Raw genomic sequence first — 51,227 nt, forward strand, 5'->3', positions numbered from 1 at the left:
GGCAGTTCACGCAAATCAAACTTCACAAACTAAACAGAAGAATGCTTACGCTGGACACAAGTAACAGCATACAAAAAACCAGCTCATCAACCGACAAGCTGGCTCTCAAGAACAATGACTGTTCTAGTGTTTAGTATTCAACTTTTTGGATCCAACCTTCTGGCGCTTCAACGTCACCGAATTGGATACCAGTTAAGGTGTCATACAACTTCTGCGTAACGGGGCCAACTTCGGTCTCGCTGTAGAAGACGTGTAATTCATCCTTGTATTCGATCCCACCAATTGGTGCGATAACGGCAGCGGTACCCATGGCACCAGCTTCGCTAAAGCGATCCAACTTATCGATGAAGACGTCACCTTCGATGGCTTTCATCCCTAAGTTATGTTCTGCTAAGTACAGTAATGACTTCTTAGTGATACTTGGCAAAATTGAATCTGACTTTGGCGTCACGAATTCGTTATCCTTCGTTACACCAAAGAAGTTAGCTGAACCGGCTTCTTCAATCTTGGTATGGGTAGCTGGATCAAGGTAGATAACGTCTGAGTAACCGGCCTTGTGTGCTTCGTCCCCTGGTAAGAGGCTCCCACCGTAGTTCCCACCGACTTTGCTTTGACCAGTCCCATGAGGGGCAGCCCGGTCATAGTATGACGTGGTGAAGTTGGTTGGCGTAACGCCGCCCTTGTAGTAGGCACCAACGGGCATTGCAAAAATCGTGAAGATGTATTCTTGAGCTGGGTGAACCCCGATGTTACCACCGACACCGATCATCAATGGGCGTAAGTATAAAGTCCCACCAGTGCCATATGGTGGCACGTAGTCGGCGTTCGCTTTAACCACTGACTTAACCGCTTCAACAAACTTGTCTTCTGGGAAAGCAGGCATCAATAAACGTTCGCAAGATTTGTGCATCCGCGCTGCGTTTTGGTCTGGACGGAATAATTGAATGTCGTTGTTCTTTGTCCGGTAAGCCTTGAGACCTTCAAAGTCCGCTTGGCCGTAATGTAACCCGGTTGAACCTTCGCTGATATGTAAAGTTGCGTCTTCTGTTAATTCGCCGTCGTCCCACTTGCCGTCTTTCCAATGGGCCAAGAAACGATATGGTAAATCCATATAATTGAAGCCTAAATTACTCCAATCAATTTCAGATGCTTTAGGTGCTTTTGCCAAAAAAACCACTCCTTATAGTTGCTTCTTAGACTTAAAATCAGTTGAGTTTCCCTCATTGATTTCTAATAAATTGTAGTCTGAAACACCCGCCATGTCAAGCTCGCATTGGTAACTAATTTTAAATTTTCATAATTATGGTGACTCAATCCACATTTTAACAGGGATTTTTAATCCGATTAATACTAATTTTAAACCGTCGTAACTAACTTGAACTAGTACACCGATTAAATTGTGTCATTTTTATAATTTAGTTTAAATTTTCGAGTTAAGCGGTTACACAAACGCACTTCTGCTGACGCTCCTAACTTTATTTGCTACAATGGGGTAGCATTTGAAAGAAAAGGGGCAATTGGTGTGGCAAGTAATTCTGATTCGATCTATAACGTCCTGACCTACGTAAATCGGCATCCTGACCGGGTAATTTTTAATCCCCGGGACTATGCCAATACGGTGACGATTGGGATTCCTGACACCGTTCCGGTTGCTAACCAGGAACTCTATTTTCCAAGCAACCGCCTCAGTGTCAACTTAATGACTGACGCCTTCGTTGGTGAGTATAGCGACCTACTCGACCACTTTTACGAATTAACCAAACAATCCAAACCCGATTACCGACATGTTTGGATCACAACCGGTCACATTAGGCAGCAACAACTCTGGCTGCTTGATCTCTCATTTGAATAGTTAACTGACAACCGCACAACGACCATCATTCTTGATCATTGTGCTTTTTTGATGTTCCTAACTAAAAACGGTGGCTTGCCAACTAGCAAGTCACCGTTTAATCGTTTAATTAACACTATCTTTAATTGGTTTAACTAAATAAATTGCCAAAGGTCCAACTCCCTAACAGCACCAGTGCAATAATCACAAAGATGCCGATAAACGAGGACGCAAAAGCAAAGATGAGGCCGCCAATAATGACGAGGCCAATTAATCGAAACAGCCACCCAAACAGACCGAAAAATAGGCGCAGTCCGAAAAAGACAATGATGCCCAAAACGATCAACGAAATCATAACGAGTAGTCTCCTTATTGTTGTAGTAAGGCTATCTTAACGCATTTTTTTGTAAATGGTGTGCCCTACTCAAGTCTTAAGAGATAATTATTAATTCTAACTTCGGTTTTGCCACATTCGGTAAAGCTGTTTAGACATAATTGGCGTCTGCTTGACCATTTGTTGCGCAATCACAGACGTTTGATACTGCTGTTGAATCCAGGTACTTGGAAACAAGGTGATGACGTTTAATAGTAGGAAAATCAATAAGTAGCGCACTAAAAAACTCGTAGCGGCCCCCAGCAGCGCATTCGTCAAATGAACCACTGGTAATTTCGTAATCATATTCAAATCCTTGCCAATGTGGCGAATGATGCCATACGTGACACTAAATAGCGCAAAAAAGATCGTTCCCGTTAACGCGCGAGGCACCGTAAAGAACTGACTCCCCGTACCAATCTTAGCCGTATACAACGAGTAAGCAACATCCGCCAGTTTATTGGCAAATAACATCGCAATGACCCACGCTAAGACATAGGCAACTAAATGGATAAACACCGCCACAAAGCCGCTGTGATACCCCTGAATTAGCCCTAGCGCGAGGATGATAATAATAAGCCACGTAAAAATCATGCGAACCGTCCTTTACTCACTTAATTAAAAAACCGCCCTCCCTAAGTTTTTCAACTCAACGAGAACGGTTCAATTGTTCAATGATTGGGTATACTGGGCTCGAACCAGTAAATTACGGATTCAGAGTCCGCTGCCTTACCAATTTGGCGAATACCCAATAAGCTATCCGACAATTAATAAGTTTACCGGCTTGGTAAAAAAATGTCAATAACTAATCCCAAATTCGGGACAAAATGCCCATCGTATTCAATTTACGTGAATATTCCCCGCAAGAACATTGACTTTTGAGCAAAAATCGTGTAAATTTATATATTGTGTTAAGCAACTAAATAGGCGTCATTGATAACCTTGCCCGCTGGTCAAATTGGTTAAGACGTCGCCCTCTCAAGGCGGAGTTACGGGTTCGATCCCCGTGCGGGTGATTTCTGGAACATCTCTGAAGCTCCATATAAGCTCAAAACGCTGTTAAATCAACGTTTTGAGCTTTTTTATTGCTCTTTCAATCACCCTCAACGTCCAAATAGTTTGCACGAAGTTTGCACCTAACCCCTGTTTTGACCCCAAGTGCAAACTTTTTGGCCTCTCAGATGCAAACTCATCTCGAAATCCGTTCTCCCCCAAGGGGTACATCAATCGCAAAATTTCGGAAAATTTCAACTTTTTTATTTTTCCTACCATAATAAAGTAATTCGTGTGGTCATCTCATACCTACTCGGCGGAGGTGATCCAATGAATGAATTCGAAGCTCCCTACTACGTTGCGCGCGGCAAATCGGTACTCGTCTTTATCAACGGCGACTTAGCCGGTCACTTTGACTACGCTGACGTGGAAACCGCTGAGCGGGTTGCTAGGGCGTTCAACGCATGAAAAAAGCCGTCCATCTCGATTGAGGTGGGCGGTTTAGTTTAGGCAATAGCCTTATCGTATTTTACGGTGTAACTATCAGTTTTAACCCAGTTCAACCGGATTAAATCAAACAGCACAAATTTCAGCAAGTCGAGGTCTTCGTTTTCGCATGCATGTTCCAAGTCGGCTAGCGCTAAATCATTAACGCTGTTGGTAATGACGTCATCATAAAACTTGCCGAAATCTACGATAGTAATCGTTTTGGATCCGTGAGTGTGGATTCCCTCACCGTCAAATTCGTTGTCTAAAGTAATGATCTTTTCAACGGGCACATCAAGCTGAGATACTACTTTCAAAAATTCATCTTTATTGGTCATGATGATTACTTCCCTTCGTTTGCTTTAGTAACTTTTTCCAGTGTGATGATTTGACCGGTATGCTCTTTTAACGGTTCCTTTGACCCACTATCGTAGGCATCTAACACCTTATTTACAGATGCCATGCCAGTAAGCCAAATTGGTGTGAGCGGACTATCCGTCATTCCAGCAACATCAATCGCATCAATAACCTGTTGCTGTAGCTCAAAGTATGGGTATTCTGGAAAATCTCTGGTCGCTCTCAGCACAAATTTCATCAGATATTGGCCGGGACGTCGATCAAAGTTCTCGATTTCGTGGCGCATGTAGCTAACGAAATCAGTGAGCCGCTTGTTGTGCCCATCTTTGTTGAGTAGCTCGGCGCTATGTTGCAGTAAGCCAAACAATTCGCCAAAACGAAATGACCGCACTCCCTCTACGCTGTCCTTAGCTAAATCAACGTCCTCGCCATTTTCGTACTTGGTCATTACCCGTTTAAAATCGTCGATGTACATGCCACCGGCCTGAGCCAGCTTTGATGATAGGTCAAGAGTAAATGACTTGGCCTTGGTGTCACGACTGACGATGCTTTGTAAAGTTGATGGTGAGATGCCGTTCTTACTTGCAAACTCGTTCCGGGTGGTGCCAATTGCTTTTAGATACTGATCTAATGGTTTAACTTCTTTCATGTGATTACCCTACTTTCAATTTTGTTAGGCTGCTAAAACTGACTTGGGACACCAAACTTCGATGTCGCCGTTATCAGTAGTAAAGTTGATTAATTCAGCTTTTTCGGTTTCCCGAACTACGTTAATTGATGAAGTACCGTTAAAGATAAATGATGCACGTAAGTCGCCGTGCGCACCGGCAAAACTCTTTTTGATAACCCAGTTTGGAACGCCAAATGTGAAACCGTCTTTTGCTTGCCTTCGGCAACTTGGGTATCGTGTAAGATCTCTTTCAAACTGTCGACAAGTTCATCTTCGTTGAAGCCCTTTTCAGCAGTCTTAACGCCGTTCCAGATGTCTTTAAGGGCTAGCTTAAAAGCAATTTGGTAATCACCAACTTCGGCAACGATTTGACGTGCAACACTGTGAGCAATTTTAAACATCAATGACTTTTTCATGGCGATTACCTCTGCTTTCGTTTGTTGTTATCCCTCATCTACAGTTACTATTATATACGCAATTGCGTATATTGTAAACTCAAATGCGTATATTTTTTAAATTTATTTGAGCACGACAAAAAAGCCACCCAACCCGACTAGGGGCTGAGCGGCTTTTAAAATATGTAGCCCTTCTTGCAGACCAGCAAGAAAGGAGGTAAACAATGAATAACACCAGCACTCTATGCACTGTATAGACGGCCAAGTCTATACGAGAGCGAAAATGTTCTTCACTTACAATCTGTAGTACATGATAACACACCAACTGTTATTTTCAAGAGATTTAAACTAATTTAGCAATATGCAACTCATGAAAGTATAATATTTTATTCATTCATGATACACTATTAAACGGACAACGCTTCAAGGTCTAGCCAACCAATAGTTGCCCAAAAGGAGGACGAGAATGTTCTTCACAGTACTTACAATCTTGATTCAGATGATGCCGCATCTGTCGCTTGCAGCAATTGAGCATGTGACAGTGATTGCATCTAGCCTAGTCGGAATAGGCTTTACTATCTATGATCATAGTCATAGTAAGTAACATGAATTAATCCGTACGAAGCACAGGTAAGTGTGGGCAAGCACACCAACTAACCCTGTGCTTTTATTATACAGCAAAAAGCCAAGTACCCGCAAATTAGAACTTGGCTTCTTTTGACTGTTGCAAAATATGCAATAGTCGTACTATTTCCATTTTAGCAATGCTTGACTTTGTGTGGTTAGTGCAAAAAGTGCAACAACCACTTTGTTGAGCTAGGCGATGAACTTGTTAATCAGTTTGTTCCCGCTGATGTAAGTACCGTCAGCTAGCAGCAGTCGGCTGACCTCACCCACCGCGACGACCTTAGCGACATCAAACTCCGTACCGGCTACATATTTCTGCTTGAGGTACTTGTCATCAAACTTTTTGCTGGTGTACTTGCCAGTCCCGCGCACCGACTTGACCACTTTAACGTGCTTTTTAGCGTTGGTGTAGTAAAGATTATTGATGTAGTCCTTGGACGCCGTGATATAAAGCCCGTTGGTCAGCTCAAAACGTGTGACCTTGGACGATCCCGATTTGACCAGTCGTTTGACGTGTAGCTGGGTCTTGGGCTTGTAGGTCTTAACTGCCCCTTTACCGCTACCGACCGCACTGGCCGTTTTGTAGGCGGCCACTTGGTACTTGGGGTAAATCCATGCGGGCGTCCAGTCAAAGTAGGTGCCAGTGTTTTTAGGCTTGAGAACCGTAGCACCACCGGCAAAGTAGAAGTCCGACCAGTTGACTGACACGTCAAACCGGCTCCCACTACCGAGGAACGTGGCGCTAGAAGTCCACTGCCATGAGTTGTAGTCGGAGTAGTAGCGTTTACCAGTCGCCGAGTAAGGATAGTTGGCAATCCAACCGGCACGACCAGAGTTGTTGATCGACACAGAGCTGACCCATGACCCCATCGTGTAGAGGTCGTAGCGATAACCGGCCGCCTTGACGATTTCAGCAAATGCCTTAGTCGTGGCGTTGTTCTGCGCCCAGCCTCGATTGTAGCTCTCAAAGTCGCACACAAGGACGTGACCGATCGGCAAACCCGCCGCCTTAGCGCAGTTGACTGCAAAACGAGCTTCGGCCTGCGCGCCCGCTACCGTAGTAAAACGGGCGAAGTGATAGGCGTGGATGACTAAACCGACTGATTTGGCACGGGCAAGGTTCGCCTTAGCTAAGCCGTCTTGGAAGTAGGTGCCCTCACTGACCTTAGCGATGACCGCCTTAACCCCTTTAGCTTTCATAGCCTTAAAGGTGGTGGTTGAAATTGCTCCATTGTTGTTGGAAATATCGACCATGTCATACCGTGGCATCGTCATCACTCCCTTTGATTTTGGCGATAGCGGCTTCGATTTTGCCTTGTGCCACGTACAGTTCCGTTAATTTATCCGATGGCTCTTCGGCCTCATCAGCAGGAGTTTGCACATCGTCAGTGCTTGGCTCAGGCGTCACAGCGACTTGCTCAGCACTCACCTTTTCAGCCTCAGCCAAACCGGCGTTAAACTCCGCTTGCTTCGCTTGTGACTTGGTATCAGTAGTCGTAAAGTACTGATACGCCTTCTCGATCGCGAGGTCAATATCCTTGGCATCAATACCCTTGACGCCCTTTTTAGCGAGTTGTGACTCAATGGTCGCCACGGCTTGGTCATGCTTGGCCTGACTCGTTTTTTCGTATTCGGTTGACATCAGTGCAACCGCACCCTCTGTCACCTTGTCCAGCACATCGTAAGCACTAGCGATTTTAGAGTTCTTGGCGTTAGCATGCGCCTGCTTGAGCCACGGTAAAACTACTGCCGTCAGAAAAACGCCCAGAACTTCGAAAATACCGGAGTCATTGAGCGTTTGAAAAAATTTATCCATTATGGATCACTCCTTACTTGGTAGCGTCGTCCACGGCTTTGTTGGCGTCATCGATTGCTTGGTCGGCGTCCGATTGGCCGGTGGTGGCCACCGTAGTAGCCACGCTAGCTGGTGCAGTAGTCGGCTCTGTGGTGGGCTTAGATTCGGCTGGTTGAGCATTTTTGGTGAAGTAATCGACCACCTCACCAACCCCAGCTTGGAGCTGTGCCGGCACGTCCTCGATAGCGGCCTTGTTATCTAAAATAAGCTGTGCCCACATTACGTTTGATGGATTGTTCATTTTAAATTCCTCCTATTAGTGAATCATGTGAATGACTTGTTGCAAAATCAAATAAATAACGGAGCTTGAGCCAATCGCAATGGTGACCACTTTCCACAAGTTCTGACGGTTAATGGTCTCCATTTCATTTTTGTGGCTCTCACTCTTCTCGTTCCCTTTAATTACGGCCTCAAGAATTCGATTGTTCTGTTCACGCAGATACTTGTTACTTTCATCTACTCGATTCAGCGTATCTGTCATTTTGTCGCTCAGATCATTGATTCGACGTTCGTGATCTGATAGTTCAGTGTCATGTTGCATGAGCAATTTATGGTCTGCATCGTTCAAACTATCCCTTCTTTCACAAAAGTATTCTTACAAAACGTCAACTTAATTAACAGATGTGGAAGCCCCCACGGTAGCCTTAGTATCGGTGGTCGCAGAATCAGTCATAATGTACTGTTGAGCATCAACCTTGAAGAGTGCTGGCACATCATCAATGGTGATCGATCTGGATTCCACTGCGCTTGCCCAAATACGTGAGATTGCAGGAAATTTCATTAGTTTGCACCCCCATTCGTAGTGTCAGTGGTGTTCGTATCAGCAGTATCATCCGTGGGTGTAGTAGCCGCAGTTGATATGTTTGGCGTGGTAGTTATGGCCGCTTGGTCGGCCGGTACGGTCACGTACATAGACAGCTCCATAATGGCGCTATTAGTTAATTCAGTTTGACTAGTTAGTTGTGTTTTTAGGTTATCAACCATAGCAGTAGATGCATCCAATTTAACTGCCTGCTGATCGATAGTATTCCGTAAATAATCAATACTTAGATCCGGACACCATGGTGCGCCTTGAAGATGACCAGCATCGTCCTTAACTGCAAAAACCGTTGGCCACCGGAGAAAATATTCTTTAGATGTTTCTGGAACCAAACAGATGTGCAGTCCATCGCTGGCACTAGCTTGTGGAACTCCTGTAACTTGTCCAGTATCCTGATTAACAGCTGCATAATAAATTAACATTGGTGTTCCTCCTTAAATTTTAGGCAAAATAAAAACACCTATCGCTATAGGTGTTAAAGTTTATCATCCAAATAAATAAGCACACCCCGTAATGGGGCATGCTTAACTTAGCGGTACTATAAACTGTTGAGTTTGATTTGTAAATTAGCGGTTCCGCTAAGACTGTACCACCATTTGGCGCACTCCAAACAGCAGTACAATGAATACTTTACCATAACAAAAAAGGCCGTTCAAGTCTAGAGAAAAGTAGGCTTAAAAAACAACTTAAACGGCCACAGTTGTGTATTGGGGAAATACACATAAGCCTTTGGAGGAGGCTTGATTGTGCTACTTCTTTTTAGCAGGATTAGGCATCCATACGGGGGAAAGTAACACAAGTGTTAGTGTATATCATATATTAACTTATGGCAAATAAAATGCACTTACTCGCCCCAGGTAAGTGCCTTCATTAGCCGTTCATCCACGTTGAATTAGATTAACTGCGTACTATTTTATTACCCTACCCCATTAGTTGTTCTATGATTCAACAGTTAGATGAATTGTACTATTGATAATGAAACTAATCGGAAGTAATTCATCAATCCCAATAGTACGATTATATTGTATGACTGTTTGTCCGACAAAATCAAGTACTTTGCTTGTGTATTTCAGTAAGCTTCAACACGCTTCACAAGCAGTATTGAATATCTGCTACTTGCGGGAATGTCAAAAATAGTTCCTCTGTTATTCTCTGTTTTTACGTAATAAATTGCCATTATGGTTCCTCCTTCACATATTAATTGAAATAATTAGTCAAAAGTAACCCTTAAAAATGGGGTGTCATCAGAAGAATTTGTACTTTCTATTCTTGAACCTACTGATAACACGGTGCTATACCAAGCGAATGTTAACTTTGTGCCCGATATTTCTACAAAGCCACTGCCGTTGACGTTAGACAGACATACTATCCTTCCGCTAACCTCTTTTGGGGCGCTAACAATATCTTTTAAATCTAATAACTCTGTTTGTATGTCAGGAGTATTTAAAATAGTATTTTTTCCAGTTCCCATTATTCCATGTAATATTAAATCTACATATTTTTCCTCATTATTCTTTTTGTACAGGCAAATATATGAAGATAGAGATTCATTATTACCAGTTATTGTATGCCAAGACGCATCTTCAAGGCTTTTCAAATCGTCGCTCGTAGCGACTGATACCCCCTTTACTTTTAACTCAGGAAAGTTACCGGACTCAGTCACTGCCCCAGTATTAGGGTCGCGGTGAATCACATTGTCATCATCAGCAGGGGTGTAACCAATTTTATCTTGCTTGGCGTTAACCTCATCAATGCTGGCAACTTGATTGGCTGGTTTACGCATATCAGATACATTTACTTTATCCTCTGGCGCCGGCGTCCAATCAGTTTTGACATCACCAACCGTCAATTTGCATAAGCCACTACGAGTGTTGGGGTTGGGAACGTTAATGGCAATGAACGCCGTATTCGCTGGTAGGTCAATTTTGGTTGAGCCAACAGCATTAGGAATTGGGAAACTCTTAATCCACTTTTTAGTTGAATCATAGGAGTGAACAGTTGCTCCTCCGCCAGTAGGAATCGAATACCAAGTAAACATCATCGTTTGAGGAGCAATCGAAATATAGTCGCTGTGAATGTCGTCTATAGCTCCATTACTGCCCATCAAAGAGCCGCCATCCGCCGTATAGTAGCCGTATTGTGCCAGTGCAATCCACGAAGAAGTCGCAATCAGGTTGTTCGTTCCTACGATGTCCTGTTCCTTATCGATTGCGTAGCATGGCGATTGTACTGTGCAGTTGGATATGATACTTGGGTCGTTGAATTAGTGACCACTACGTACCGGAACAACACGTCTGCACCCGTCAATCCCGAGCCAGATGGCACGTTGTAAGCTGGGCGTAATCGAATCACCCCGTCAACGGTAGCAGTCCATGATTTATAGAGCTGTTGTGCCGAACCCGATACCTTAGTTGCTACTAAGTCAAGGTGACTGCTATCCGTATCTGATGGCACCCGTAACTGTAAGGCAAAAACTTCGCCATCGGTTCCAATCTGTGCCGCTACCCCAATATTGTAAGTTTGGCCTTTAACAGCCGTAAAAGTGTAATCATCTCGTGTAGCGTTGGCTAGTAGCCACTCGTCCGTGGCCACATCAATGAGGTTAGGTTTGAGCATGTCGGCGCGCACCACATCGCTGGGCACGTCCACGTCGCCTTTAAAGAGTGCTGGCGCGCCCGCGCCGTTGACCGCACCCGCTGACAAGACTTGTTGCTCGGTAAACACGTTAGCCTTGTCCGTTAGCGCTACGTTGGCCGGGAGAGATTTTAGGTAGGCGTCCAGATCAGACTTTAGCGCGTACTGTTGACCCATCGTTACCTTGAATGCATCAAAAGTGGCGTTAGTCACCATACCCGCCGGGTCTACTTTGATGACTACGTTAGCTGCTGACCCAACCAAGGTGTTTAAGTCAATCGAGTAGGTCGAGTTATTACTGGATTTATGCATGTAGATAGGGTCTTGCATCGCACAAACGCTATATAAGACCTCATCACCATCTTTAGGCTTGCAGTACAGACCAATGGTTAAAAGGGCATAGTCCTCTTCCATCTCGGCCTTGTTGATGACCACTGGTACCTTTACAAATGATGGGTCATCATCGACCGCATCAACCTCTTTTAGGTCAATTGTTTGCTTGATGTTAGCTAGTTCAGTAATCGCCAACGTGTCGGCTTCAGTATCAGCAAAATGGTTATCCGTACTAGTTACTGCACGAGTAAAATCCAACTGAGTGACTCCGGCTAGTGCTCGAATAGCAAGGTCATGGCCAGCTTTAGTAAATTGATAGTTAATGGATTCGTCTTTCTCCACCATTAATCAAGTCCCCCTTTCATCGTTACGTTGTCTTGGTTGTGGGTCACGATGCCACTATTGAGCATCGTAGATCCCGTTAAGCTTAAGTTTTGGTCGTAATGCTGGTTCATGTAGCTACATCGTGAGTGCTCGTTTGAGCGAATCCGGTCATGTAGAGTGACCCAGTCACTTCCTTAACGAATTCCACGTTAGCTAGCCGAATGCCAGCCGCTAGTGATTCTTGCAGTCGGTCAAACAGCAGTTGCTCTTTACGCTCATCATCAATATAGTGACCAGGGATATTAGTGATTTCAATGGCATCAGGTTCGCCAGTACTCTCGTACATCGGTCGGACGTTGACCTCATCGTAATCGGCATCTAAAGCGTCGCATACCAGCTTGATTAGGCTATCGTACGTCCCGTCAGTCATTCGTTGAAGCTGCTTCGTTTTGATTTCAAACCGATAGAAGGCGTCATCAGCCCCGTTACGGTAAACACCCCGGTCATTGCCAATCATGTCGAGCGCCACACCCTCGGCGTTATCAATGTTGCGCCAATCATCAATCTTCTGAATGAGTTTCAGCGTGTCGACCATGCCATCTGCATATAAGGACAACAGTTTAGCGTTTTTGGTGCCCTCTTCATACGCTAGCGAAATCGGCAATTCATTGAGTAAGTCATCAAGGCCGTACTCTGCCGTGTATTGCTTATCCGGCATCCGTCTTCACCTCCACGTCAGTGTCCTGGTCAATGGTGGCAGTTTCGAACTGATCGAGTTGAATATCATCAGCGCCCATTTTGGCTTTATCTCGTCCCATAGCGACCTGTACGTATTCCACACCACTCACGTTATAGATGGCTTGGTAGAGCTTCGTAAAGACCACCTTGTCGCCCATAATTAGGCTATTGAGATAATCCTTGATAGCTTGCACGATTTCGGCCGGGCTAGTTTCAGAGTTGAACTCATCATTGATTTTGAGCGTCATTTGGACGTAGATCGCACGATTGTCGCCACATCAAAAAAGACATCATGCGTATGACCGCCGATGTCCTTAGCTGTTACTTTAATGGTGCCGGTTGTTTGAATCCCAGCCGCAATGTTGTCAAGAATTGCCTGACCCACATCGTCTTGTCGACCACCCCGCACATAGAAATGCAGTGATTTGGCGGGGTTACCGTATTGATCCACGTCCATCGTTAGGTTAGGGACGATTTGAACTTGTTCCACTCCTGGTAAAGTGTAGAGTGCGGTGTAAAGACCGTAGTAGGTTGGCCCCGGTTGGGATTCCATCGATAGGTGGATTCGTTGACGGTAGCTGTCATCATCTTCCAGTGACGCACCACCGCTGGATTGTACTGAGTTCGTTACGGTATCAACGCCAGCTAGATTTTCCACTTTAACTGTGATCGTATCAGCCGCTACGTTCCCGGATTCGTCCATAGCAGTGCATTGAGCCTGACCGCTGCCAGTACCATCACTTGTCAAAGTCACTGTATCAATCATTTCGAACTCAACTGCATCAGCCGTAGCGTAAACTGTACCTTCTGGCACCTTTGCACCCGGTGTCCCAGTAAAGTTAAGCGTGACAGTCGCTGCCTGTGCCGGGTTCCGGTCAACCGAGTAGTTGGCACCTAAGTGGTCGAGTGATACCCCTTCAGCCTGATCAATAAAGTTAGCGTAGTAGACGGCAGCCACGTCTTGGTTAACGATAGTTTGCAACCATGCAATAACCCGTAAGTACATACCCAAAACATTATTTTGACCAGTACCGATATCATCACCAAAAAGGGCCTTGGACTTGGCTTCAAGCTGGTCTAATAGCTGGCGGTCGGTCAGCATTACCAACAGTTTTGTCTAGTGTCACTAATACTCACCTCCTAAATCAGTGCTGATAATTTGATTACTCCCATTCGGCAGCGTGCAGTTTAACGTTACCGTAAGTGTCCGCAAGGCTTGGTCACGTTCAAATGTAATCTGATTGACGTTGATACTTGGATCAACTTGGTCACTGATTGCATCGGTGATATCCTCACGCAAGTAATCCTCGTTATAAGCTTTTCCAAGTGCGTTCTCACGAGTTAAGCCCATGGGACTATCCTCTGGTTCAAACTCATCCAGTCGCGTCCGTAAGGTCGTCACAATGCGTTGAGCAAGCTCATCATTATCACTGATCGTTTGAATATCACCATCAATGACAACATCACCATTGGCATCAAGCCTGAAATCTCTACTCATGGCTCCTTCACCCCCACAACTACGGCGTCATTAACGCTATGTGTGCGGTCACTAGCTTGGTGTAAGTGCCAGTACCGCTAAAATTATCGAGATCCCGATCGTTAAAGACAATGTAGACCGTTGCCCCGACTTTCATCGTTTCTCGTTTATTTAACTGCTTTAAGTTACCATCCGCCAATTTAATGATTTCATCCCGCAGTTCGTCTACGGCGTAGCACGGGTAAAGCACCGGACACTCGTTAATGACACCCACATCGTCCTGACCGCCAGCATCGCTGACCGATGGTTGCACATCAGCAACGTGACGCTTAGCGTCGTAGCTGATTACAGTCGCCATGTTAGCGACGTTGATGTCGTAGTTGGCCTTGTTACCATGCTGTTCCATCAACTCGTGGAAGGTTTCTTGCAATTTGCTTTCTTTCATACATACACCTCCATCGTCGTTGTGAAATTGGAGTCGTCACAGGTATGCTCACCGGATTTGACCCGAAACGTACCCTTTAAAAATCGATCATCAACCGTGATAACTGATCCGGTTGATACTTGATACCGTAGCAGACTGACCACTGACACGTTTTGTGCTTGGCGTCTTCGTCTTCACTATCGGTCGTTGGATACTGGATCAGCAGTGCCACCATGCTGTCCTTTAACGTGCGTCGTCACTAAAATATGTTCATTGTGGCCCCGCATCTTGGACAGGTCATCAATGGCAATCATGCCACGGCGGTAGTAGACCTTGCTCCCACACACCTTAGCAATATCACTAATAATCGTGATTGGCTTGCCGTGACAGGTATAGCCTTTCTTGTAGGTCTTCGGCTTGGCTAGGTAAATCGACTCAATATCGATACCCGCATCGCTGGCGACTCGCCGAATAATCGTTTCCGCAGCAACTCCCTTACCAAAAGAGAGTGAGCTGTGTTTTTTGATTTTTGGCAAGTTAGCAGCGGCCTTCTTGCCGATTACTTTTTCCTGTTTTTTACGGGCATCTTCAAGTTTCTGGTTATACTTGTCAGCACTCGAAACCAGCTTGGAATAGTCCTGACCCTCACGATAAGTGAAACTGAACGTATTGTTGGTACCATCAGACGTAAATGGACTGATTTTGCGAATAACACCTTGTGACAAAAGCCCTACACCATCTTCGTAGTAACCAGCGTAGAGCTTGACCTCGTAGCCTTTTTTAAACAGTTTCCGGTGCTTCTCTGCAACGTTCATTAGTGTCACCGTGCAAGTTGGCGGCGTTGACGAATCGCTGAAGGGAACTGAAAATTGAATCCCCATCGAGTGGTTTAACGTCTGCAAGTAGTCGAACTGAACCGATTCATGCGGTGTTACCAGCACGAGTTTGATACGACGTCCATACAGATATTTGGTTCTAGCCATCGTCGTAGCCACCTTCCCAGTCACCGTCAATTGGTAACTCACCAATATCAGTGCCATCATCCGGTAGCACGTCTTCGCAGACAAAAACAGTCTCCATAAAGTTATCAATGGAGACCCGTTTGGATTGCCCTGATTCATCCATTGGTACCAACGGTGTCGCTGGTAGTCGTGGATCGTGAGATGCTTTAAATAATGGCTGATTCAAAATCATCTTTTCATTTGTGATGATGGATGTTTCATCTGCTTCAGCTAGGCTGATAACAAAAAAATCACCCTCGTCAACATAGTCGAGAGTGAATAGATACGTCGTCCCATCCAGCACGTATTCAAATGTTTCCGATAAGTCGTCCACATCAAACGGTATAAACGGCCTTACTGGCATATCTAATCACCCCTTACTTATCAGTGTTCATGATTGCTTCACCGCTCATCAATTGCCGGTGAATCTTATCGACGATACTATACGGTGCGTTAACGTTCTTTTTGAGGTTGGTGTAGACGATTTTACCCGTCCCGACCTCAGTAGCTTGCTTAATCGCTACACCGGCTGTAACCCGCAATTTCTTGGGATATTTGCCGGTCTTATCCGGGTACATGGTCGTTTTCTCGTTGCCATTCCACTTTCTAAGCTGAGCAACCGTGGTGCCGTATTTTTTAGCTAAGTCCCAGTACGTCATGCCTTTTTTGACAGTGATGTACTTCGCGCCAACATACTTACCACCGGTCGTTTTATGACCTTTGTTGTTCTTGTTGCCTTTTGAGGTCGTTGTCACCTTGGCTTATAGGCGAATTGGAAAGTGATTGAGATTTTCATCATGCCCCGCAGCGGACTGTCGAGTGTTTTGGTCAGGTTAGTCATAAACAAATGCTTGTAGTAGAACTTGTTCATGCCTAGATTGTTAGCGTCCTTAGTCGCATTGGACTTATAGACCATCTCCGTTCCATCAAATTGCCATTTCAGCAAGTCTCGGTATTGATCCTGGCAGTTCTTTTTCGGCAATCCGTACCCGCTCACATCGTTTTCCATGCCCGGCCATAGCCGCTTAGCGGCCTTTTGGTCGTACAGGTAGGCGTTGACCGTCAAAGTCTTACCCGTCCGTTGAACGTGGTCTACGACTGGATCGTCATTGTCGATTGGATAGGTTGTTGCCGTAGAGTCATTGGATTCCGACTCATCGCTGGCAAACAAAAACACCGTCAAACCAGTCAGCGAGTTCGTCGCATGTAGACTGGCATGAGGTGCCATAAATCGAGCGTAATTCTGTTGTCGCTGTTTGGCCACACGTTTCAACGCCTGAGTATGGCGCTTCTTCATATAGCTGTCATAGGATTGTTGTGCCTTGGTGGCCTTATCCTTGGCTTGTCTCAACTTTTTGGAGGCACTCTTATAACTATCAGAGTTTTTGAGCGTATTCAATTTCGTTTGAGCTTTGTTCAGTTCATCCTGATACCCCTTAAGCTGTTTCTTTTGAGCATCAGTTGGCTTCAACGCATTCTTTCGCTTAGTTTTAACCTTGGTTTTCTTTTTCTTATCAGTCTTATAGTAGTAAATCAAAGAATCATTCAGTTCCTGAATATGATTTTTATCAGTCGTTATCGTAGCCTGATAATTTTTAGCCTTTGAAATCATCTTCTGCTGACTAGTTGATAGACTGCTTTCAGCACTCTTCGAGTTCGTGACGGCAGCCCTTTTCTTCTTCCACTCTTTCGTGTAAACAGTCATGTGGTCACCTCCTAGTATAGTTTTTACTTCTCCTTCCCTAAGCGGGATAATAGAATTCGGGAAAGGAGGCGATAATCATGAAACAAATCCTTTTAAAACTTGCAGAGAATGAGAAAATCATCTCTGTGTCTTTAACTAATGGATCAGTTCTTACTTTGGACACTAGAAAACCGATAGTGGATCATGACGGGCTTATCACAGCCAGCGTAGTAGGCGAACATGCCGCAGGCGGTTTTCTACCAAATACAACTGCATACTTTTTAGAAAAAGACATTGTTTTGGTTCAAACCGTTAACCAAAACGTTTTCTAGTTTCTGTTTTAAAGATGGGCTTAGGCTCATCTTTTTTGATACATTCCGATAACTTCCAAATAGATGCTTGAATCTAATTTTTCCCGGCTTTCTTGAAGTGAAAATGTCTGATCAATTCGAGCTTCAATTTGTTCCCAATCATGCTTTGATACCGTACTTAGTAACTGCACGATTTCTTTCTCAACATCATCTACTTTTTGAATTTTATCTTGTGTCATAGTGCTACCTCCTAGTAGGCCAGATTATCTAGTTCACCGTTAAACAGCTTACCAAGTTCATCACGGATAGCATCCGCTACGCTCTTACCAGTAGCCTTAGCATCATCGCCACCAGTTACGTTGACTTTGATGTTAAAGGTGTTATGGATCGTTTTGTTGCCAGCGACCTTGGTTGAGTTAGCTGTGAGCATTTGACGGGTCTTGTCCGCAGAACGCACTGTAGCTGGTCGGTCAAATTGAACCAGTTCAGGTCCCTTTTCGCCAACCAGACTAAATCCACTAGCTGGCGTACGTCCACCAGTCGCCAACATTGATTCAATCTTGCGGGCACCAGCGACGTGTTGCGCGTTGTAACCGCCACGTTCCCATTGACTAGAGAACTGATTAGCCAGTGCCGCTACTGATCCAGTACCACTTAAAATTCGCTTCAATATGTTACTGTCAGAGCCGTCTCCGTGCAATGCGAAATCCAGTTGGACACCGGCGTTCTTCCAGTTTTGATTGTGCTTTCGAGCATAGTTGATCAGGTTAGTCTTACGACCACCTAGCCATTGGCCCAGCCTGAAGCGCCGCCACCCGGATTAATCGCACCCGGGTTCAAGCCAGATTCAAACTCCCAGTTACCAAGAACTGCCGCAATACCAGCATTAGTTGCTGACGGATAAGCCTTTTTGATAGCAGCAGCCAAAATCTTAGCCCGCGAAGCGACACTGCCAGAAATTCCAAGCGAACCAATATCGCCGACGTCATCACTAAGGTTCTTGGTAACCCATTTAACCTTGCTACCAAGTTCAGATTTGACCAGCTTGGTTAAAGCGTTATCCTTCTTTGAGTTGCTCTTTTGCTTAGGTGAGCCATTAGACGTGCCTTTCATCTTAGTGACATCGTACCAGCCACGGGTCGATGAACCGCCGTGGTCCCACAATGAACCGTGAGCAACCCCGATATGGACGTGTGCACCACTACCAGCGCCATTTAATGGCCCCAAAGTAGCGATTGCCTGACCAGTTTTGATAATGTCGCCAACAGCAACCTTGATGTTCTTCATCGTACCAAATTCTTGGTAGATTTCTTGCCAGCCGTCATCACTCTTAACCGTGATAACGTCACCTAGTTGGCTAGCTCCCCAAACCGGTTTACCAACCGGGTAACCGTCCCGCCGTGAACTGCAAGGATTGCAGAACCCAGTGAGCTGGAGAAATCGACACCATCATGAGAGCCAAAACTACGTGCTGCACCGAATCCGTTAGTCTCGCTCATACCAGGATCATGACGCCAGTTACCACCAGCAGCACTTCCACCACTCTTTGCATCATTCAGGACGCTCCAAACGGTCGAATACCACGGCTTGCCGACACCATCCGTAGCCTTGTTTGACGCCTTAGCGATGTCTTTCGACAGGTCGTTAGACGCCAGTTTACCCTTCATGTTGCCGGTGAAGTCCTTAGCATAGGCTGATCAGGATGGCTGTTATTTTTACTGATTAAGTCAGCAAGTCCAGTCGTCCCCTTAGCGAAGTGTGGCAGTGCACCCATTGCCTGTAGACTTTGAGTGTCTTGACCATTGAGCACCTCGTCGCCGGGTTCCAGCGGCACCACAGTATCGTTGCCTTGTGGCATGAAAGCCCGGCCATTCGGCTTAACAATCGTCTCTTGGCGTGGACCGGACTTCGCATCGTTGACCACCGCCATCGTGTGACGGGTAATTGGCCCACCAGTACCAGTAGCATAGTGAATTGCTGGTAGGACGTTGCCACCACCGCCGAACTTATTCAGCACGGTGTTAATGCCTGAAATACCACCATTCAGGGAACTAATTGCACCCGCCATCGCAGAGTGCGCATAGCCCTTCAACTTACTCATGATCTTATAGAAATCGGCCGTCATGTCCTTAGCAACTGCGTTTATTCCTGAATGCATCTGCTTCATTTGCGTGACGCCGTTCTTCTGTGTTTGATCAAGCTGTTTAGTGGCATTGTTTTTCAACGTAGTAAAGTTCTTAGTCGTGGTCTTCGACATCTGACTAGTGGCACTCTTCGCTGACTTAGCATTGGTTGACCATAGCTTAGATGACGTTTTGTTAAACGACTGGATCGATTGATTCGACTTCTTGGTCGTCTTGGCGTACGCCTTAGAAATGCTGTCGATACCCTTAGTTGATGGCTTCGTCAGTTTCGACGCCTTACCGAGACCGACACTCGCTACTGTCAGCGATCCGGTACCGCTAGCATAACCTTTCAGGGTCTTACCAGCACCTAGGCCACCACCAAATAACTTACGAGTATCTTTCGCGTTGATGACGTGTTCACCAGCAAACAGTTTAGCGAACGCTGGGCCATTGCCGAGCAAACGGAAACGGCCGGTACGCGGGTTATAAGCAACCTCGGTACCAGCTTCGTTAACCATCGCTGTCTGTGTTTTCTTGATTGGACCGCCAGAAGCCTTGCCAAAACCAGTTTGCACATTGATTTTTGGCTTGGCTTGTTTTGGCGCACCTTTACCACTGCCAATACTTTGCATAGTTTTGACATTCTTGCCAATACCGTTGCCACCGGACGACCCTCCGGCACTTAACCATCGCTTAATCGTCTGAATTGGATGTAGAGCAAGGTCACCAATGTTCTTAGCTAAATCTGTAATACCATCCCAAATTGATCCTAAAATATCAGACAAAACATTTTTAATCGTTCCAAAAATACCACTAAAAATTTGAACGGCGTCTTTCCATGCGTTCTTCCAGCGGCCATGAACCAAGTCAGATATCAACGAAAATGTGCCGCTAACTGTTTTTATCAAGCCACTAACAACGTGACCAACAGCTTTTATTGCAGTTTTAGCAACTGCACCAAACACCTTAAACGCAACGCCAGCTACTTTCATCGTTGGGACCAGTACTGACTTAAAGACCTTCATTGCGCCTTTGATTGCATCACCGCCGCCCTTACCGGATAACGGTTTTACAACGTATTTGTTCCACGACTTAGAAACACCCTTGGTAGCGGAACCCCAAGCCTTGCTGATGGAGCGTGTAACCGACTGAAACGGTTTTAATAGTTTACTGAAAGTTCTTTGAACACTCTTAACTGCCGAACCAATAGATTTCTGAACCTTTTTCGGGAGCACTTTTTGGATTGTTGCACCAAATTTAGCCCCAAGTGTTTGACCGATAGCTGCACCAGCCATGCCACCAATCGGTCCAAACAATGACCCAATTGCGCCACCGGCTAACATCCCGGTTGCAGATCCAACCTTCTTACCAGCATTTTTTTGATTCATGCCAATCAAGTTAGTTCCGGCCATTGCTACGTCTAAAATCGGAACTCGAGAAGCGACTTTACCAGCAATTGATAAACCACCTTTGGCAATACTCCCCATACGTGAAATACCAGGTATTTTACCGATTAGTCCAGTTGCTTTCGAAGCACCACCCTTGGTAATAGTCTTGGCATCGCTCCATAACGTAGGCAATAGCGATTTGGCGCCTTGCTTGATAGCAGAAGTGCGCTTGCCAACTCGCGTATTTCCTAGCCAAGTTTTTATTGGTCCGGGAGCTTTGGCACTGACGTTCTTGCCACGGCCAGTTTCATTTAGCATCCAACTACCGGGAATGCGGGCCTTACTGCTAAACTTCGTGGTTCTACCGCTACTCTTCCCAAACTTTTCGGTCAATTTAAGACCGGTTAAAGATTTCTTGAGCACACCAACTGCACTCACCATTTTGCCGACAATAATTAGTGCCGGTCCAAATGCTGCTGTAATCAATGCGCCGGTAGCGGCAAAGTTGCGAACTGGTTTAGGCAGTTTGTTGAACGACTGCATTAAGTCGGTTACTTTTTCAAGAATTCGAGTAGCTGCTGGCAAGAACGTCTTAGACATTTCAATACCAGAATTTAGAGCAGTTTGCTTGAAACGCTGTAACTGCACTTGGAACGTCTGCATGTTTTTACCCGACAGGTTAGCGATGTAGCCGCCACCCTTTTGGTTCTGGGCTTTTTTAACTTGTTCGTTCAAACTACCAAGTTGCTTAGCATTCTGCGACAGGATCATTGCTGACGTTTGCCCAGTCGTGCCAAACATCGTGTGGAAAAAGTCGAACTTCTCTTTACGCGACTTCCCTTTCAACTTAGAGTTCAGCAAATCAAAAATAGACGACATGCTCTTGAGCTTACCGTTACTATCCCGTAAATCGTCTGGCGCTAACCCGATAGATTTAAGGGCGGGAATCCCACTCTTAGGCCCCGGAGATGCCAATGAGTTCAAAACTTTACGTAGTCCAGTACCAGCAACGGAAGCTTCTTGCCCCGCGTTGCTCAATACCCCAATTGCACTCGCAGTTTGACCAAGTGATTGATCCGCACTGTGGGCTGTTGACCCTACGTAGGTCATTGCGTATCCCATACCTTGGAAGTCAGTCGCCGTTAAGTCGGCAGCGTAAGCCATCTGGTTAACTGCTAACTTGGTGTTCTTCGTCATTTGAGCCGTGTTATTTGACTTTAAGCCGAACGCTTCAATGGCAGCAGTCGAGTTATGGACAACATCCGTATAGTCGTCACCGGAAGCAATAGCCCCTTGTAGGAACGTCTTTTGCGCCGCTAACGCTTGATTAGACGTATAACCACGCCGAATAAGTTCCTCATACCCACTAGAGATTTGCTTTTGAGCAACCCCATATTTTTGCGAGTATTTAGCGCCATCGTTTTGCATCTTATTGACGTTGCGTTGAGCTTCAGCAGATTTTTCACCACCGGTAGTTGCCAAATTGGTAATAATTTTATACTGATTTTGTAACTTAGAAGCCTGATTAGCAGAGTAAATAAATCCTGCGCCGATCCCTAACGACAATGCCGAAGCCGATCGTCCCACACTCTGCATAGAGTTACCCAGTGATTGCATGTGGGTCGCTGACTTTTGAACGGCTTGTGTGTGCCGTTGGGTAGCAGCTTGCTGGCGTTCGGAAGCTTTAGTACTCCGTTCCACTTCGTCAGTCGTCTTCTTGACCTGATCAGTCGAATTTTCTTGCGCTTTAGTGGTCTTATCGACTTGAGTAGTGAGTTTGCCTTGCTGTGCCTCTAACTGCTTAATACGCTTGTTATAAGCGTCAATACTACCCAGCGCACTCTCCCACTTCTTAATCATCTTAGTGGTTTCTTGATTAGCAGTGGTTAGCCCTGATTTATCAATCTTCCAACCAATTTCAATAAACGATTTTCTAAGACTCATCGTTGGCCTCCTTTCTACTTATTGCTTCCGTCACCAAAGAGCATGAGTGCAATCTGATTAGCGAGCTTAATGGCCTGTTGTTGTTCGATTTGGTTTACCATTTCGTTAGCTACTGCCAGTTCGTCTGTTGTCATACACTTAGCCTGATCAACAGAAGCAATGTTGTAGATGCTTGGCCGATAATACGGGAGTAACTTCTGCGCCTTATCCGTTACCCCCGCGCTTTTAACGTGATTATCGAAACATTTTGCCTACAAAGTCGCTTGCGGCAGTCATGACCTCTTGATATTCAGAGTTGTTGACGATCGTACCGATGAACAAATCGGCTTCTTGCATGACCTCTGTATAGCCTTCATGGTGATCCCAGTAAGAGAAATTAACTTCTTCGTTGGTGATAACGTGCTTCATTAAGCCTTTGTAGTATTCAGCTGTCATCAATGAGCCATCGTCAGCTGTTGCCTCTGCTTGTAGCTTGATGATTCGTTGGAATCCGGGGAACTTGAAGTTGTAAGTGACTTCAGTATCATCAAAATCCCTAACCGCAATCGATTCTGAACGATCTTTAGTAGCGACTTTCTTGTCGAAGTAGTTCCAGTCGTAGTCGCCTTCTAAGATATGTTGCATGATGGCCTCGTTAAGCAATGTGGTATCTTGAACTCCGTTGCGCATAGACGCATCCATCACGTTTTTTTGGACGTAGAACGTGCCTGGATACGTGAAAAGGTATTCGGTGCCTCGTTTACTGGTGAATGTTTCTTGCTTCATATTCTTGTTATATTTTTTAGGTTCGGTTGTAGTTGCGGCTTTTTCTTCAGTCATGGTTAATAGCTCCTTTTTTAGTTGGTTAATGATCCAGAGCGGAGTCGAACCACCCTGAACCGCCTAAATTTGGGCATAAAAAAAGACTGCACCGGCAGTCAGCTCAAATTTATTTAGGCATTGGCGTCACCATCGTACTTGTAGTCGAACGCTTCAACTGTCCATTGACGGGTTGGCACATCCTTACCAAATGGTGCATCTGGTGACTTTTGAATCATACAGTGGTCGGCGTTAGTGACCTCATCACCATATGCTACCCGGAAGCCAAACACTTCATCCGTGTTGTAAAGTTCGCTCAACAAGTTGTTAGTTGGTGAGCCTTGTTGCACGGTGGTTTGGAATGACCCCAGTGAGTCATAGGTAACCGCTGCTGCCGGCGACGCTTGTGGGTCACTCATGGTCGTAATTTTGTTGTTGGTCTTTTGTGGTGTGACCATATCGCCATCTTGGAAGTTCCGCAGAACAACCGTTGAACCGTCGGCACGGGTGATCGTAATCGATACATCCTTTGCCTTATACAGGTTCATTGTCCGGCCTTCACCAATATCAATTGAGTTGCGACCGGTAAAATTGTCGACACTTGAATCTACAGCCATGTGGCTTCATCTCCTCTCATTAAATCCATTCCTGCATGTTGCCATGCACATACATCGTATTGATTGCGCTGCCTGGCGTGTAGCCAAACGTGGTGTTGTTGAGCACCCGTTGTGCGATGTCAACTCGACCAATGGTTCCGATGCTTGGCACGTTGTAGGTCATCATTGGCTTACCCGTGTCAGGGTCAGTGGCAATGATGCCATCGTTGTAGCATGCGTTAAGTGAGCTTTCGAGGGACGCTTCAATCATGCCTAAACCAATCGAGTCGTATGGCGTCTTACCAGCGGTGTTCAAGGTGTTTTGCAGGTTAGTTTCAACCGTCGCCTTGACCTGATCCAGACCGTGAATCACGTCGATGTACATGCCTGCCAGGTTCTTGTCATCGCTTTGGTTATTGTTGTTTCCCTTGTGGATGTACAAAATGAATCCTTGCTTTTCCAATGCAATAGCGTCAGATACCGGCATGGGTTCTGGCGTGATGTTGGCTAAATCGCTCACGAACTTCCATGAAACTTTACCAATGGTTGGTTGAGCCCCAGCAGCAGCCAATGCAGCGGCGTACTGCTCGCTGTTGGAGTGGTAGAACTCGAATGTCCGTTGGTAGCTAGTGAAGTCGGTGATGTCGGCCTTGTTGGTGTCATCGAACTGCAAGAAGCAGATATGGAACCCTTTAGCGTCATAGCCCCCATGCTCGATCAAGTCAGCCAACGCAAGGGCTTCCGTCTTGTCGTAGTCGGCAAGCAAAGCGAACTCCCAGTTGCTGTAGAAGCAATCGAAGGCAGCCTTCGCAATCCCACTCGTTGGAATGTCATCGCCTGGTTCGTTGATGACTACTGGGTCAGCGGTTACCGTTGCACCGTTTTCAGTCGGACTAGCTTCCAGTCCGGTTGGCGCTGGTGCTTGGTTAGTAGCTGGTGCAGCACTATCGCCAATGTAGGTGATGACTGCAATGAGTTGTGGGGCCGGATTTTGAGCAAAGATAGTTTCAGCCATCTTGTAGACCGAAGTCGTGCTGTCAAAGTCCGCTTCCACTGCGTCTAAGTACAGGTATTCCTTGTAGGACTGCGTTTGCACGTTGAGTCCCTTAACAAAAATGGCCGGGTTCTTCAGCCCGACCGTTGTTTGTGGATGTGTCACGTCAATTGAGACGAACACGTCCGTATTCTTAGGAATTACTGGCATCAGTTAATCCCTCCTATTCTTTGTTGTAGTTGTTTTTATCCGATAAATTAGCGCCATTAAGATTGACGTCATCTATCGTTTGGATATCATCCTGAAATGAATCGCAGATGCGCAGTCGGACGATAAACCCCGACCGCCGCTCAACTTGAATCGAAATAACGTTATCAGTGTTTTGTACGTCCTCAGTCTCAATCACGTAGAAACCATTCTGTTCAGCCAGTAACCCGACCGATTGGATTCCAAACATTTTTGATAGTTGACTGGCCAGATTGGTCGCTTCATAGATGTTTTGCGAGTGTGCGTCGAACTGAATCGTCATTTCGAATTGCTCAAAGTTGATGTTGTCGGTAAAAGGCAGCTCGATGTGTGGATCAACGATATCAAACGTAAAAAACGGATATGACTGCTGTGGACCCATTGAGTTGGCCTCGTAACATTCGATACCCGTTTCCTGTTTGATTTCGTCAGTTATAAGCGCCATGAGCGCCTCGTAATCATACGGCTTGTCCATTTGATGTCACTGCCTCCAATCCGTAGATTGTGATGTCCGATACTGAGGTGTATGGGTTGGACCCTTTCACCCGGAAGGTACGGTTCAGGTTAACGTCTTTGACGATAGTATTGATAGCGATGTTGGGTCGCTGTGAGTACCACACCATGTCATACGTCTCGACTGTACCGCCTTCTTGCACACTGCCATTCATTCCGAATGTCATATTGGAGTTAGGAGGGAGTAATGGCTCGTTGATTTGGAGCGTTTCGCCCTCATCAGGCACCCACACCCCAGCGACGTATTGGCCGCCGTCGTTGCCGCTCTTTAACTGAATTTCGAGTGGAGTCGACCATTCGTCCAACATATCGCTAAAATCAAATTCATCCATTACTCATGCCTCCTTATCCAGCGGTGATAGTCGCACCGTCAGCCGTTGGTGTTGACTTTAGGTTAGTTGGTGCCGGTGCTTTCTGTTTTGGGACGGTAAATCCGGGTACTGGTTCAGCTTCTGATTCATCTTGCACACCAGTAGGATCAACGTGAGTCGCTACATAGTCGCCATCAGCAACTACTGTCCCGGCCGTTAGGCCAGTGATTGCCGCCTTGGCGTCGGTATCAGTGCCAGTCCCAATTACAGTCTTCAAATCGTCCTTCTTATACACGTTCAACGTGTAAGTCGTTGGTTCGTCTGCCATTTATTTACACCTCCTTTCATTGTTTACTCCTTTCTAATGCTTCGTGACGATTCGATAATTGATGGCGTCTCTCAGGGCACCAGTATCAATCAACGGGTCATCTTTGCCTTTATTGGCAATGGTCAGCTTGGCGTTGTGTGGCACTTTAAACTTAACGATTTCAGATTTCATCTGCGTAACCATCAAGTGTCCCAACATGTTGAGTGCCATCATCGCGGTACCGTTGCCGTCCGCAATCTTGATAAATTGCTTTCTGGCTTCGGTCTGCCAGCGTGATTCATGCCGTTCCATGGTACGTTCCAAGAAGCGACGGGCTGGAATCGTAACCGACTTCTTTTTAGCAAACTTCAACTTGCCATTCTCGCGGTATGGAATCATCAGGTACTCGCTACTTTTGGCATGGATCACTGCACCATCGTTGTTGACGACTGCAATCATCTGGAGCAAGCCATTCGCCAGCACTCCGACCTCAATCATGTGAGTGTTGAACACGTCAACTTGCTGTGAAATTTTGCCAATGTTGTTGTATTCGTCAATCATAAGAATTGCACCCGATTTCTTCCGAGTAACGATAGGCCGTAACGGCTAAGCAAGTCGTTGTACATGTCTAAAAAAGGGTCAGTATTCACACTAGACCAGTCAAAATAGCTCATCGTCAGCGGTCCCATCGTCTTTGATGAAACGTTCGAACTGCGATTGAGTAGCTGCGTGCCAACATGGGCCGACAACAATTGCCATCCGTAGCTCAATTGGCTTTCAGGCAATCCCGAAGCCTCTATCATCGGTTTGGCAACGTTAATCCAGCTCTGAATGGTTGCATCATCAGCTTTTTTAAAGCGCTTATCCATCGGTTTGACTGTTTCAACTGTTAGCTCCATAGAGACCACCTACTAACTAGCTGCTGCTACAGTCACCTTAACAGTCGCCGTGAAGTCCCCACTAGTGGCCGTGATGTTGGCTGTGCCTTCAGCAACCGCCGTAATCGTGCCATCCGCTGCAACCGTAGCAATCGTGTCGTCACTAGAAGCGTAAGTGATTGCACCATTAACCGCAGTTGCATCGTCAGCATCGTCAGGCGTTGCCTTAGCGGTCACTTTTTTAGTGTCACCGACTTTCATTGATGCGGTTGCTTGGCTCATCGCCAAACCAGTTGCTGGATTAGGTGCTGGCGTATTAGTTTCGCCACTTGTACTCCCAGTGGAACCAGTAGTCCCACCGCTAGTAGGTGGCGTTACGCTTTTGGGTTAACGTTCATAATCACGACATTACGAACCTTGTCGAATGCCGGAAGCACATTTTGAGAAACGTGTACTAAAGTGGCAACTGGGTCGTGAATACGATCAGTGTAGACCGTAATCCCATCACTCATTCGTGAAAGCTGAACAGTTGGATCACCCGAAAGGCCCATGTCTTCGTTGGTATCAGTCCAAACCATACGGCCTAACGAACCAGTAGGCGTTAACACAACCACATCGTCAGGGATGAACCGGTCGCTGCCAATACCTTTGTTATAGATAACTACTTGAACGCCAAGTGTGTCGCTGACCAATTGAGTTACCGCCGATTGAGTTACCGCAACACCCTTATTAGCACGTCCATCCGTTAACGTGGTAATAATTTCACCAGAATCACGTAGTTTGCGGAAGGTACGGCCGTTCATGAAGGCAACACCAATATCGGTACCGTTATCATCACTGATTTTATCCATTTGCTTTTGAATATCATCAAGTGGTGACGAATCAGGCGTGCCCCATTCGGTGGTCACTGACACCTTGTGCTCATCAGGCATGTGGAAATCACGAGTATAAACCAAGTTGTTGCTGCCGGTGCCATCGCTACCAGAAACAACGATTTTACCAGTCGTCAAGGCTTGCATAGCCATAATTTCACGAGTGCCATAGCCAAACGTTAGTAAATCGTCTAGGTCTTGGTATTGCGTTCTTGTAATCGCTTGAATCTCAGCTTCACTGCTGTTATTAGCCAACGCACGGTTAATATCACGACGCCGTTTTTCGTTCATAGCTTTGTAGTTTTTGAACGGAATAAGCGAGAACGGTTCACTTTCGAATCCACGGTTACCGAGCTTAACAGAAGCAACGTCTTCCGTGGTGGCGGTCATCATACGTAGCTTAGATTCTTCGCCGTAATATAACTTGGTCGTATCGGTGCCGCTGTACGTTAAATCAAAAATGCTTTGATACAGATATGGTTTACGTTCATTAGCACGTTCATTCCAGTTACCAATGATGGCAGCTGGATTTTCAATATCACTAATCGTTAACATTTAGTTTCCTCCTAAATTAGTCTCGGTTAATAACGGTCACTCGGGGGAGAACCGCCTTTAAAGCCGTAATGAGGTCATCGGTGTACATAGCACGCGTGGTTTCATCCATACGGGCCAAGTTAATGGTTCCGGCTACGATGACTGAAGCAGGAACAGCACCACCAGCAACGTTATAATCTTGACGTAAAATGCCCTGTGCTTTAGTAGCGTCAGTCGTCGGCACTAAAGCTTCAGCACCATTGTTGCTAGTCAAGGCGTTCTTAGTGGCTGTTAAAAGCACGCCACTCATCAAATACTTTTGACCATCTGCATCAGCGGTTGCCGACGGATCATCGACCATATTCGCAATTAAGGTGGCATTATAGTCATCGACTAAGATGTCATGCGTGCCAAAAATTTGTTTCTTCATTTAAAAATCCTCCTAACTGTTAGTAACGTGTTTGCAATGGGGCTCTGGACGTTCCAGACTTCGCTACTTCAACGCCGAAATTAGAATTAGAGTTCTGGTGTTTAGTATCAGATGGCAGTTTACCTTGCCGATATTCATCACGAACGCTGGATTCTGTGCTCTGTTTGACCTGTGTCACAAAGGACAACAGCTTCTTGGAATTCTCAATGGTCTCATCGGCATCATCACTCACAAATAAGTTGATAATGTCGTCTGGTACCTCAACGCCGCCCTCGTGAAACACGTTTACGACCTGTTTAGTCGTCTTATCGCGTGCAATTTGGGCTTTGAGCGATTCAATTTCCAGTTGATCCTCAGTCTTCGGCTTCTCTTTCGGCTTACCACCGTTTTTCAAGGCTTCCAGTTCGTCCTGTGCGGCCTTCAATTGCTCCGCAAGCTGATTCTTCTCACCTTGTTCCTTGCCGATTCGGCCTTGCAGTTTCTCGATGATTTTGGCGTTCTTATCATCGGGTTCTGTGGTGGTCGTATCATCTGGTTCTGGGTCATCTTTGTGAGTTTCAGTTTGCGAATCATCTGGTTCTGGATCATCTGGCTCTGGGTCATCCTTTGGATCAGCAAAATACTGTAATTTCATCGGCATCGGCAAAGTATCATTATCTTTCATGTTCAAGCTCCTTTCGCGCATTTAAAGCCGTGGGAGGCTTACTCAGGTTGTTCTTTATTGCCCGCAACACACGGAAAAGGGCATAAAAAAAGCACTCACAGTGGAGTGCTGAATGCTTATTGGTTCTTTCTGACTATACTTACCTTTGAACATCGACAATTAGGATGGCTGTCGTCAGGAATACTAGGGCAATCATCAATAGCGTAAGGTCCGCTATCGGCGATACCCATACACTTCGAACATGCACCCGGCTCAGTGACCCATTGAATCCATTTAACACCTTTCATTCGAAATGTGGTCATGGTTACTTGGTCCACTAATCGAGCCGACTCAGTCCGAACCAACCGCTGAGTGTTGTACTGAGCTTGTGCAATGCAATCAGCTATTGACTGGTTGGGTTTGAATTGCTCCTTGTTGACATGCTTCTTCAAACCGTCTTGTAAATCGTTCAGCGTAGCTCCGTGACGTAGATACTGGTTAACCAAGTTCTCAACGTCGTTAGCCATCATGTCATGATTGGTCCATAAACGTGCGCTCCACTGCTTAACGGTTTCAGGCTGAGTAATTATACTCGTTACCTTCTTCGATTGCTTAGGCGTTAATTTATAAGCCACTTTCATCCGTTTAACTTCGTCTCGAGCATCCTTAACCGAACGTTGTTGGATAGATTGCCGTTGTTTGACCGTCATCCGTAATAGAGCCAGTCCAATGATTGCCAGCATAACGTGAGCCTTGTCGATACCCGCAGTGGCCCCGTACATTTTCACACGGTCAGTAGCAGCCTTCGGCCAACCAGACATATCGACTTCATTGATAGCTTGCTTCCACTGGTTCAAGTCCCATTTCGAAATGTGGGCCCGGGCCCGTGAAATCGATAGGCCGTTCTCATCCGCGTACTGCTGGTAAAACTGTAGTAAGTGGTCTCGAATGTAGGCTAAGCACTCATCATAGTAAGCATCAGTCTGCTTGTCCGTTTGGTCGTCCAGATTGATTAGTTGCTGTATTCTTGCCTGTTGTTGCTTGACCGTTATCGTCATCTACCACACCGCCCTTCTTTTGGTCGGATAGATAGTTTTTAACGATGTTGGCCGTCGCTTGCTGGTCTTGCTTCTGCTGCTCATGCAACCGCTCAATTTCCTTGTCGGGATCATCAATGCCTGATAAGTAACTCAGCTTAGTTGGGTCACTCACTTGACCGTTAAGCTTGCCCACAATGTCAGCTTCTTCTGACACGTTGTGTGGAATGCTTTGCTTGTGGTCAAACGTTAGGTCACTCACGTTTCCTGATAGGTTCTTGTAAGCAAACATAATTGAGAACAGTTGACGCAAGCCCTTATCCATCTTCTTGGCCTTGGTTCGTGCTTTGGCCTGCATTGGCTGATAACGTTGAAGCAAGGCCACACCACTAATTGACTGTGCCGACACACCAAAGTTAGAATCATTTAGGTTAACAACTTGAGAAACCTGATACACCATATCGATCAATCGATTTAATGCATTCTCTTGCGTTTCGTCGCTGGGATCAGGAGTTAAGAAGAACGCATCGGGGTCAAGCATGTTGCTATCAGTGTTATTAAAGCTCGTCTTAGTTTCCCGATAAAGGTTGATGAACCGCTTATCTTGGATATTGGTAACTTGCTCCTCGGTTAACTTCTGTCCTTTAACGACCAAATACTGATCAGCAAATGAACTAACATCGTTTACCTTTGCAGATTGAATTAAATCAACTGCATCAATCAAACTGATAACGTCATCAAAGATACCGATACGCTCATCGTCTTCGGCCAATTCAATGACTGGTAACGACTCAAAATCATGAATATCTTCTTTCACAACGTTATCAGGGTTATTTGGATCAACGTTGGTCACTTTCATTTCAGAATTCGCATTATCGTTGCTAATCAGATAATCGGCTTTAGGGGTAATCAACGTATCGTATTGCTTATTAGAATTAGTAGAATACCGAATAGCTGCTACTGGTCGATGCTGAATGCTGTCGTCATAAATCATAATCGTGTCACGAGGTGAGCAAACCGCAATTCGTAAATCACCATCAATTTGATAAACATACAGGTAAGAACGACCGTAGATGTCGGCCTGCTTAGCCCATTCACTAAACGTGTCCCCGTAATCGTTATCATTCAGCCAGCTTTGAATCTCATCGTTCATTTTATCGTTGCTAGCATCACTATCCGAATGATATTTGATGCTTACAGGGTCACCACTAAAGTACCCGTTAAACGTCGATACTAACTTCTTAGGAAGGTTAATCAGCAATCGATAATCAGGCTTGTTATGTGGCTTAGGTGGACGCTGAATGATTGCATGGTGTCGACCCTTATAATAATCTCGCTTCATTTTGTACTTCTCGGCGATGTAGTTCTCGTGATAACTCACGATTGACCGCACGTCTTCCAGATTATCAAGCAAGTTTGCTCCCGAACGATACAGGAAAACGTCATCATCCGTTAAAGTGATGTTATCACCTAATGAAGTATCACCATTATTCGAAACGTTATGTTCATCAAGCGGCACTCCACTGATGATAAAGTCTTGCGTGTTCTTTGGCCTAAAAATATCCAATTGAGCTTCACCTCCTAATAGTGATCAAATACTTGAATGCCCTCTTCATTTTGGTTAGGCGCAAGCACTCCCATACAGAAGTACCGCATTGCGTCCATCGCGTGGTCGTGTTCCTTGACCACTTTATCTTCACCCTTTTGACCGGTCTTGCTGTCCCAGATGTAACTGGATAGCTCTTTAAAGACCGACGATAGCCCTGGTGTGAACTTAATCAGTCCATTGCTCATGCACGACTGTGTGAGCCGTATGCCATCTAATACGTCGTTATCAGCGGGTATCACCTCGTAACCACGTTGTTCCAATTTAATAGCGAAGTGCTTTGCCGATGGATCTAGGATGATTGGCGCACTAATGGGACCGAGAAACGTGCCTAAGTCGTTAGCGTACTGATCATCACTCTTTTGACGATGACCAGGATTGTTCCGGCCGTCAAAGTAGTACTCTTTGAGGCAGTACCAAACGCCATCACAAAAACCCCACAGCAGAAATACCGTAGGGTTAAGCGCACCGTAGTCAGACGATACAACGTATTTAGTTATGCGGCTTGGATCAGGCGGGTCAACAACCATTTGCTCTGCATTGAAGTTGTCATACACGACGCCCTCAGCAAGCACCCACAAGCCGAGAATGTAACGCTGATAGAACACACCAGTATACATACGGTTGTAACGGTCTCTGACTTCATCTGATAACGATGGGTTGTCGTTCATCGTGAAATGAATGTGCAACACTTTATGCTTCTTCGGCTGGTCTAACCACTCTAATTTGAACCAGTGATACGGACCATCGGGGTTACAGTTGAACCAGTATTTGCCACCATCTTTAGAAACACGAGCTGTTGCTTGATTGACAAATGACTGTGGCATTAAGGCAACTTCATCAAAGAAAAAGCCTGCTGCGGTTAACCCTTGAACCAGGTCTTGTGACCCTTCATCTTTACCACCAAAAACGTAGTAGTGGTTAGTGACGTTTCCACGAGTAATTTCTAGCAAGTTATCAGCCCGCTTATCTTTAATCCGGTAACCGCCACGTCCTTTTAAAATCCGTTTAAGTGGGGTCAACACGTTACGACGCAACGAGCCAATGGTCTTACCTGCAATACCGAATTGTTCATCGTTAAAGTTAGCCATGGACCACTCAATGAAGCTGGTTGACATAATGAGTGTTTTGCCAGCACGAACAGAACCATCACAAATGATGGTTTCGTAATCCTTGTAAGGTGATTTATCAGTCCACCAAGCCGAGACCTGAAGTTGTTTGGGTGAGAATGGTGTGAATTCAAATTGTGGTACCCTCATTCACTGTCACCGTCCTCTTTCTTAAATATCTGATGAATGCCTTGATCAATAGCGTTAATGTAGCTATCACCGGCATCGTTATCAATGTCCTCTGGATGAAGCTGTTGTTTAGCATCGAACTCGTTAACGTCGGCATCAGCTTTCTTATTGCGATACTCTTCGGCAATAATCGGATCTAACTTGAGCAAGCGCGCTAGGCTGTCCAGTGATTTAGTGAATGCATCAGTGTTAGCCTTATGAATTCCATCAGCGACTATGCTTGCCTTGGATTCATCACGCAGGAATACATAATCGTTAACTACATTGTCCAGCGATAAGTCATGATGACTGGCCGAATCTTGGGAAATCTTGGAAATACGTTCTTTTATTTTAGAACTTCCTGCTAGCCTTGAACCTTCCGACATAGCCGTAGCTAATGATGGCTTCCTCTGTGAATATGCAGTTAAGTAAGCCCGATACAATGGTATTTGCTTCCCGCCAACTAACTGAGCAAACAGCTCCTGCTGAGGGGTTAAATCTGGTGAATTATCGTCTGCAACCTTTTTTGCAACCTTATGTTTTTTGGACGCAACCTTTTTCACAGACGTTGTGTCTCTTTTGTCTTGCCAATAACGTGCTTTCCAAGACTTAACAGTTGAAATAGATACACCATACTTTTCAGCGATGTCTTTATACTTCATTCCTGCCAGATAGTCTTGTTCGGCCTGTTCATGCTTCTTCATTACATATCACCACACCTCACAATCAAACACTCACTGAGTTATCTCACTTCTTCTAATTCTTTACCTGTTTCGAGGTTACCAACGATTTCCCAAACACCATCAGGGAAAGTTTCCAACTTATCATTTAGCCCAATATTAGAGTTAACTACTCCCAACGTGGTTTTGCCTTTAAAGTTCGTTCCGCTCACCACGAATCCGATTACTCCATCCTCGTTGATCAGCACGTCATGATATTTAATTTCATTCCCGTTGTTATCTTTGACCACGTTGTTTTCCCTCTTTCTCTTTTTTCTCAATTAAACAAGTGCCATGCTCCTCAGTACGACGCTTCTCTTTAATCCACTGATCTAGCTCACCAAATATCCGGGCCTCCACTGGGAAGACGTTCCCATACTTGGTGTGTACCTGTCTCAAACTGCTTCTCCGATGTACTGTTTGACCGTAATCGGCCGTTTGTGGCGTCGATTGTACTCAAAGACGAATAGTCCACAAAAGTACTCGCATACGTCCACATTAGGATTCAATGGCTTGCCTCGTTTCGGCTGCTTAAAATTCCCAGTGAGCAACCGGCGCGCCCTAATCGCTAATTGACGCAAGTCTAAGTATTCGCTTTCTGTCATACAATCCACTCCTAACTAAAAATGCCGTTGGGGACTTCGGCATCACCCAACAGCTAACACGCCATCGAAACACAAAACTTATTTTATTTTTTTGTTTTAGCGTGCTACACCTCACCGTGGACTCGAACCACGATCAACGGTTTTGGAGACCGCCGTGCTGCCATTGCACCAGTGAGATGTTTGACACCTACAAACTTAAACTCGGTATCTATCAGTACCCACAGCATGAAGCTGTTAGGCTCGGCCCAATCTGGGGGGCACATCCCCGCAGCCTGCTAACGAACGGCTGCTCTCCGACTGACGTTTTTCCCCACTGTGTTGATGTGCTGTCTTCTACAGTGAGCTAGGGACCCATTGCGGGTGCCGGACTCGAACCGACTAAACTCTGCTTATGAAGCAGTTAAGCGTCCTATGCTTGAACCCGCGATAATGGCCGCCCGGCGACGGCCAACATAAATAATGTTAGAGGTTTGCCAGTATTAACTGGCGACGGGTGATGTGGGAGTCGAACCCACACTGGCCTGTCCAATCACCCTGTTAGGGTTGTAGTTGAGATTAAACGGCGGGTAATTCCGTTTCTTGATTCTTTCAACGATACTAGAATACCCCCATTTACCGGTTAAAAAGTCCCAACCTAGTCCCCATATAGTCCCCAAGCAGTCCCATTTTCGACTTCGCCCTGGAATACCCGTAACTCCTGAACTCCTGACAATGCGTCAGCAAATTCCAGCAGTGCCAACGGCTTGTACTTGTCAAAATAATGGCTCCTGGTGAGATGTAAATCAATTGTCACATTCGTATCGCTGTGATGTTGAATGTATAGCTTAATCAAAATTTGACGACTCATACACGTACAGCCGTTAATTGCCTTGATCACTTGGTTAACCGCTTCTTCCGCTGCCAATCGCTTAACGATTTTATCGTCAGTGTGGTTGACTGCACTCGCCACTTTAGGCATGCCGTCCATGCTTGGTGACTTAAGGTCACTAGCCTGGATATGGCTTACCCGCTGTAGCCGTGGAAACGTCCGCATGAGAAAATGTTTAGCTTTTGCGATGGTCCGCTCCTCATCCAACTCTGGAACTAAACTTTCAAAATCTAAATCTTCAATGTTCAACCCTTGCCACCCCTTGATATGTCAGCGTTTGTAACGTAAAATTAGATTATTCGAAGTCTGAGTTACGCCACTCTTGCCGGGGTGGCTTTTTTGTTTACGTCAACGATTGGATAATCGACCAAATCGGTGTACATGCACGATATATATTAGCGATGCCAAGCATCGTTAACAGACCAGCAATAGCTGGAAATAAAAACATTGCCATAGATGTATCACCAAATGAATCTTTCTGCCAATCTTTGCTCGTTTTTAGTGCATGAAAATAACCTGCAAGCAGCGCAATTGCCATCACTAAAAAAACAATTCCTAGAAAAGCATGACCAATAACATACTGGTGTATCATTTCTTTTGCCAAATCTGGCAAATGTTGTAGCCCACCATTCAGCGTTTTGATTAACTCTGCAACCTGTTTATCCATGCTTATTTGTCCTCCTGATTAGGATGCCACTCAATGAATTTAACTGACATAATCGTCCCGTGTAGCCCATTTGCGGTTCTAACAGCATTGTCGTGATTAAACCAAGCTGCTTCTCCCTCGCTAATAGTTAGTTCTGCCGAAATTAAGTCGCTCTGTATGCCTTTGCGAGCATCTTTCACGTATAAAGATCCCACTTTAACTACATATCCCACAACTCCATCTTGATTCATTTTCATACTCTGGCCTCCTAAAATATCCAACCGAAAATAATCATGATTGCCTTGATCGCAATAAAGCTTGTTGCCAGCATCGCAATCGCTACTAACCAACAACCCATGCACCTGATACGTCGTTCATTCCACGCCTCCTACAGTTTCATCGCTCCACGCCAGTCGTAAAATACATCACGGCAAATCAGTGGTTCTTTGGCAGACCTTTGCTTCGTAATTCCCATGGCGATGGACTTAAAGTCGTGCTTACGGATTACCACCGCTTCAACGGGAATCCCGTATTTAGCCGCAAACAACGTGAATCTGAGCTTAACACTCGTATCTATGGCGTAAGCTGTAAATCCATTTTTGACGTCGTAAACGTGCAGAATATGGCCAGAATCATCATAGATGACCACGTCCGGTGTGTAGATTACCTTGCGAGTGTTGAATCCCGTTAACTCGTGCCGATCCTCTAGCAAGTAATGTGGATGAATTTCGTATCGTGCGCCGCTATCCCGAATGAACCGGGTGTAGAAATCGCATTCTTTCTGGCTGTCAAACCTGTAGCCGTCCAGATAGACCTTGTTGCCACGCTTGTTGAGTGCCGTTGGACTAGTGCCCACGATGCAGCACCCCCTTAACTCGCTCCCACGTCCGCTTAATTAACGAATGTGGTGGGTTGCCGTGTGTTGCCATCAACGGAATGAATGCTTCACGTTTTCCGTTGTCACCTACTGGTTCGCCAACGTTTGGAATGCCGCCGTTGACCCACTTATCAATTTGTTTTTCAGTCTGAACTGTTCCGGTCACACGTAGATTGTCCAGCGCATTGTCTGCTTCTACCTTTAATCCATCATGATCCTTAAACAGGTCCTCAACGAGGCTTCGTAGTATAAGCGCTTCGGCAAGCTTTTTCATTCTTTGCTGTTCAAGGAATTCTTTATCTTGCTGTTTCAGTCGCTCAACCCGACGCCAACGGTCATTTGCTATCGCACATCACCTCCGCTGCTAGCATCTTGATTGCGGCCGCCAATCTGCGGTCAACTACTACCTCGTCAGCTCCATTTAGCGTAGCTTGGACCACTTGGCCGTCCTCAATTCTCAACGGTTTAGGGACTACGGATCCCTTAACCTTAAAATCGTATTTCATCATCGCGTGTCCTCCAATAACTTAATATATTTATCCGGGTAATGAATTAACTCCGACCGCTGTGCCCCAGTTAACCGCTTAAATTGGACTGGCAACATAACTGGCTCTACGCTATGGCTTTGATACACCAGCTTCCTGATGCCATCAATCCTGGCCTGCTTAGGCATAGGAGTAGCGAGCGTCCAGTCAATAAACCAGTCATCTTTACTCGGCATCAGTCGCTATCCTTTAGACTGATACGACTACCATTTTGATGATTCCTTTACATAGTTTCCAAAATTCATCTATCGTGGAATCAAGTGAATGTTCAAGCACTAAATCAACGATTTCATCAGGATCAGACTTGTCAAAATGTTCTTGCATATCGTTTGTGGCAGTCTTGACAAATCTCTGAACACCGACAGTCCATGCATTTTCACCAAGTTCACCGGTGATTCTGTCTTTAAGCTGTTCTTGCATCTTGCTGATGTAGTCGTAAGCAGTAAATTTGAATACGGTTCTTTCGGGATTGACTTCATAATTTTCCTGAAAATCCTTATTTTCAATCGGATAATACGTTCCATCGTCCCACTTAGCAATCCAGTCACCCTGTTCAAATTTCATTCGACCTGAAACTGTTTGAATACTGTAACCGGGAACTTCAACGGGACCGTTGGGTTGTTGCACTACCTTGATTACGTCCTCATACTCAATTCCTAGTTCGTCCATCATTTCTTGGGAACCATCGAACTGAACTGCTTCAAGTGGTGCCTTTTTATAGAATTTTTTAAATTTCATTGCTAATCCTCCACTAATTTGACTGACTTAATAGCATAATTTTTAGTGCTACACCCGCGATGATTGAAATCCATCTCAGCTTCCCACAACGAATCGTAGGTGAGCGCTGACCCACTTGCCGGTATTCTTATTCCTGATTGCGTACATCATGACCTCCCAGCAGTTCTGGATCCTCGTGCACATTACCAACTACAACCGCGCCGAGTTCCACTAGCTTCCACAAATTACGGAAGCCAGTTACAAATGCGGCATCACCTTCGCTCCATTCAACTATTGTCCGTTTAGACCGGGGCTTACCGCCAAATACGAAATCTTGGAATTCAAGAATGTCGCCTTCGTAAATTTCAGTACCATTTGAATCCTTCAAACCGGTAAATTCTTCAAGAACTAAATGCCAGTTATCTACTTCTTCGAGTACTTGGTTAAAACTCCAAAACCGGTTAGTTTCACAGTTTTCAGAACTTTGAACGTTCTTATAATATTTGTGTTCCACCACGTCCCACGCACGAAATTTAATCGTCCTCATTACGAACCACCTCCGCTAACTCTGGATTCTCATGAATATTGCCAATCACTTCATACCCGTCTTCAAGCACTACATCAGCCAGCATCATATTTTTTTCTACTGCGTAACCGGCCATATTTTCATCATAGATTACAGGCCCAGAACCGTTAGCTTCATGCGGATCCATTTCGTCGCCTTCACACCAAATGCTTCCGTAACTTATGATGTCGCCCTCGTAAACTTCGTCACCTTTTGAACCTTTAAATTGGATAAGCTGTTCGAGTTCGAAATTGCCGTCCGTTAACGTTCCATGGTAAGTGTCCACGCTGGTGATATGGCCGCCATCGTCAATGTGGATTTCGGTGGGCACATCGTAGACTTTCATCTGCTTATCCCACACCCTGAATTCAATCGGTTTCATTCTTCTGCCTCCAATAATTCGGGATTATCTCGAATATTTCCTAATACTTTGCACCGGTTTCCGTAGTAATTAAGCAACGTTTCTTCGCCGTTATTTGCATATTCGGCAAGTGGACCAGTAAATCCACCATCACACATCCAATCACTACGTTCATCGTCAAAATATACTTTTACGACAGCAGATAAAAACACAATTCTGCCATTATCCTCAGTTTCTTGCACTTGAACGATATCCCCATCGTAAATTTTTGTACCCAGAGTGTCTTTTAATCCTGTACTTCTAATCATTCGTCATCACCCAGCTTTCGTCCGCACATCGGACAGTAACGAATTCCTTACACCGCTTCCGTGCCATCATATTTTTGAGCATTTTTGCCCATTGACAGTACAAGCAACTGATTGCCGTCAAACTCTAGTGTTGCATCATTTGTGCTCATAATTGGACCATATCCGTCACAGAAACTACACTTTTCGATGCTTCCATCGGGAGATTCCGTTTCGTAAACAATCAACGCTGATTTTGAATAATTGACACCGCGACCATCGGGCGCCATAGCCATTTGGTACTTGATATCAATAAGTTTGACGTCTGGATGGTCTTTCAAAAAGTGGTTGATTCCCGATTTCAGATCAGCGTTCGTCCAACTTCTATCCTCGATTAATTCAGTCCGAATCATCTCTCGTCACCGTCCTTAACCGGAATAAATACGGCAGTGTTATTAATGTCGTATACTGGCAAGAATGGCGCCCATTCAGGATGGTCGCGCTTGAATAAAATATACTCAGCTCCGGTGAAATCTGTGTCTGTATCCGCCCACCCACTGATATCACCATGTTTATCCAGATAATTGCCAATCAAATTTGGCGTTTCAGGCAAAACTTTCACTCGAAACTTAATGACACTGATTCGATCCTTTTCCGGTGTCACGATGTAATCCACTAGCCATTGCATGTTTTCACTACCAAATTCATCTAAATTGCCCTGAACTAACGGTCCAATCGATGACGCTAGCGTTTTACCATCCGATTTACGTGTGATGGCAATAATTCCATCCCTCTCTGAAAAATCAAATCCTTGTTCTTCCATACGTGCTTTAATTACATTTCGTTTCATTAGCTAAGATCCTCCAATGGCTGATATAGTCGGGCGTCCATTTGTTCCGCTACTCTCTTAGTAACCGCAATCATGCCGGTTTTGCCTAATGTTTCACAGTGATTATCGTCGAACCCGACAACCCAAAAGTAGTTTCCGTCCTCAACCGCCTGACGTGCAGCGTCTTGAAATTCTGGTTTTAGTGACAGAATATTTTGCTCTACGAGTGGCTTATCCGCTTCCGAATCCAGCAAAAAATCCTGACTTGCCATGATGATTTCACCGTCATTTAATAAATTAGGGAACGCTATGCCCATAAACGTTGGGCCCATCCAAAAATAAAAACAATCATAGACCGGATCAAAATAGTTTCTCGGCATGTCTGAATCAATTTCAATGTAACCGCACGTCCACCACATAATTTGCTTAGTGAACCAACGCCGACCATGTTTTGTTTTATTAAGCATCAGCTTACTCACCTAAACCGCCTACTTTCGGGTCGAGCCAGTCGTCAAACTCCTGCTCAATATTGTGATTAGCGGTTATCAGCTCGTCTAGGCTGGTAATTACCGGCTCGTCGACGCGGATCATATAATTTCTCAACCCTTTTAGAGCATTGCCCAAGCTATTCCAATGTCCGACTAATGACTCCGCGTAACTTTTATTACCCTTAGCGTCTGTTATCACAACGGGCTGACCATCCTGCATCTTCATACGATTAACAGTAAATTGATAACGGTCACTTGTGATGTGATACTGCTTGTATTTCATGTCGATCATGATTCGTCCTCCTCTTAAATCCGGTGACACCCAGCTCAGCCAACCGATTAGTCACCCACCCATGTGAGTGGCCCATCATGCGGCCAATCTGGCTAACGTTGCGCTCACCGCTAATCCATAACTGCTTAACCTGTTGCCGTTCCGCGTTGCTCGTCTTGATAGGCACTGTAATCACCTCTAACACCAATCTTGCGTAGCGTCTCAACGTCTAGTTCTACACCTTCAACCGGGATATGGAACATTCGACCGAATTCACCTTCAGGCATGCTGTGAATTAAATCGTGATGGTGTTCGCACAAAGCAAGAACTCGGCGCTTCGTATGGTCAACTTTCGTCCGGTCGCCACCCATTCCAACTCTACTACCCTCGACATGATGGATAATTGCTCGCCGACCACACACACAGCAAACCCGGTGCCGACAGCACTCAAACAGGTAATACTCTTCATTTCGTGGTAACAACTCATATCCCTCCTTGAACGGAACGTTCCATTCAAACATAAAATCAACAGCCAAATCGATCAGACGATTGCCATCCGTCACAGAACACCGCGATCCATTCGACAAACTGATTTCTTTACCGTCATACATAATCGAATACTGCGTGTAGAATAGGTCCTTTAGAAAGTCCTTTGGCGTTACCGACCAGACCATGATGTCATTTAGTAAGGCAAAGAACAGCTTGCGTTGTTGTGGGCGTATTCTGCGCACGTCAGCGAATTCAAAGTCAATCCATACCTCGTTAGACTGGCCACCGTTAATTGTCTCTACGTGGTCGATATTGACCTTTCCTGGGTCAATTACATATCTGCCATCTGGCAATCGTTCTGCTTTGACCCGTTCCAAACTATCACTCCTTACCGTCTCATATCTCTCGTCTCTGTCTGCTGTGACTAATTAACGTTCGTGTTACTTATCGTAGAATTAGCTTAATCCTTAGTTAAATTTAGAACGGAAGGTCGTCATCTGATATGTCAATTGAATCCGCATTGCCACCGAATGTTCCACCGGTTGCGTGACTAGCTGATTGTTGCCCACCACCATTGCCAAATGGATTACTATTGCCACCTTGATTGCTATCAGCACCCGGTCGAGTTACACCGTTTGGCTCACTGGCTTCACTGCTTAAAACATGATATCCGTAAGCTTGGAGGTAGCTGTTACCACGGTTGTTCGGTTCACCCCAATCAACATCGATGGTCAGCGTTTTACCCACCGCAGCTTTAGCAAGCTGTTGAAGTGAATCGATACCAGCCCCGTCTTTGACCCCGATTGCTACGGCAAAGGTATTAAATCGTTTAATGGTCTTTTCCAACTTATCGTTGTCCTCAGCAAGCCAAGTCATGACATTGTAGCGGACCTGACCGCCCTTGTATTTGCCGTCTAACACCTCGTAATCCACTGTCATCTTGTTATCACCACGACCCGTAGTCCCAGTATCGGCCTTAACGACCTTGACGTTGTAACGGCCCGCTTCTTGTACGCTAGCACCCAAAATATTGTTGCTATCAACTGTAAATAAACTCATTCTGATCACGCTTCCTTTTTAGTTTTGGTTTCAGTTGGCTTAATCTCGTGTAGCTGTGGAATCAATTCATCGGCTTTGACCAACTTGCGTTCATCAATCCGATTTTTAGCATGGTCCCCAGACTCAGGATCTAAATCAATCATCCGTTGACCGTCCTTTAGATATATGCGGCCGACTAGGTCAAACATGCTGGTAAAAGCGTTAAACGTCTTTTGATTCATATCAGCCTCAAAGTGACCATCACCTAAATCAATCTGGTGAGCCGTTGCATAGACCGTCTTACCGCTTTCACGTAAGAACTGTGATAACTGGCGGAACCATAACTGCAACTTTTGATAATTTTGTCGGTTATCCTTTGCTGCGTTGTCGATATTTTCCAACGCTAAATTTTGTAACGCTGTCACGTTGTCCAACACCACCACGTCGTAATCGCCCTTATCAATCACTCGCCAAATCATGCCCTGAACCTGTTTTTGAATCACTGGAACGTCTGAGCGTTCAAGCACCATCAAATCGGTATCTTTATCGCCAATCAAAACATTGGCTGATAAATCAAAGCTGAACACGATTTTGTGACCTCTGAACTGCTTTACTAAGCTGGTCTTTCCAGTCCCGCCATCACCGTAAACAAAATACATACCCGGCTGAGTCGGAAACTCGCCGCCTTTGTAATACTTCATTGCTTGCCATCCTTTCTAGTTGGAATCTGTTTGGTAACTTCAACCAATTGCTTACGTCTAGCGTCTAATGACTCGATATAATCAATGGTTTTACGCTCGATCTCAGTGCATTGAGATAAATCACCTTGATACTTCATAACGAGGTTATTGACGTATTCTTGGCCCATTTCAAGATATCCCCAGCCTTGGTTCTTTTCCGCTTCGGCTGTTTTAAGCGCTATCTCGACACAATCGGATCGTGCTTTATCTTCTTTGGCCAACTGATCCAACGTGACGGGATTGGGATGAACTTCAAAGCTGGCGTTTAACGTATTAACGAAGTGTTTGTGGCGTGCAGCTCAGTCGTCCAAACCTGCACGGCTTGAGAATTAACGTAGTTATGTTTCGTCATCTCATCCTTGAAAACCCGTGCGTTGAAATCAGTCATCTAATCACTTCCCGTCAAACATCTTCGTTAATTTCTTGAAACTTCATACCGGCTCCGTTGAAATACAGCGGAATATCACCGGTGACACCATCACGATTTTTAGCGATCACTAGTCGTTCAATTTGTGGTGCTTGCTTCTCATCTGGTTTGTATAAGAACCCGACTACGTTACTGTCTTGTTCAACAGAACCTGATTCACGCAAATCACTTAGCATCGGGCGCTTATCCACTCGACTCTCAATACCACGATTAAGCTGTGACAATTCGACAATTGGAATATTGCATTCATTAGCGATAATTTTGAGTTCTCGCGTAACCTCACCAATTTTTGCATACGGTTGTAGATCCCCCGGCACTTTAATCAAACCAATGTAATCAACCATCGCCACGTATTTATTTCGTGGTTTTTTCGATGCGTTACGTCTAATCGTTGATAACACCGTGGCTAAGTTGGGAACTTTGTCGAATACACGAATACAGTACTTGCGATACGTATTCATGCTTGCCTTAACTGCCATTTTTTTAGTTGGACTAAGATAATAAGGCTTCTTCAATTCCTCTGTGCTAATGCCAGTATCGACAGAGACCAATCGGTTGGCGATTTCTCGTTTCGGCATTTCTAACGTAAAATAATCAACCTCAACTTCTGGATCATTATGAACAATCTCATACGCTAGATTTAGGCAGTATGCAGTTTTACCGATTCCAGGTCGGGCCCCAATGGTCAACAACATTCCACCGTATAACCCGCCACCAAGCATTTTGTCGAACTTAGGTAATGATCTAATTCCAACTGGTCGATTATGTTCCATACCATCAGCCAGCTCGTCAAAGGCCCCACCAAGCGATCCGTCGTCGCTCACAACCTGTAATCGGTCGAGCAGTCCCATCGTTTCTCTGACAGCTTGCAAATAATCATCCGTATCAATTCGCTGATACTGCGCCATTTGCTCATGTAAAGTTCGACTTAAATATGAACGATGCAAATTAATCGCCAATTGGTCAACGCCAGCATCCGTCACGAATTGACCCGCAATACTATTTAAATCAGTGAGTTGCAAACTCGTCTTGGGGTGCTTTTGCTTAATTCGGCCAAAAACATTCAGTGTATTGACATGATCATTGTCTAAACCACTAATTGCCTCAAACGTCCATCGCAGGTTAACGTCAGCGAACCAATCAGGATTAACGTCGATAATGAATTTGTTGCCGGGCCGATTCAGCAATACGCTGATCAGGTCTCTTTCAGCACTCATCAACCGGCCTCTCTTTCTTTGGCGGAACTTTCTTTCTCTGCCTCGATTCTCTCCTGTAGCCGCTTAGCTTCCTCAGCCGTTTTCTGGCTCATCACTCATTGGTGGTTCAAGGGGGTTCCCTTTGGATTCCTCTTTGGCCATCTTTAGTTTCAATTGTGGATACTGCTTACGAAACTTTGCTGCTGATAAAATGTTGGTACTCCAGAACGAATCATTCTGGCACCAATTCATAACTGCCCAGATTTCGTTCTTATCCGTTCGCTTATCCAACTCAACTAACTTCCGCATGTCATCCGCCCACTTTTGTAAATTATGCTTCTTAGCTGACGGATCGTTTTGCTTAATCAAATTAGATAGAGCTTTAGCCATTTTGTAATATGGGCTCTGATCGTCGTAAATCTTTGATTTAGGACAAGAAGGTTCTTTTAGTAAGTTCTTGTTATTATTAGTACTTGTTAGTTTCGCGTTTCCCTGTGTAGGTTTTCCCTGTGTAGGATTTTCCGGTTTAGGTGAAAACGTTGATGGAATGGGGTATAAGTCCCAAATCGGTTCTTTTAGGTGACCTTTTTCATCACGATTCCGAGTAATGCTTAGATAGCCAAATTCTTGAAGCTCATCTAACCCAGCTGAAAGCGAATCTCGGCCGCCTTTTGCATGCTTTACAACCTCAGACTGGTAATAAGTCCAATCATCTTTTTGAGACCAAAGGTAAACGAAAATACCTTTTGCTTTCCACGACAGGTTCTTGTCTTGCAATACATCATTTCGAATGATGGTGAAGTTTTCATCTGTGTGTTTGTTAAACTTCATCGACTATCACCTCTAAATCGTTTCGTATCTGATACCCTGTTCAACCATAAAATCTTTTAGGATATTCATTTGATTGAGAGTGCCAGTAATATGCAAGTTAACGTCGTAGGATTCAACTTCACCAGTATTTGTATTGATAATTTTGTTATCCTTAACCACTTGGTGAGCCTTTGCTTCCGCGATTGCAGCTTCTTTTTGTTTGCGCTGCTTATCGAGTTCCACAACATGTTCGTCAATCAGTTTATTGACCGTAGCAACATCCTGGCCTTGCTTGAGCATGTTGACCCAACCAGCCGGGTCTAACTTCTTTGTTTCAGCGTGAGTAGTGACCGTTTGAATGTTGGCGTTCAACACATCTTTTTTAGCCTTGATGAGTTTCATCTGATCGGCAATACCTTCTAAAATCGCCTTATTGCTAATCGATTTGGTTAACCATTTAGAACTGATTTCAACCTCAGAAATCTCAACTCCGTAATTGGGAGCCATCTCAGCAATCGATGTTTCGACATCTTTTTTGCGCTCTTCACGTTGTTGTTCATCGAGCTCTTTCAAGGCATCACTAATTGGTTGAACCGTTTCGTCGATCTTGCTTTTCAGTTCGTTAATCTGATCAGCAAAGCGGTTGTAAGGCACATCGTATTCCTTATGGATTGCGATACGCTTGTCGTTCAATGCCTTGGATAAATGATTGAGCTTTGACCGAGTATCTTTGGCATCCTTTTCAGTATCAACTGTGACTACGATGTTTGAGTAGCGTTGCGAGTAGGCGTCAACGGCCCGCTTCAGCCCATCGATACCTTCAATTTCAATCTGAGCTGGCGTGAGTTTCACATCGTATTCTGGAACTTGCAATGCAACTACTGGATTGATCATTGATCGTCACCCCCTTGCGTGAGTTCAGCGAGTCGGGCCTGTGTGTGATACATTTGGCTAAAATCGTGTTCCAACTGTTGGATATCACTTACCGGTGTGCTGTTGATGCGTTGTTGAAGCTTCTTGATCATGGTAGTGTAGGCACTAATCAGTGCCGCTTTTTTGATTGACTGCAGCTTGATTGTTTTGATCATCTTTCATCCTCCTGCTCGAATTGTTCTTCTTCGTATTCTTGGTAGGCTTCCTCTTCAGCTTCAGGGTCAGTATCTTGCTGGCGGTAATAGTCGTCCTCGGACTGTGCGTACCATAGATCTTCATTCGGCATGTCTAATCAACTTCTTTCCGTAAAATTCGATGCGTCTGAGTTCGTCGCGTAAGTCCGCTTGAATTCGACGTGCGGTGGCTGCATCATCGTCAGCGACCTCGTTAAACCAATCCGTGAGGTCGTACGCCGTTTTGAGTGACTGGCGAAATGCGTTAAGTTGCTCTGAATCCGTTGCCACCACCCTCTTTTCGGAGTAGAATTAATGGTGATAAAATTTGAATACGACAACTTTTTATCTAGCTCTGGAATGCCGTCCAGGGCTTTTTTTGTTTTACCTAATTTGAAATAGTTCAATAGGTTGTACCCCCAATGCTTTGGCTATTTTATCAATCGTTGAAAATTGAATTCCTTTGGACTGATTGCTTAGAAGAACTGTTATCGTTGGCCGTGATACCTCAGATTTAATTATCAATTCGTTCTTGTTAAAACCTTTGAGTCCCATAATCATTCTGATATTCGCTGATAATAATTCTTCAATTGAAATATCGTCCGGCATCAATCTGCTACTGATCGTCATTACTTGATCACCTCCTTAAATTCGAGGTACGCCTCATAAAACCAGCGCTTGATACTGTCCCACACCTCGTGGCGAGCGTCCCAGTCGTCAATCCACTCGGCTGGATCCTTGACCACGCATGTCACGAAGACAGTCAGGCCGATGATTAAGATTAAGCCTGCGATATCCATTGAAATCATGCCGATCACCTCCAGTGATATTGATGCTGTGTATCAAACTCAACCAGTTCTTTAGCCGGTATCGACCAACCGTTGTGCGTTAAATCGTAGTTAATGAATCCACCGGGCCGATTGATATCAAGTTCATCACGATGGCTGAACAGATATGCAGTAGCCCTTTTCGTGGACTTAGGTTGGTCATAAATCAATGTTGAGAACTCTTTGAGCGTCCAAATTCGTGGAGTAGCTTGCTCTGTGTTGGCCATGAAGTTATCAAACGCTTCAGCCTCTTTTTTATCCGTAATGATTCGCGCGTTGGGTAAAACCTGCTGAACCATTTCGATCAACTTGTTGGTGTCAACTGCCGTTGTTTCGGTCATATGATTGCTCCTTTCTATGGATGCCTCCTAGATGGTTAAAATAATGTCTAACTTATCCGCACAAGCTGCTATGGTAGCTTTACGTGCCGCTTTTAGTAATCCGAAAGACGAAGCTGATCAGTAGTTCGTTTCAACGATTCAGAAAGATCGTCCTGAATTTCTTTGGCTATTTCGTGCGCATCGATGTTCATTTGACGCTCTTGGTTACTTGCGATAACCGAGAGCGTTTTGTTTAATCCTTCTAACTGATAAATCAGTTCATGCTTAAACTCATCGTCTGTCATCCGCGTCCTCCTCTGTTTTAAGTGCTGATGTCAGTACGAAATTCGCCTGTTCCAATTCACTTACCACTTGAATCATTGCGTAAGTTAGGTTAGTCAATTCTACCGGGTCAACACCGTCCGCTTTCGATTGTTCGGACAGCAACTGCAATTGTTGCTCAAGTGCTTCTTGATGTTTCTCGTTCATTAGGTAAATCCTCCTATTAGTTTTTACTTCTCCCTTCCTAAGCGAGATAATAGAACTTGGGAAAGGAGGTGATAATCATGAATCATGCTCAAATGGAAGCCTTTCAATATCTAGTTAACAAAGCTAACGAATTGTTTCCCCTTACCAGAAATTTGAAGAACAATCATTTTGACTTAGTGTTCTCATATCAAGACCATCTTTTTACCGGTGACTTTTATCAGTCTTCAACTATGCCCAGTGGTATTCAGTACTTTGAAGAACAGATAAATGATCACGGGTATCATTGGTTTAAAGAAACAGAGATTACTTACTCTTATCTGATTTATAAGCTTATTTCTGGCGAACTAGGGGAAAAATTTCACACTCAATATCTCGGTGAATTAAATCTCACAAGAAGTGATATTTTCTTCAAAGAAATATTTGACTTTGTACACGATCTTGAAGGTGATCCAGTCACTCCATTTGTTTACAACGTGAAAGGCTACAATTCTGAATTGGAACTGCCATTCCTTATGCCAGAATCAGACGCTGTATTTACTCCGATCACGTTGATTACAACTACAACTTCAAAAAGTTAGATTCATACTTGATTAAGTTGTAGGCGTATTGAAGGCTTGCGTACGCTTCGTCGTATGTTAGGCCTTCTTTTTTTAGTAGCTCGACTACTTTTTCACCGGTTGGTTTCGCAATCTGCACGTCAACTAGCACCCTTGGCCTGTCCTCACGGGGGAACTCTTGGAGAAAAATTTTCAAAACTGCATCCTTATTTGGTTGTGTCATTGTGCTACCTCCTCGTTATTTAATTAATGTGTGTTCACCCGCTTAGTGGGATAATTAAGCTATTCCAGTTAAGGAGGCGAACTGATATGGGTGATTTACTAGATTCAACTAATCGTCAACACTTGGAAGAAACTATGACCAAATACTTCCTTGTTGACTCAATTAGAAATGACTTCGGTGACTTAAAGAATTCTCTTAATTACATCAGCGAAGTTAATGCTCTTCTACAGAGTCGAGAAAGTTCTGTGCGAACTCGTGTACGTCAGATGAGCGATGAACAATTGCTTCACGAACTTGTTCACGCTCACACTGGGTCATCCTCTGATACTTCTCAGAAATAACATTCTCTAAAATATGTCTTTGTGCGCCGATATCGCATAGAGGCATTTTTTTAACGTTCATTTGATTTCCTCCTTATTCCAGTAATTAACCAACGACAACAAGACGTGAACGATATCCCTTGCCTGTTCAACCTCGGCTTCGTTTAGGTTCACCACTCGACTAGCGCCTAACGCACATCTGATAATCGTGCAGAACGCCGTTTTGATGGAGTAGGCTTCGTGTGGATCCCAATCAGCTAAGTCCATGTCGATTTCGTTGCTGAACTTGCTCCACGGTGACGGCACCTTCGGAGTTGCCTGTTGCTTGATTAACTCCTTGGCACGCATATCAACCAAGTAGTTCAATTCTTCGATTGAAACTTCCACGCTAGTAGCCTCCTTCCAGCAAGTCGGTCTGTTGAACCTGCATCAGTTCGATGACCGGTAAAATACCGTTTTGAGCTAACAAGTCGTAGATGAACTTCTTACCGCGTTGCGTCCACTTGAGTAATGGGCGTACGTGCTTGTTACTTTCGTCCGACCAATTGTCATAACCCATGTATCCTTTGCCAGCATACTTTTGTCTGATAATCCAGTTTTTACCTTGGCGGTATACAACTCCCAACTTCTCAAGGTAGCGGTTCAGCCAGACTGCTGATTTCCCGTATTCTTTCGCAATAACCGTGGCAGTTAGTAATCCAGGATTGTGCATTTGCTTGTCGAAGTAGTCAGCCTTAACTGCCGCCTTATCATAAGCTTTACGTTCCTCAATCCACCGTTGCGCACGCTTCACTGGGTCTTCAATCATGTAGGAATCTTTTGACTGCTCTTTAACGGCCTTCTCTAGCTGATTGAATGCACTGATATATTCTAATTTGAAACTGTCGGCTTTATGTCCGGTAAATCCCATGACAATAAACGAGAAACCATCTCGATTCATGTAATACATTGGGTTAGTTTTGCCGTTGGAGCCTTGTAAGTCCCTTTTGAAAACATTTGATTGAGTAGAGCGGAATTTTCCGCTGTATTTATTTTGGCTTTAATAGCTTCGAGAACATCTTTGTGCTGCTTCCCGAA

General features: G+C 45.0%; 84 protein-coding genes, 3 tRNA genes and 1 pseudogene (1 of these 88 running past the window's edge). 5 read left to right on the plus strand and 83 right to left on the minus strand.

The features are described 5' to 3' along the window. Nucleotides 1–130 precede the first annotated feature (130 nt). On the minus strand, nucleotides 131–1,168 hold the full coding sequence (locus JCM2765_RS04485) for a branched-chain amino acid aminotransferase (protein ID WP_054734245.1): 1,038 nt from the start codon (nucleotides 1,166–1,168) through the stop codon (nucleotides 131–133). A 354-nt stretch (nucleotides 1,169–1,522) separates the two neighbouring features. Between JCM2765_RS04485 and JCM2765_RS04490 the strand changes: the two genes are divergently transcribed. Continuing rightward, nucleotides 1,523–1,852, plus strand: coding sequence for a hypothetical protein (locus tag JCM2765_RS04490; RefSeq protein WP_054734248.1), 330 nt, complete (start codon nucleotides 1,523–1,525; stop codon nucleotides 1,850–1,852). 130 nt (nucleotides 1,853–1,982) lie between these two features. Here the strand turns inward: JCM2765_RS04490 and JCM2765_RS04495 are convergent, their stop codons facing one another. The 3 genes from JCM2765_RS04495 to JCM2765_RS04505 all read right to left on the minus strand — a co-directional run bounded on the left by JCM2765_RS04495 (nucleotide 1,983) and on the right by JCM2765_RS04505 (nucleotide 2,955). After that, on the minus strand, nucleotides 1,983–2,186 hold the full coding sequence (locus JCM2765_RS04495; protein ID WP_054734251.1) for a hypothetical protein: 204 nt from the start codon (nucleotides 2,184–2,186) through the stop codon (nucleotides 1,983–1,985). A 96-nt stretch (nucleotides 2,187–2,282) separates the two neighbouring features. Further along, entirely contained in the window at nucleotides 2,283–2,798 is a 516-nt protein-coding gene (locus tag JCM2765_RS04500; protein WP_054734254.1) for a CvpA family protein, read from the minus strand. 84 nt (nucleotides 2,799–2,882) lie between these two features. Next, nucleotides 2,883–2,955, minus strand: a tRNA-Gln gene (locus JCM2765_RS04505). 192 nt (nucleotides 2,956–3,147) lie between these two features. Between JCM2765_RS04505 and JCM2765_RS04510 the strand changes: the two genes are divergently transcribed. Both JCM2765_RS04510 and JCM2765_RS17045 read left to right on the plus strand, forming a co-directional pair. Further along, nucleotides 3,148–3,220: transfer RNA gene (locus JCM2765_RS04510), tRNA-Glu, on the plus strand. 307 nt (nucleotides 3,221–3,527) lie between these two features. After that, nucleotides 3,528–3,665 (plus strand): hypothetical protein, encoded by a 138-nt coding sequence (locus JCM2765_RS17045; RefSeq protein WP_156301679.1) that lies wholly within the window; start codon nucleotides 3,528–3,530, stop codon nucleotides 3,663–3,665. A gap of 38 nt (nucleotides 3,666–3,703) precedes the next feature. On the opposite strand, the gene JCM2765_RS04520 is transcribed toward JCM2765_RS17045, so the two are convergent. The 21 genes from JCM2765_RS04520 to JCM2765_RS04610 all read right to left on the minus strand — a co-directional run bounded on the left by JCM2765_RS04520 (nucleotide 3,704) and on the right by JCM2765_RS04610 (nucleotide 17,043). Continuing rightward, entirely contained in the window at nucleotides 3,704–4,021 is a 318-nt protein-coding gene (locus JCM2765_RS04520; protein ID WP_054734260.1) for a hypothetical protein, read from the minus strand. A gap of 5 nt (nucleotides 4,022–4,026) precedes the next feature. After that, complete coding sequence (locus JCM2765_RS04525) at nucleotides 4,027–4,689, minus strand: helix-turn-helix domain-containing protein (RefSeq protein ID WP_054734263.1); 663 nt, start codon at nucleotides 4,687–4,689, stop codon at nucleotides 4,027–4,029. Between the two features lie 116 nt (nucleotides 4,690–4,805). After that, on the minus strand, nucleotides 4,806–5,126 hold the full coding sequence (locus tag JCM2765_RS04530) for a hypothetical protein (protein ID WP_054734266.1): 321 nt from the start codon (nucleotides 5,124–5,126) through the stop codon (nucleotides 4,806–4,808). Between the two features lie 795 nt (nucleotides 5,127–5,921). Then, the gene (locus JCM2765_RS04535; RefSeq protein ID WP_054734269.1) at nucleotides 5,922–7,001 is read right to left on the minus strand and encodes a GH25 family lysozyme; all 1,080 of its coding nucleotides are present in this window, start codon (nucleotides 6,999–7,001) and stop codon (nucleotides 5,922–5,924) included. Beyond that, nucleotides 6,988–7,548, minus strand: a complete 561-nt coding sequence (locus JCM2765_RS04540) for a phage holin, LLH family (protein ID WP_054734271.1) — start codon at nucleotides 7,546–7,548, stop codon at nucleotides 6,988–6,990. The genes JCM2765_RS04535 and JCM2765_RS04540 overlap by 14 nt, the downstream gene beginning before the upstream one ends. A 13-nt stretch (nucleotides 7,549–7,561) precedes the next feature. After that, the gene (locus tag JCM2765_RS04545; RefSeq protein ID WP_054734274.1) at nucleotides 7,562–7,828 is read right to left on the minus strand and encodes a hypothetical protein; all 267 of its coding nucleotides are present in this window, start codon (nucleotides 7,826–7,828) and stop codon (nucleotides 7,562–7,564) included. A 15-nt stretch (nucleotides 7,829–7,843) separates the two neighbouring features. After that, nucleotides 7,844–8,155 carry a hypothetical protein gene (locus tag JCM2765_RS04550; RefSeq protein WP_225351966.1) on the minus strand — a complete coding sequence of 104 codons (312 nt, stop codon included), beginning with the start codon at nucleotides 8,153–8,155 and terminating at the stop codon, nucleotides 7,844–7,846. 42 nt (nucleotides 8,156–8,197) lie between these two features. Beyond that, a complete protein-coding gene (locus tag JCM2765_RS18695) occupies nucleotides 8,198–8,329 on the minus strand; it encodes a hypothetical protein (protein ID WP_263849318.1) in 132 nt (43 codons plus the stop codon). Between the two features lie 38 nt (nucleotides 8,330–8,367). After that, on the minus strand, nucleotides 8,368–8,829 hold the full coding sequence (locus JCM2765_RS04555; protein WP_054734278.1) for a hypothetical protein: 462 nt from the start codon (nucleotides 8,827–8,829) through the stop codon (nucleotides 8,368–8,370). A gap of 788 nt (nucleotides 8,830–9,617) precedes the next feature. Further along, a complete protein-coding gene (locus JCM2765_RS04560) occupies nucleotides 9,618–10,511 on the minus strand; it encodes a hypothetical protein (RefSeq protein ID WP_054734282.1) in 894 nt (297 codons plus the stop codon). An 80-nt stretch (nucleotides 10,512–10,591) separates the two neighbouring features. Beyond that, complete coding sequence (locus JCM2765_RS04565) at nucleotides 10,592–11,719, minus strand: hypothetical protein (protein ID WP_054734284.1); 1,128 nt, start codon at nucleotides 11,717–11,719, stop codon at nucleotides 10,592–10,594. 106 nt (nucleotides 11,720–11,825) lie between these two features. Continuing rightward, complete coding sequence (locus JCM2765_RS04570) at nucleotides 11,826–12,416, minus strand: hypothetical protein (protein ID WP_054734288.1); 591 nt, start codon at nucleotides 12,414–12,416, stop codon at nucleotides 11,826–11,828. Then, entirely contained in the window at nucleotides 12,406–12,684 is a 279-nt protein-coding gene (locus JCM2765_RS04575; RefSeq protein WP_054734290.1) for a hypothetical protein, read from the minus strand. The genes JCM2765_RS04570 and JCM2765_RS04575 overlap by 11 nt, the downstream gene beginning before the upstream one ends. Next, the gene (locus tag JCM2765_RS04580; protein ID WP_054734293.1) at nucleotides 12,681–13,538 is read right to left on the minus strand and encodes a baseplate J/gp47 family protein; all 858 of its coding nucleotides are present in this window, start codon (nucleotides 13,536–13,538) and stop codon (nucleotides 12,681–12,683) included. The genes JCM2765_RS04575 and JCM2765_RS04580 overlap by 4 nt, the downstream gene beginning before the upstream one ends. 24 nt (nucleotides 13,539–13,562) lie before the next feature. Then, entirely contained in the window at nucleotides 13,563–13,934 is a 372-nt protein-coding gene (locus JCM2765_RS04585) for a GPW/gp25 family protein (protein WP_054734296.1), read from the minus strand. Nucleotides 13,935–13,953: 19 nt separating this feature from the next. Next, nucleotides 13,954–14,358: a hypothetical protein gene (locus tag JCM2765_RS04590; RefSeq protein WP_054734298.1), complete on the minus strand. Its 405-nt coding sequence runs from the start codon at nucleotides 14,356–14,358 to the stop codon at nucleotides 13,954–13,956. Between the two features lie 76 nt (nucleotides 14,359–14,434). Further along, the gene (locus tag JCM2765_RS17050) at nucleotides 14,435–14,572 is read right to left on the minus strand and encodes a hypothetical protein (RefSeq protein ID WP_156301680.1); all 138 of its coding nucleotides are present in this window, start codon (nucleotides 14,570–14,572) and stop codon (nucleotides 14,435–14,437) included. Then, complete coding sequence (locus JCM2765_RS04595; protein ID WP_054734301.1) at nucleotides 14,535–15,320, minus strand: hypothetical protein; 786 nt, start codon at nucleotides 15,318–15,320, stop codon at nucleotides 14,535–14,537. Before JCM2765_RS04595 ends, JCM2765_RS17050 begins: the two co-directional genes overlap by 38 nt. Beyond that, a complete protein-coding gene (locus tag JCM2765_RS04600) occupies nucleotides 15,313–15,702 on the minus strand; it encodes a phage baseplate plug family protein (protein ID WP_054734304.1) in 390 nt (129 codons plus the stop codon). Before JCM2765_RS04600 ends, JCM2765_RS04595 begins: the two co-directional genes overlap by 8 nt. Before the next feature lie 13 nt (nucleotides 15,703–15,715). Further along, nucleotides 15,716–16,093, minus strand: a complete 378-nt coding sequence (locus JCM2765_RS04605; protein ID WP_054734307.1) for a LysM peptidoglycan-binding domain-containing protein — start codon at nucleotides 16,091–16,093, stop codon at nucleotides 15,716–15,718. Then, the gene (locus JCM2765_RS04610) at nucleotides 16,090–17,043 is read right to left on the minus strand and encodes a phage baseplate protein (protein ID WP_054734310.1); all 954 of its coding nucleotides are present in this window, start codon (nucleotides 17,041–17,043) and stop codon (nucleotides 16,090–16,092) included. Before JCM2765_RS04610 ends, JCM2765_RS04605 begins: the two co-directional genes overlap by 4 nt. 77 nt (nucleotides 17,044–17,120) lie before the next feature. Between JCM2765_RS04610 and JCM2765_RS04615 the strand changes: the two genes are divergently transcribed. After that, entirely contained in the window at nucleotides 17,121–17,354 is a 234-nt protein-coding gene (locus JCM2765_RS04615) for a hypothetical protein (protein WP_054734312.1), read from the plus strand. A gap of 26 nt (nucleotides 17,355–17,380) precedes the next feature. Here JCM2765_RS04615 and JCM2765_RS04620 read toward each other — a convergent pair whose 3' ends face one another. The 53 genes from JCM2765_RS04620 to JCM2765_RS04875 form a co-directional block, all read right to left on the minus strand. Beyond that, nucleotides 17,381–17,572 carry a hypothetical protein gene (locus tag JCM2765_RS04620; RefSeq protein ID WP_054734315.1) on the minus strand — a complete coding sequence of 64 codons (192 nt, stop codon included), beginning with the start codon at nucleotides 17,570–17,572 and terminating at the stop codon, nucleotides 17,381–17,383. Between the two features lie 11 nt (nucleotides 17,573–17,583). Next, the gene (locus tag JCM2765_RS17895) at nucleotides 17,584–18,132 is read right to left on the minus strand and encodes a phage tail tip lysozyme (RefSeq protein ID WP_225351968.1); all 549 of its coding nucleotides are present in this window, start codon (nucleotides 18,130–18,132) and stop codon (nucleotides 17,584–17,586) included. Beyond that, nucleotides 18,117–18,674: a peptidoglycan DD-metalloendopeptidase family protein gene (locus tag JCM2765_RS17900; RefSeq protein WP_082404993.1), complete on the minus strand. Its 558-nt coding sequence runs from the start codon at nucleotides 18,672–18,674 to the stop codon at nucleotides 18,117–18,119. The genes JCM2765_RS17895 and JCM2765_RS17900 overlap by 16 nt, the downstream gene beginning before the upstream one ends. Before the next feature lie 8 nt (nucleotides 18,675–18,682). Beyond that, a complete protein-coding gene (locus JCM2765_RS04635; RefSeq protein WP_054734323.1) occupies nucleotides 18,683–19,000 on the minus strand; it encodes a hypothetical protein in 318 nt (105 codons plus the stop codon). Then, the gene (locus tag JCM2765_RS04640; RefSeq protein WP_054734326.1) at nucleotides 18,997–22,791 is read right to left on the minus strand and encodes a phage tail tape measure protein; all 3,795 of its coding nucleotides are present in this window, start codon (nucleotides 22,789–22,791) and stop codon (nucleotides 18,997–18,999) included. Before JCM2765_RS04640 ends, JCM2765_RS04635 begins: the two co-directional genes overlap by 4 nt. 234 nt (nucleotides 22,792–23,025) lie before the next feature. Beyond that, nucleotides 23,026–23,610, minus strand: coding sequence for a hypothetical protein (locus JCM2765_RS04645; RefSeq protein WP_054734329.1), 585 nt, complete (start codon nucleotides 23,608–23,610; stop codon nucleotides 23,026–23,028). A 113-nt stretch (nucleotides 23,611–23,723) separates the two neighbouring features. After that, nucleotides 23,724–24,206: a hypothetical protein gene (locus tag JCM2765_RS04650; RefSeq protein WP_054734332.1), complete on the minus strand. Its 483-nt coding sequence runs from the start codon at nucleotides 24,204–24,206 to the stop codon at nucleotides 23,724–23,726. Between the two features lie 19 nt (nucleotides 24,207–24,225). Next, on the minus strand, nucleotides 24,226–25,389 hold the full coding sequence (locus JCM2765_RS04655) for a DUF3383 family protein (RefSeq protein ID WP_054734334.1): 1,164 nt from the start codon (nucleotides 25,387–25,389) through the stop codon (nucleotides 24,226–24,228). Nucleotides 25,390–25,402: 13 nt separating this feature from the next. Beyond that, on the minus strand, nucleotides 25,403–25,900 hold the full coding sequence (locus tag JCM2765_RS04660; protein ID WP_054734337.1) for a phage neck terminator protein: 498 nt from the start codon (nucleotides 25,898–25,900) through the stop codon (nucleotides 25,403–25,405). Beyond that, nucleotides 25,884–26,270 (minus strand): hypothetical protein, encoded by a 387-nt coding sequence (locus JCM2765_RS04665; RefSeq protein ID WP_054734340.1) that lies wholly within the window; start codon nucleotides 26,268–26,270, stop codon nucleotides 25,884–25,886. The genes JCM2765_RS04660 and JCM2765_RS04665 overlap by 17 nt, the downstream gene beginning before the upstream one ends. A gap of 13 nt (nucleotides 26,271–26,283) precedes the next feature. Next, nucleotides 26,284–26,577 carry a hypothetical protein gene (locus JCM2765_RS04670; RefSeq protein WP_054734343.1) on the minus strand — a complete coding sequence of 98 codons (294 nt, stop codon included), beginning with the start codon at nucleotides 26,575–26,577 and terminating at the stop codon, nucleotides 26,284–26,286. 33 nt (nucleotides 26,578–26,610) lie between these two features. Then, nucleotides 26,611–27,117: a hypothetical protein gene (locus JCM2765_RS04675; RefSeq protein WP_054734346.1), complete on the minus strand. Its 507-nt coding sequence runs from the start codon at nucleotides 27,115–27,117 to the stop codon at nucleotides 26,611–26,613. Continuing rightward, on the minus strand, nucleotides 27,114–27,455 hold the full coding sequence (locus tag JCM2765_RS04680) for a DUF4054 domain-containing protein (protein ID WP_054734348.1): 342 nt from the start codon (nucleotides 27,453–27,455) through the stop codon (nucleotides 27,114–27,116). The genes JCM2765_RS04675 and JCM2765_RS04680 overlap by 4 nt, the downstream gene beginning before the upstream one ends. Before the next feature lie 12 nt (nucleotides 27,456–27,467). Then, nucleotides 27,468–27,716: an Ig-like domain-containing protein gene (locus JCM2765_RS04685; RefSeq protein WP_082404997.1), complete on the minus strand. Its 249-nt coding sequence runs from the start codon at nucleotides 27,714–27,716 to the stop codon at nucleotides 27,468–27,470. A gap of 92 nt (nucleotides 27,717–27,808) precedes the next feature. Then, a complete protein-coding gene (locus JCM2765_RS04690; RefSeq protein WP_054734351.1) occupies nucleotides 27,809–28,861 on the minus strand; it encodes a major capsid protein in 1,053 nt (350 codons plus the stop codon). A gap of 16 nt (nucleotides 28,862–28,877) precedes the next feature. Then, a complete protein-coding gene (locus tag JCM2765_RS04695; protein ID WP_054734353.1) occupies nucleotides 28,878–29,270 on the minus strand; it encodes a hypothetical protein in 393 nt (130 codons plus the stop codon). Nucleotides 29,271–29,289: 19 nt separating this feature from the next. Beyond that, nucleotides 29,290–29,934: a capsid assembly scaffolding protein Gp46 family protein gene (locus tag JCM2765_RS04700; protein WP_054734356.1), complete on the minus strand. Its 645-nt coding sequence runs from the start codon at nucleotides 29,932–29,934 to the stop codon at nucleotides 29,290–29,292. Between the two features lie 116 nt (nucleotides 29,935–30,050). Beyond that, on the minus strand, nucleotides 30,051–30,971 hold the full coding sequence (locus tag JCM2765_RS04705) for a hypothetical protein (protein WP_054734359.1): 921 nt from the start codon (nucleotides 30,969–30,971) through the stop codon (nucleotides 30,051–30,053). Further along, nucleotides 30,892–32,517 carry a phage portal protein gene (locus tag JCM2765_RS04710; RefSeq protein ID WP_054734360.1) on the minus strand — a complete coding sequence of 542 codons (1,626 nt, stop codon included), beginning with the start codon at nucleotides 32,515–32,517 and terminating at the stop codon, nucleotides 30,892–30,894. Before JCM2765_RS04710 ends, JCM2765_RS04705 begins: the two co-directional genes overlap by 80 nt. A gap of 14 nt (nucleotides 32,518–32,531) precedes the next feature. After that, entirely contained in the window at nucleotides 32,532–33,815 is a 1,284-nt protein-coding gene (locus tag JCM2765_RS04715) for a PBSX family phage terminase large subunit (protein WP_054734365.1), read from the minus strand. Beyond that, nucleotides 33,812–34,537, minus strand: coding sequence for a helix-turn-helix domain-containing protein (locus JCM2765_RS04720; RefSeq protein ID WP_054734367.1), 726 nt, complete (start codon nucleotides 34,535–34,537; stop codon nucleotides 33,812–33,814). The genes JCM2765_RS04715 and JCM2765_RS04720 overlap by 4 nt, the downstream gene beginning before the upstream one ends. Before the next feature lie 38 nt (nucleotides 34,538–34,575). Beyond that, nucleotides 34,576–34,803 (minus strand): hypothetical protein, encoded by a 228-nt coding sequence (locus JCM2765_RS04725; protein ID WP_054734369.1) that lies wholly within the window; start codon nucleotides 34,801–34,803, stop codon nucleotides 34,576–34,578. Between the two features lie 144 nt (nucleotides 34,804–34,947). Beyond that, entirely contained in the window at nucleotides 34,948–35,157 is a 210-nt protein-coding gene (locus JCM2765_RS04730) for a hypothetical protein (RefSeq protein ID WP_054734373.1), read from the minus strand. Between the two features lie 107 nt (nucleotides 35,158–35,264). Further along, nucleotides 35,265–35,335: transfer RNA gene (locus JCM2765_RS04735), tRNA-Trp, on the minus strand. 456 nt (nucleotides 35,336–35,791) lie between these two features. Then, on the minus strand, nucleotides 35,792–36,274 hold the full coding sequence (locus tag JCM2765_RS04740) for an ArpU family phage packaging/lysis transcriptional regulator (protein ID WP_054734375.1): 483 nt from the start codon (nucleotides 36,272–36,274) through the stop codon (nucleotides 35,792–35,794). Nucleotides 36,275–36,368: 94 nt separating this feature from the next. After that, a complete protein-coding gene (locus JCM2765_RS04745) occupies nucleotides 36,369–36,692 on the minus strand; it encodes a hypothetical protein (RefSeq protein ID WP_054734377.1) in 324 nt (107 codons plus the stop codon). A 2-nt stretch (nucleotides 36,693–36,694) separates the two neighbouring features. Then, nucleotides 36,695–36,928 carry a hypothetical protein gene (locus tag JCM2765_RS04750; protein ID WP_054734380.1) on the minus strand — a complete coding sequence of 78 codons (234 nt, stop codon included), beginning with the start codon at nucleotides 36,926–36,928 and terminating at the stop codon, nucleotides 36,695–36,697. A gap of 131 nt (nucleotides 36,929–37,059) precedes the next feature. Further along, nucleotides 37,060–37,527, minus strand: a complete 468-nt coding sequence (locus JCM2765_RS04755) for a DUF1064 domain-containing protein (RefSeq protein WP_054734383.1) — start codon at nucleotides 37,525–37,527, stop codon at nucleotides 37,060–37,062. After that, entirely contained in the window at nucleotides 37,517–37,822 is a 306-nt protein-coding gene (locus JCM2765_RS04760) for a hypothetical protein (RefSeq protein WP_054734386.1), read from the minus strand. The genes JCM2765_RS04755 and JCM2765_RS04760 overlap by 11 nt, the downstream gene beginning before the upstream one ends. Before the next feature lie 61 nt (nucleotides 37,823–37,883). Further along, nucleotides 37,884–38,057: a hypothetical protein gene (locus JCM2765_RS17055; protein WP_156301681.1), complete on the minus strand. Its 174-nt coding sequence runs from the start codon at nucleotides 38,055–38,057 to the stop codon at nucleotides 37,884–37,886. Between the two features lie 225 nt (nucleotides 38,058–38,282). Further along, the gene (locus tag JCM2765_RS04770) at nucleotides 38,283–38,831 is read right to left on the minus strand and encodes a hypothetical protein (RefSeq protein WP_054734391.1); all 549 of its coding nucleotides are present in this window, start codon (nucleotides 38,829–38,831) and stop codon (nucleotides 38,283–38,285) included. A gap of 127 nt (nucleotides 38,832–38,958) precedes the next feature. Continuing rightward, nucleotides 38,959–39,357 carry a YopX family protein gene (locus tag JCM2765_RS04775; protein WP_054734394.1) on the minus strand — a complete coding sequence of 133 codons (399 nt, stop codon included), beginning with the start codon at nucleotides 39,355–39,357 and terminating at the stop codon, nucleotides 38,959–38,961. Next, on the minus strand, nucleotides 39,344–39,757 hold the full coding sequence (locus tag JCM2765_RS04780) for a YopX family protein (protein WP_054734396.1): 414 nt from the start codon (nucleotides 39,755–39,757) through the stop codon (nucleotides 39,344–39,346). The genes JCM2765_RS04775 and JCM2765_RS04780 overlap by 14 nt, the downstream gene beginning before the upstream one ends. After that, a complete protein-coding gene (locus JCM2765_RS04785; RefSeq protein ID WP_054734399.1) occupies nucleotides 39,754–40,044 on the minus strand; it encodes a YopX family protein in 291 nt (96 codons plus the stop codon). Before JCM2765_RS04785 ends, JCM2765_RS04780 begins: the two co-directional genes overlap by 4 nt. A gap of 47 nt (nucleotides 40,045–40,091) precedes the next feature. Beyond that, nucleotides 40,092–40,433 carry a sporulation protein Cse60 gene (locus tag JCM2765_RS04790; protein WP_054734402.1) on the minus strand — a complete coding sequence of 114 codons (342 nt, stop codon included), beginning with the start codon at nucleotides 40,431–40,433 and terminating at the stop codon, nucleotides 40,092–40,094. Then, on the minus strand, nucleotides 40,430–40,870 hold the full coding sequence (locus tag JCM2765_RS04795) for a hypothetical protein (protein WP_054734405.1): 441 nt from the start codon (nucleotides 40,868–40,870) through the stop codon (nucleotides 40,430–40,432). Before JCM2765_RS04795 ends, JCM2765_RS04790 begins: the two co-directional genes overlap by 4 nt. After that, the gene (locus JCM2765_RS04800) at nucleotides 40,870–41,328 is read right to left on the minus strand and encodes a hypothetical protein (protein ID WP_054734407.1); all 459 of its coding nucleotides are present in this window, start codon (nucleotides 41,326–41,328) and stop codon (nucleotides 40,870–40,872) included. Before JCM2765_RS04800 ends, JCM2765_RS04795 begins: the two co-directional genes overlap by 1 nt. Beyond that, nucleotides 41,321–41,629 carry a hypothetical protein gene (locus JCM2765_RS04805; protein WP_054734412.1) on the minus strand — a complete coding sequence of 103 codons (309 nt, stop codon included), beginning with the start codon at nucleotides 41,627–41,629 and terminating at the stop codon, nucleotides 41,321–41,323. The genes JCM2765_RS04800 and JCM2765_RS04805 overlap by 8 nt, the downstream gene beginning before the upstream one ends. Before the next feature lie 125 nt (nucleotides 41,630–41,754). Continuing rightward, a complete protein-coding gene (locus JCM2765_RS04810) occupies nucleotides 41,755–42,474 on the minus strand; it encodes a putative HNHc nuclease (RefSeq protein WP_054734415.1) in 720 nt (239 codons plus the stop codon). A 100-nt stretch (nucleotides 42,475–42,574) separates the two neighbouring features. Continuing rightward, complete coding sequence (locus JCM2765_RS04815; protein ID WP_054734419.1) at nucleotides 42,575–43,156, minus strand: DUF669 domain-containing protein; 582 nt, start codon at nucleotides 43,154–43,156, stop codon at nucleotides 42,575–42,577. 5 nt (nucleotides 43,157–43,161) lie between these two features. After that, entirely contained in the window at nucleotides 43,162–43,836 is a 675-nt protein-coding gene (locus JCM2765_RS04820) for an AAA family ATPase (RefSeq protein ID WP_054734422.1), read from the minus strand. Beyond that, complete coding sequence (locus JCM2765_RS04825; RefSeq protein ID WP_156301682.1) at nucleotides 43,833–44,096, minus strand: hypothetical protein; 264 nt, start codon at nucleotides 44,094–44,096, stop codon at nucleotides 43,833–43,835. The genes JCM2765_RS04820 and JCM2765_RS04825 overlap by 4 nt, the downstream gene beginning before the upstream one ends. A gap of 181 nt (nucleotides 44,097–44,277) precedes the next feature. Next, nucleotides 44,278–45,519: a DnaB-like helicase C-terminal domain-containing protein gene (locus JCM2765_RS04830; protein ID WP_054734426.1), complete on the minus strand. Its 1,242-nt coding sequence runs from the start codon at nucleotides 45,517–45,519 to the stop codon at nucleotides 44,278–44,280. A 72-nt stretch (nucleotides 45,520–45,591) separates the two neighbouring features. Beyond that, entirely contained in the window at nucleotides 45,592–46,329 is a 738-nt protein-coding gene (locus JCM2765_RS04835; RefSeq protein ID WP_054734428.1) for a phage replication protein O, read from the minus strand. 12 nt (nucleotides 46,330–46,341) lie between these two features. Further along, nucleotides 46,342–47,202: a DUF1351 domain-containing protein gene (locus JCM2765_RS04840; protein ID WP_054734430.1), complete on the minus strand. Its 861-nt coding sequence runs from the start codon at nucleotides 47,200–47,202 to the stop codon at nucleotides 46,342–46,344. Further along, entirely contained in the window at nucleotides 47,199–47,396 is a 198-nt protein-coding gene (locus JCM2765_RS04845; protein WP_054734433.1) for a hypothetical protein, read from the minus strand. Before JCM2765_RS04845 ends, JCM2765_RS04840 begins: the two co-directional genes overlap by 4 nt. Beyond that, on the minus strand, nucleotides 47,393–47,527 hold the full coding sequence (locus JCM2765_RS18700) for a hypothetical protein (protein WP_263849319.1): 135 nt from the start codon (nucleotides 47,525–47,527) through the stop codon (nucleotides 47,393–47,395). The genes JCM2765_RS04845 and JCM2765_RS18700 overlap by 4 nt, the downstream gene beginning before the upstream one ends. Next, entirely contained in the window at nucleotides 47,517–47,705 is a 189-nt protein-coding gene (locus JCM2765_RS04850) for a hypothetical protein (RefSeq protein WP_057152100.1), read from the minus strand. The genes JCM2765_RS18700 and JCM2765_RS04850 overlap by 11 nt, the downstream gene beginning before the upstream one ends. Nucleotides 47,706–47,798: 93 nt before the next feature. Beyond that, complete coding sequence (locus JCM2765_RS04855; protein WP_054734438.1) at nucleotides 47,799–48,044, minus strand: helix-turn-helix domain-containing protein; 246 nt, start codon at nucleotides 48,042–48,044, stop codon at nucleotides 47,799–47,801. Next, on the minus strand, nucleotides 48,044–48,223 hold the full coding sequence (locus JCM2765_RS04860) for a hypothetical protein (protein ID WP_054734439.1): 180 nt from the start codon (nucleotides 48,221–48,223) through the stop codon (nucleotides 48,044–48,046). Before JCM2765_RS04860 ends, JCM2765_RS04855 begins: the two co-directional genes overlap by 1 nt. 5 nt (nucleotides 48,224–48,228) lie before the next feature. Next, nucleotides 48,229–48,582, minus strand: coding sequence for a hypothetical protein (locus tag JCM2765_RS04865; RefSeq protein WP_054734442.1), 354 nt, complete (start codon nucleotides 48,580–48,582; stop codon nucleotides 48,229–48,231). A 92-nt stretch (nucleotides 48,583–48,674) separates the two neighbouring features. Further along, nucleotides 48,675–48,866: a hypothetical protein gene (locus JCM2765_RS04870; protein ID WP_054734444.1), complete on the minus strand. Its 192-nt coding sequence runs from the start codon at nucleotides 48,864–48,866 to the stop codon at nucleotides 48,675–48,677. After that, entirely contained in the window at nucleotides 48,853–49,050 is a 198-nt protein-coding gene (locus tag JCM2765_RS04875) for a hypothetical protein (RefSeq protein ID WP_054734447.1), read from the minus strand. Before JCM2765_RS04875 ends, JCM2765_RS04870 begins: the two co-directional genes overlap by 14 nt. 77 nt (nucleotides 49,051–49,127) lie before the next feature. On the opposite strand from JCM2765_RS04875, the gene JCM2765_RS04880 reads away from it, so the two are divergent. Continuing rightward, nucleotides 49,128–49,628, plus strand: a complete 501-nt coding sequence (locus JCM2765_RS04880; protein WP_054734451.1) for a hypothetical protein — start codon at nucleotides 49,128–49,130, stop codon at nucleotides 49,626–49,628. Here the strand turns inward: JCM2765_RS04880 and JCM2765_RS04885 are convergent. From JCM2765_RS04885 to JCM2765_RS16635, 5 genes and pseudogenes are all read right to left on the minus strand, one after another. Next, nucleotides 49,609–49,830 carry a protein-tyrosine phosphatase family protein gene (locus JCM2765_RS04885; protein WP_054734454.1) on the minus strand — a complete coding sequence of 74 codons (222 nt, stop codon included), beginning with the start codon at nucleotides 49,828–49,830 and terminating at the stop codon, nucleotides 49,609–49,611. The two genes, JCM2765_RS04880 and JCM2765_RS04885, sit on opposite strands and share 20 nt — an antisense overlap. A 213-nt stretch (nucleotides 49,831–50,043) precedes the next feature. Then, complete coding sequence (locus JCM2765_RS04890; RefSeq protein ID WP_054734457.1) at nucleotides 50,044–50,232, minus strand: hypothetical protein; 189 nt, start codon at nucleotides 50,230–50,232, stop codon at nucleotides 50,044–50,046. Then, nucleotides 50,229–50,537 carry a hypothetical protein gene (locus JCM2765_RS04895; protein ID WP_054734460.1) on the minus strand — a complete coding sequence of 103 codons (309 nt, stop codon included), beginning with the start codon at nucleotides 50,535–50,537 and terminating at the stop codon, nucleotides 50,229–50,231. Before JCM2765_RS04895 ends, JCM2765_RS04890 begins: the two co-directional genes overlap by 4 nt. 1 nt (nucleotide 50,538) lies before the next feature. Further along, nucleotides 50,539–51,060, minus strand: a complete 522-nt coding sequence (locus JCM2765_RS17905) for a phage antirepressor KilAC domain-containing protein (protein WP_369404035.1) — start codon at nucleotides 51,058–51,060, stop codon at nucleotides 50,539–50,541. Then, a pseudogene (locus JCM2765_RS16635) lies at nucleotides 51,037–51,227 on the minus strand (Rha family transcriptional regulator); its annotated part runs 66 nt beyond the window's last position; the annotation flags it as partial. The gene JCM2765_RS17905 and the pseudogene JCM2765_RS16635, both read right to left, overlap by 24 nt.

The organism is Secundilactobacillus similis DSM 23365 = JCM 2765 (assembly GCF_001311075.1).
GTDB lineage: Bacteria > Bacillota > Bacilli > Lactobacillales > Lactobacillaceae > Secundilactobacillus > Secundilactobacillus similis.

Bases quoted from the DNA above. Each gene is read 5' to 3' on its own strand.
- JCM2765_RS04495 (WP_054734251.1), bottom strand. From the start codon at position 2,186: ATGATTTCGTTGATCGTTTTGGGCATCATTGTCTTTTTCGGACTGCGC.
- JCM2765_RS04500 (WP_054734254.1), bottom strand. From the start codon at position 2,798: ATGATTTTTACGTGGCTTATTATTATCATCCTCGCGCTAGGGCTAATT.
- JCM2765_RS17045 (WP_156301679.1), top strand. From the start codon at position 3,528: ATGAATGAATTCGAAGCTCCCTACTACGTTGCGCGCGGCAAATCGGTA.
- JCM2765_RS04520 (WP_054734260.1), bottom strand. From the start codon at position 4,021: ATGACCAATAAAGATGAATTTTTGAAAGTAGTATCTCAGCTTGATGTG.
- JCM2765_RS04525 (WP_054734263.1), bottom strand. From the start codon at position 4,689: ATGAAAGAAGTTAAACCATTAGATCAGTATCTAAAAGCAATTGGCACC.
- JCM2765_RS04530 (WP_054734266.1), bottom strand. From the start codon at position 5,126: ATGAAAAAGTCATTGATGTTTAAAATTGCTCACAGTGTTGCACGTCAA.
- JCM2765_RS04535 (WP_054734269.1), bottom strand. From the start codon at position 7,001: ATGCCACGGTATGACATGGTCGATATTTCCAACAACAATGGAGCAATT.
- JCM2765_RS04540 (WP_054734271.1), bottom strand. From the start codon at position 7,548: ATGGATAAATTTTTTCAAACGCTCAATGACTCCGGTATTTTCGAAGTT.
- JCM2765_RS04545 (WP_054734274.1), bottom strand. From the start codon at position 7,828: ATGAACAATCCATCAAACGTAATGTGGGCACAGCTTATTTTAGATAAC.
- JCM2765_RS04555 (WP_054734278.1), bottom strand. From the start codon at position 8,829: ATGTTAATTTATTATGCAGCTGTTAATCAGGATACTGGACAAGTTACA.
- JCM2765_RS04560 (WP_054734282.1), bottom strand. From the start codon at position 10,511: ATGGGCAGTAATGGAGCTATAGACGACATTCACAGCGACTATATTTCG.
- JCM2765_RS04565 (WP_054734284.1), bottom strand. From the start codon at position 11,719: ATGGTGGAGAAAGACGAATCCATTAACTATCAATTTACTAAAGCTGGC.
- JCM2765_RS04570 (WP_054734288.1), bottom strand. From the start codon at position 12,416: ATGCCGGATAAGCAATACACGGCAGAGTACGGCCTTGATGACTTACTC.
- JCM2765_RS04575 (WP_054734290.1), bottom strand. From the start codon at position 12,684: ATGACGCTCAAAATCAATGATGAGTTCAACTCTGAAACTAGCCCGGCC.
- JCM2765_RS04580 (WP_054734293.1), bottom strand. From the start codon at position 13,538: ATGCTGACCGACCGCCAGCTATTAGACCAGCTTGAAGCCAAGTCCAAG.
- JCM2765_RS04585 (WP_054734296.1), bottom strand. From the start codon at position 13,934: ATGAGTAGAGATTTCAGGCTTGATGCCAATGGTGATGTTGTCATTGAT.
- JCM2765_RS04590 (WP_054734298.1), bottom strand. From the start codon at position 14,358: ATGAAAGAAAGCAAATTGCAAGAAACCTTCCACGAGTTGATGGAACAG.
- JCM2765_RS17050 (WP_156301680.1), bottom strand. From the start codon at position 14,572: ATGGTGGCACTGCTGATCCAGTATCCAACGACCGATAGTGAAGACGAA.
- JCM2765_RS04595 (WP_054734301.1), bottom strand. From the start codon at position 15,320: ATGGCTAGAACCAAATATCTGTATGGACGTCGTATCAAACTCGTGCTG.
- JCM2765_RS04600 (WP_054734304.1), bottom strand. From the start codon at position 15,702: ATGCCAGTAAGGCCGTTTATACCGTTTGATGTGGACGACTTATCGGAA.
- JCM2765_RS04610 (WP_054734310.1), bottom strand. From the start codon at position 17,043: ATGACTGTTTACACGAAAGAGTGGAAGAAGAAAAGGGCTGCCGTCACG.
- JCM2765_RS04615 (WP_054734312.1), top strand. From the start codon at position 17,121: ATGAAACAAATCCTTTTAAAACTTGCAGAGAATGAGAAAATCATCTCT.
- JCM2765_RS04620 (WP_054734315.1), bottom strand. From the start codon at position 17,572: ATGACACAAGATAAAATTCAAAAAGTAGATGATGTTGAGAAAGAAATC.
- JCM2765_RS04635 (WP_054734323.1), bottom strand. From the start codon at position 19,000: ATGAAGGGTAAACTGGCGTCTAACGACCTGTCGAAAGACATCGCTAAG.
- JCM2765_RS04640 (WP_054734326.1), bottom strand. From the start codon at position 22,791: ATGAGTCTTAGAAAATCGTTTATTGAAATTGGTTGGAAGATTGATAAA.
- JCM2765_RS04645 (WP_054734329.1), bottom strand. From the start codon at position 23,610: ATGACTGAAGAAAAAGCCGCAACTACAACCGAACCTAAAAAATATAAC.
- JCM2765_RS04650 (WP_054734332.1), bottom strand. From the start codon at position 24,206: ATGGCTGTAGATTCAAGTGTCGACAATTTTACCGGTCGCAACTCAATT.
- JCM2765_RS04655 (WP_054734334.1), bottom strand. From the start codon at position 25,389: ATGCCAGTAATTCCTAAGAATACGGACGTGTTCGTCTCAATTGACGTG.
- JCM2765_RS04660 (WP_054734337.1), bottom strand. From the start codon at position 25,900: ATGGACAAGCCGTATGATTACGAGGCGCTCATGGCGCTTATAACTGAC.
- JCM2765_RS04665 (WP_054734340.1), bottom strand. From the start codon at position 26,270: ATGGATGAATTTGATTTTAGCGATATGTTGGACGAATGGTCGACTCCA.
- JCM2765_RS04670 (WP_054734343.1), bottom strand. From the start codon at position 26,577: ATGGCAGACGAACCAACGACTTACACGTTGAACGTGTATAAGAAGGAC.
- JCM2765_RS04675 (WP_054734346.1), bottom strand. From the start codon at position 27,117: ATGATTGACGAATACAACAACATTGGCAAAATTTCACAGCAAGTTGAC.
- JCM2765_RS04680 (WP_054734348.1), bottom strand. From the start codon at position 27,455: ATGGAGCTAACAGTTGAAACAGTCAAACCGATGGATAAGCGCTTTAAA.
- JCM2765_RS04685 (WP_082404997.1), bottom strand. From the start codon at position 27,716: ATGAGCCAAGCAACCGCATCAATGAAAGTCGGTGACACTAAAAAAGTG.
- JCM2765_RS04690 (WP_054734351.1), bottom strand. From the start codon at position 28,861: ATGTTAACGATTAGTGATATTGAAAATCCAGCTGCCATCATTGGTAAC.
- JCM2765_RS04695 (WP_054734353.1), bottom strand. From the start codon at position 29,270: ATGAAGAAACAAATTTTTGGCACGCATGACATCTTAGTCGATGACTAT.
- JCM2765_RS04700 (WP_054734356.1), bottom strand. From the start codon at position 29,934: ATGAAAGATAATGATACTTTGCCGATGCCGATGAAATTACAGTATTTT.
- JCM2765_RS04705 (WP_054734359.1), bottom strand. From the start codon at position 30,971: ATGACGATAACGGTCAAGCAACAACAGGCAAGAATACAGCAACTAATC.
- JCM2765_RS04715 (WP_054734365.1), bottom strand. From the start codon at position 33,815: ATGAGGGTACCACAATTTGAATTCACACCATTCTCACCCAAACAACTT.
- JCM2765_RS04720 (WP_054734367.1), bottom strand. From the start codon at position 34,537: ATGAAGAAGCATGAACAGGCCGAACAAGACTATCTGGCAGGAATGAAG.
- JCM2765_RS04730 (WP_054734373.1), bottom strand. From the start codon at position 35,157: ATGACAGAAAGCGAATACTTAGACTTGCGTCAATTAGCGATTAGGGCG.
- JCM2765_RS04745 (WP_054734377.1), bottom strand. From the start codon at position 36,692: ATGGATAAACAGGTTGCAGAGTTAATCAAAACGCTGAATGGTGGGCTA.
- JCM2765_RS04750 (WP_054734380.1), bottom strand. From the start codon at position 36,928: ATGAAAATGAATCAAGATGGAGTTGTGGGATATGTAGTTAAAGTGGGA.
- JCM2765_RS04760 (WP_054734386.1), bottom strand. From the start codon at position 37,822: ATGAAAAAGCTTGCCGAAGCGCTTATACTACGAAGCCTCGTTGAGGAC.
- JCM2765_RS17055 (WP_156301681.1), bottom strand. From the start codon at position 38,057: ATGATGAAATACGATTTTAAGGTTAAGGGATCCGTAGTCCCTAAACCG.
- JCM2765_RS04770 (WP_054734391.1), bottom strand. From the start codon at position 38,831: ATGAAATTTAAAAAATTCTATAAAAAGGCACCACTTGAAGCAGTTCAG.
- JCM2765_RS04775 (WP_054734394.1), bottom strand. From the start codon at position 39,357: ATGAGGACGATTAAATTTCGTGCGTGGGACGTGGTGGAACACAAATAT.
- JCM2765_RS04780 (WP_054734396.1), bottom strand. From the start codon at position 39,757: ATGAAACCGATTGAATTCAGGGTGTGGGATAAGCAGATGAAAGTCTAC.
- JCM2765_RS04785 (WP_054734399.1), bottom strand. From the start codon at position 40,044: ATGATTAGAAGTACAGGATTAAAAGACACTCTGGGTACAAAAATTTAC.
- JCM2765_RS04790 (WP_054734402.1), bottom strand. From the start codon at position 40,433: ATGATTCGGACTGAATTAATCGAGGATAGAAGTTGGACGAACGCTGAT.
- JCM2765_RS04795 (WP_054734405.1), bottom strand. From the start codon at position 40,870: ATGAAACGAAATGTAATTAAAGCACGTATGGAAGAACAAGGATTTGAT.
- JCM2765_RS04805 (WP_054734412.1), bottom strand. From the start codon at position 41,629: ATGATCGACATGAAATACAAGCAGTATCACATCACAAGTGACCGTTAT.
- JCM2765_RS04815 (WP_054734419.1), bottom strand. From the start codon at position 43,156: ATGAGTTTATTTACAGTTGATAGCAACAATATTTTGGGTGCTAGCGTA.
- JCM2765_RS04820 (WP_054734422.1), bottom strand. From the start codon at position 43,836: ATGAAGTATTACAAAGGCGGCGAGTTTCCGACTCAGCCGGGTATGTAT.
- JCM2765_RS04830 (WP_054734426.1), bottom strand. From the start codon at position 45,519: ATGAGTGCTGAAAGAGACCTGATCAGCGTATTGCTGAATCGGCCCGGC.
- JCM2765_RS04835 (WP_054734428.1), bottom strand. From the start codon at position 46,329: ATGAAGTTTAACAAACACACAGATGAAAACTTCACCATCATTCGAAAT.
- JCM2765_RS04840 (WP_054734430.1), bottom strand. From the start codon at position 47,202: ATGATCAATCCAGTAGTTGCATTGCAAGTTCCAGAATACGATGTGAAA.
- JCM2765_RS04845 (WP_054734433.1), bottom strand. From the start codon at position 47,396: ATGATCAAAACAATCAAGCTGCAGTCAATCAAAAAAGCGGCACTGATT.
- JCM2765_RS18700 (WP_263849319.1), bottom strand. From the start codon at position 47,527: ATGCCGAATGAAGATCTATGGTACGCACAGTCCGAGGACGACTATTAC.
- JCM2765_RS04855 (WP_054734438.1), bottom strand. From the start codon at position 48,044: ATGACGATCAGTAGCAGATTGATGCCGGACGATATTTCAATTGAAGAA.
- JCM2765_RS04860 (WP_054734439.1), bottom strand. From the start codon at position 48,223: ATGATTTCAATGGATATCGCAGGCTTAATCTTAATCATCGGCCTGACT.
- JCM2765_RS04865 (WP_054734442.1), bottom strand. From the start codon at position 48,582: ATGACCGAAACAACGGCAGTTGACACCAACAAGTTGATCGAAATGGTT.
- JCM2765_RS04870 (WP_054734444.1), bottom strand. From the start codon at position 48,866: ATGACAGACGATGAGTTTAAGCATGAACTGATTTATCAGTTAGAAGGA.
- JCM2765_RS04875 (WP_054734447.1), bottom strand. From the start codon at position 49,050: ATGAACGAGAAACATCAAGAAGCACTTGAGCAACAATTGCAGTTGCTG.
- JCM2765_RS04880 (WP_054734451.1), top strand. From the start codon at position 49,128: ATGAATCATGCTCAAATGGAAGCCTTTCAATATCTAGTTAACAAAGCT.
- JCM2765_RS04885 (WP_054734454.1), bottom strand. From the start codon at position 49,830: ATGACACAACCAAATAAGGATGCAGTTTTGAAAATTTTTCTCCAAGAG.
- JCM2765_RS04890 (WP_054734457.1), bottom strand. From the start codon at position 50,232: ATGAACGTTAAAAAAATGCCTCTATGCGATATCGGCGCACAAAGACAT.
- JCM2765_RS17905 (WP_369404035.1), bottom strand. From the start codon at position 51,060: ATGGGATTTACCGGACATAAAGCCGACAGTTTCAAATTAGAATATATC.